This is a genomic window from Pandoraea anhela, assembly GCF_902459655.1.
In the GTDB taxonomy this organism is placed as follows: Bacteria; Pseudomonadota; Gammaproteobacteria; order Burkholderiales; family Burkholderiaceae; genus Pandoraea; species Pandoraea anhela.
The window spans coordinates 56,329-97,051 of sequence record NZ_CABPSB010000020.1 but is presented as its reverse complement, the minus strand read 5'-3'; the positions used below and the strand labels follow the sequence as shown (position 1 = coordinate 97,051).

34 protein-coding genes (1 of these 34 cut by a window edge) are annotated in these 40,723 nt (G+C 62.9%); 24 read left to right on the top strand and 10 right to left on the bottom strand.

The window, feature by feature from the left end; translation table 11 throughout:
• The first annotated feature begins 762 nt into the window (after positions 1-762).
• Positions 763-1,467: a DUF3047 domain-containing protein gene (locus PAN31108_RS21935; protein WP_174995094.1), complete on the top strand. Its 705-nt coding sequence runs from the start codon at positions 763-765 to the stop codon at positions 1,465-1,467.
• A gap of 82 nt (positions 1,468-1,549) precedes the next feature.
• On the opposite strand, the gene PAN31108_RS21930 is transcribed toward PAN31108_RS21935, so the two are convergent.
• A complete protein-coding gene (locus PAN31108_RS21930; RefSeq protein ID WP_150670881.1) occupies positions 1,550-2,746 on the bottom strand; it encodes a M20 aminoacylase family protein in 1,197 nt (398 codons plus the stop codon).
• A gap of 212 nt (positions 2,747-2,958) precedes the next feature.
• Between PAN31108_RS21930 and PAN31108_RS21925 the strand changes: the two genes are divergently transcribed.
• Both PAN31108_RS21925 and PAN31108_RS21920 read left to right on the top strand, forming a co-directional pair.
• Positions 2,959-5,034, top strand: coding sequence for a molybdopterin-containing oxidoreductase family protein (locus tag PAN31108_RS21925; RefSeq protein WP_150670880.1), 2,076 nt, complete (start codon positions 2,959-2,961; stop codon positions 5,032-5,034).
• A gap of 38 nt (positions 5,035-5,072) precedes the next feature.
• Positions 5,073-6,206 carry an aminopeptidase gene (locus PAN31108_RS21920; RefSeq protein ID WP_150670879.1) on the top strand — a complete coding sequence of 378 codons (1,134 nt, stop codon included), beginning with the start codon at positions 5,073-5,075 and terminating at the stop codon, positions 6,204-6,206.
• A gap of 503 nt (positions 6,207-6,709) precedes the next feature.
• On the opposite strand, the gene PAN31108_RS21915 is transcribed toward PAN31108_RS21920, so the two are convergent.
• Positions 6,710-7,189 carry a MarR family winged helix-turn-helix transcriptional regulator gene (locus PAN31108_RS21915; RefSeq protein WP_150670878.1) on the bottom strand — a complete coding sequence of 160 codons (480 nt, stop codon included), beginning with the start codon at positions 7,187-7,189 and terminating at the stop codon, positions 6,710-6,712.
• A gap of 262 nt (positions 7,190-7,451) precedes the next feature.
• On the bottom strand, positions 7,452-8,630 hold the full coding sequence (locus PAN31108_RS21910; RefSeq protein WP_150670877.1) for a porin: 1,179 nt from the start codon (positions 8,628-8,630) through the stop codon (positions 7,452-7,454).
• Positions 8,631-8,948: 318 nt separating this feature from the next.
• Here PAN31108_RS21910 and coq7 point away from each other — a divergent pair, with 318 nt between their 5' ends.
• From coq7 to lpxC, 17 genes are all read left to right on the top strand, one after another.
• Positions 8,949-9,596 carry a 2-polyprenyl-3-methyl-6-methoxy-1,4-benzoquinone monooxygenase gene (gene coq7 / locus PAN31108_RS21905; protein WP_150670876.1) on the top strand — a complete coding sequence of 216 codons (648 nt, stop codon included), beginning with the start codon at positions 8,949-8,951 and terminating at the stop codon, positions 9,594-9,596.
• A gap of 432 nt (positions 9,597-10,028) precedes the next feature.
• Positions 10,029-10,457 carry a division/cell wall cluster transcriptional repressor MraZ gene (gene mraZ / locus PAN31108_RS21900; protein WP_010806918.1) on the top strand — a complete coding sequence of 143 codons (429 nt, stop codon included), beginning with the start codon at positions 10,029-10,031 and terminating at the stop codon, positions 10,455-10,457.
• A gap of 22 nt (positions 10,458-10,479) precedes the next feature.
• Positions 10,480-11,433 (top strand): 16S rRNA (cytosine(1402)-N(4))-methyltransferase RsmH, encoded by a 954-nt coding sequence (gene rsmH, locus PAN31108_RS21895; RefSeq protein WP_150670875.1) that lies wholly within the window; start codon positions 10,480-10,482, stop codon positions 11,431-11,433.
• Complete coding sequence (gene ftsL, locus PAN31108_RS21890) at positions 11,430-11,774, top strand: cell division protein FtsL (protein WP_150670874.1); 345 nt, start codon at positions 11,430-11,432, stop codon at positions 11,772-11,774. Before rsmH ends, ftsL begins: the two co-directional genes overlap by 4 nt.
• The gene (locus PAN31108_RS21885; RefSeq protein ID WP_150670873.1) at positions 11,771-13,546 is read left to right on the top strand and encodes a peptidoglycan D,D-transpeptidase FtsI family protein; all 1,776 of its coding nucleotides are present in this window, start codon (positions 11,771-11,773) and stop codon (positions 13,544-13,546) included. Before ftsL ends, PAN31108_RS21885 begins: the two co-directional genes overlap by 4 nt.
• Positions 13,547-13,578: 32 nt before the next feature.
• The gene (locus PAN31108_RS21880) at positions 13,579-15,117 is read left to right on the top strand and encodes a UDP-N-acetylmuramoyl-L-alanyl-D-glutamate--2,6-diaminopimelate ligase (protein ID WP_150670888.1); all 1,539 of its coding nucleotides are present in this window, start codon (positions 13,579-13,581) and stop codon (positions 15,115-15,117) included.
• On the top strand, positions 15,114-16,544 hold the full coding sequence (locus tag PAN31108_RS21875) for a UDP-N-acetylmuramoyl-tripeptide--D-alanyl-D-alanine ligase (RefSeq protein WP_246184083.1): 1,431 nt from the start codon (positions 15,114-15,116) through the stop codon (positions 16,542-16,544). Before PAN31108_RS21880 ends, PAN31108_RS21875 begins: the two co-directional genes overlap by 4 nt.
• 15 nt (positions 16,545-16,559) lie before the next feature.
• Positions 16,560-17,729, top strand: coding sequence for a phospho-N-acetylmuramoyl-pentapeptide-transferase (gene mraY, locus PAN31108_RS21870; protein ID WP_046289872.1), 1,170 nt, complete (start codon positions 16,560-16,562; stop codon positions 17,727-17,729).
• A gap of 186 nt (positions 17,730-17,915) precedes the next feature.
• Entirely contained in the window at positions 17,916-19,442 is a 1,527-nt protein-coding gene (murD, locus tag PAN31108_RS21865) for a UDP-N-acetylmuramoyl-L-alanine--D-glutamate ligase (RefSeq protein WP_150670872.1), read from the top strand.
• Positions 19,439-20,707, top strand: coding sequence for a putative lipid II flippase FtsW (gene ftsW / locus PAN31108_RS21860; RefSeq protein ID WP_150670871.1), 1,269 nt, complete (start codon positions 19,439-19,441; stop codon positions 20,705-20,707). Before murD ends, ftsW begins: the two co-directional genes overlap by 4 nt.
• The gene (gene murG / locus PAN31108_RS21855) at positions 20,704-21,807 is read left to right on the top strand and encodes an undecaprenyldiphospho-muramoylpentapeptide beta-N-acetylglucosaminyltransferase (protein WP_174995093.1); all 1,104 of its coding nucleotides are present in this window, start codon (positions 20,704-20,706) and stop codon (positions 21,805-21,807) included. Before ftsW ends, murG begins: the two co-directional genes overlap by 4 nt.
• A gap of 1 nt (position 21,808) precedes the next feature.
• A complete protein-coding gene (murC, locus tag PAN31108_RS21850) occupies positions 21,809-23,218 on the top strand; it encodes a UDP-N-acetylmuramate--L-alanine ligase (protein ID WP_150670870.1) in 1,410 nt (469 codons plus the stop codon).
• Between the two features lies 1 nt (position 23,219).
• Positions 23,220-24,203, top strand: coding sequence for a D-alanine--D-alanine ligase (locus PAN31108_RS21845; protein ID WP_150670869.1), 984 nt, complete (start codon positions 23,220-23,222; stop codon positions 24,201-24,203).
• Positions 24,204-24,259: 56 nt separating this feature from the next.
• Entirely contained in the window at positions 24,260-25,093 is an 834-nt protein-coding gene (locus PAN31108_RS21840; protein ID WP_150670868.1) for a cell division protein FtsQ/DivIB, read from the top strand.
• A 22-nt stretch (positions 25,094-25,115) separates the two neighbouring features.
• The gene (ftsA, locus tag PAN31108_RS21835; protein ID WP_010806905.1) at positions 25,116-26,348 is read left to right on the top strand and encodes a cell division protein FtsA; all 1,233 of its coding nucleotides are present in this window, start codon (positions 25,116-25,118) and stop codon (positions 26,346-26,348) included.
• Positions 26,349-26,463: 115 nt separating this feature from the next.
• Positions 26,464-27,654 (top strand): cell division protein FtsZ, encoded by a 1,191-nt coding sequence (gene ftsZ, locus PAN31108_RS21830; RefSeq protein WP_150670867.1) that lies wholly within the window; start codon positions 26,464-26,466, stop codon positions 27,652-27,654.
• 557 nt (positions 27,655-28,211) lie between these two features.
• The gene (lpxC, locus tag PAN31108_RS21825; RefSeq protein WP_150670866.1) at positions 28,212-29,126 is read left to right on the top strand and encodes a UDP-3-O-acyl-N-acetylglucosamine deacetylase; all 915 of its coding nucleotides are present in this window, start codon (positions 28,212-28,214) and stop codon (positions 29,124-29,126) included.
• Positions 29,127-29,358: 232 nt separating this feature from the next.
• On the opposite strand, the gene PAN31108_RS21820 is transcribed toward lpxC, so the two are convergent.
• Positions 29,359-29,826 (bottom strand): DciA family protein, encoded by a 468-nt coding sequence (locus tag PAN31108_RS21820; protein WP_174995092.1) that lies wholly within the window; start codon positions 29,824-29,826, stop codon positions 29,359-29,361.
• 304 nt (positions 29,827-30,130) lie between these two features.
• On the opposite strand from PAN31108_RS21820, the gene secA reads away from it, so the two are divergent.
• The 4 genes from secA (at position 30,131) to PAN31108_RS21800 (ending at position 36,021) form a co-directional block, all read left to right on the top strand.
• The gene (gene secA / locus PAN31108_RS21815) at positions 30,131-32,932 is read left to right on the top strand and encodes a preprotein translocase subunit SecA (RefSeq protein WP_150670864.1); all 2,802 of its coding nucleotides are present in this window, start codon (positions 30,131-30,133) and stop codon (positions 32,930-32,932) included.
• A gap of 197 nt (positions 32,933-33,129) precedes the next feature.
• Positions 33,130-34,359 (top strand): bifunctional glutamate N-acetyltransferase/amino-acid acetyltransferase ArgJ, encoded by a 1,230-nt coding sequence (argJ, locus tag PAN31108_RS21810; protein ID WP_150670863.1) that lies wholly within the window; start codon positions 33,130-33,132, stop codon positions 34,357-34,359.
• 245 nt (positions 34,360-34,604) lie between these two features.
• Positions 34,605-35,492 (top strand): ATP-binding protein, encoded by an 888-nt coding sequence (locus PAN31108_RS21805; RefSeq protein ID WP_150670862.1) that lies wholly within the window; start codon positions 34,605-34,607, stop codon positions 35,490-35,492.
• A gap of 94 nt (positions 35,493-35,586) precedes the next feature.
• A complete protein-coding gene (locus PAN31108_RS21800) occupies positions 35,587-36,021 on the top strand; it encodes an NUDIX domain-containing protein (protein WP_150670861.1) in 435 nt (144 codons plus the stop codon).
• Positions 36,022-36,163: 142 nt separating this feature from the next.
• Here the strand turns inward: PAN31108_RS21800 and yacG are convergent, their stop codons facing one another.
• From yacG to PAN31108_RS21770, 6 genes are all read right to left on the bottom strand, one after another.
• Entirely contained in the window at positions 36,164-36,361 is a 198-nt protein-coding gene (gene yacG / locus PAN31108_RS21795; RefSeq protein WP_150670860.1) for a DNA gyrase inhibitor YacG, read from the bottom strand.
• A 4-nt stretch (positions 36,362-36,365) separates the two neighbouring features.
• Positions 36,366-37,121 carry a cell division protein ZapD gene (zapD, locus tag PAN31108_RS21790; RefSeq protein WP_150670859.1) on the bottom strand — a complete coding sequence of 252 codons (756 nt, stop codon included), beginning with the start codon at positions 37,119-37,121 and terminating at the stop codon, positions 36,366-36,368.
• Between the two features lie 227 nt (positions 37,122-37,348).
• Entirely contained in the window at positions 37,349-37,963 is a 615-nt protein-coding gene (gene coaE / locus PAN31108_RS21785; protein WP_150670858.1) for a dephospho-CoA kinase, read from the bottom strand.
• Positions 37,960-38,820, bottom strand: coding sequence for a prepilin peptidase (locus PAN31108_RS21780; protein ID WP_150670857.1), 861 nt, complete (start codon positions 38,818-38,820; stop codon positions 37,960-37,962). The genes coaE and PAN31108_RS21780 overlap by 4 nt, the downstream gene beginning before the upstream one ends.
• Positions 38,817-40,067, bottom strand: coding sequence for a type II secretion system F family protein (locus PAN31108_RS21775; protein ID WP_150670856.1), 1,251 nt, complete (start codon positions 40,065-40,067; stop codon positions 38,817-38,819). The genes PAN31108_RS21780 and PAN31108_RS21775 overlap by 4 nt, the downstream gene beginning before the upstream one ends.
• Positions 40,048-40,723, bottom strand: the 3' portion of a protein-coding gene (locus PAN31108_RS21770; RefSeq protein ID WP_281350134.1) for a GspE/PulE family protein. 446 nt of this gene lie beyond the right edge of the window; 676 of the gene's 1,122 nt are visible here — the last part of the coding sequence; its start codon lies off the right edge, out of view — the gene reads right to left on this strand; the stop codon is at positions 40,048-40,050. The genes PAN31108_RS21775 and PAN31108_RS21770 overlap by 20 nt, the downstream gene beginning before the upstream one ends.

Sequence of the window (40,723 nt, the reverse complement as noted above, 5' to 3'; positions counted from 1 at the left end):
CCCGTGTGAAAGTAGGTAATCGTCAGGCTCCCCTTAAAAACCCCTTGTAGCCTTAGCTGCAAGGGGTTTTTGCTTTGCCCGCGCGATTTGCTAATCGCCTCGTCGCTTTTGTGGCGCTCTTGCCGTGCCTTTGCGGAGCAAATCGGCCTTAGGCTCGCGGCAGTGTCTGCAATCTGCCGGCTCTTGGCTTGCTTGCGAGGGCGCCGGCGTGGCTTGAAAGAAAACACGGGGAGATAGCAGCCTCTGACGCTCGTCGGTTGCCTTGTGTTTTCGCACAGCTTGCGGAAGAAGGCGACACGCTTATCCAAAAGTCCCGGCGTCATCGGGTACGGCCCCTTTGAGCAGCCTACTTTCTTATGGATGCGGTCAGCGTGTCGGTGTAGATCGTTACGTCATGCTCCCCGGTGACAATCCTTGCCTTGTCGGTTCGAATTTCTGTGGCTCCCGCCTTAATCACTACCTGGCCTGCGGCTAGCACCGTATTTTCTGCGACGCTTTTCGTCTGATTTTGGGAGTCTGCACTGTTGCGTTGCCATCACGAGGTGAAACGCTAGGTAGATGGATGCCCCGTTTCTCACTTAGGATGCGGCCAAGGGGTTAGCCGTAGTTCGGGGAGCAAAACGGGTGGTCAATCAATATCGGAATAGACGCTACACGAATTGGCGTGTGGGCGTAGCGTGCGTGAGTGCTGCGATAGTGATCTTGGGAATTGCAGGATGCGCACCCTTGGGCTCATCTCCGACGCAGGCGACGATATCCGCTGTGCCGGTGCCTCAAGAGGAGATCGCGCCACTCTCTGCGGCGGTAAATGCCGAGGGCCTTCCGCCGCATTGGGAGACTTATCTCGTCACTCGCAATAAGCGGCTTACCCAGTATGAACAAACCGCCGATAGCGAGGGGATTGCCGTCATCCGCGCGTCGGTGTACGGATCTGCTTCCGGAATCGCACAAAAACTCAATACTCCCGTCTATCCCGGCACAAAGTTGACGTGGCGCTGGCGCGCAGATGCCATGCCCGATCGTGCCGATATTCGCTCCAAGCGATTCGATGACGCTCCCGTGCGTATCGCTCTCGCCTTCGATGGCGATCCTGGGCGACTCACCATGCAGGATCATATGCACCGAGAGCTGGCGCGTATGGTCAGTGGGCGAGAATTGCCTTTCGCCACCCTAATGTACACGTGGGGAGATGACAAGCTCGCAGACAACGAAGTGGTGCCCAATCCATACGCGAGCCGCATTCGCTCAGTTGTCGTCGAGCGCGGCACCTTGAATCTCGGGCGCTGGCAAACGTATTCGCGCGACATCGCGAAGGATTACGAGAAAGCGTTCGGGGAGCCTCCCGGACGTCTGATCGGTATAGCCATCATGAGTGATGGCGACAATACCCAATCCAGGTTCACCGCTTGGTACGGTGACATTCATCTCGATACTGACGGTATTCCCACGACAACTGCGGCGAAATAACGCGATACCTCCGCGTGCAAACTGAAAAAGCCGACAAACAATTGCCGGCTTTTTTGCTTACTTCGCGTACATTCAGCGTAGATTACTTATTTCTTGCGAAATATGTCTCGACCAGCTTGGCCCAGTAGGTGCCACCGAGCGGCAGCAGATCGTCATTGAAATCGTAGCTGGCATTGTGGAGATTGCAGGGCCCAAGGCCGTGTCCGCTGTCTCGATGTGTGCCGTCGCCGTTACCGATGAAGACGTACGCCCCCGGCTTCTCGAGGAGCATGAACGAAAAGTCCTCGGCGCCCATCGTGGGCTCGACCTTGTCGTTGACGTTGTCGTTACCCACCACTTGACGCATTACGTCTGCACAAAGCGCGGCCATCGCAGGTTCGTTGATGGTCGGCGGGTAGTTGCGATGAAACTCGATTTCCGCCGAGCAACCCATCCCCTTCGCGACAAACTCGGAAACCTCGCGAAGCCGACTCTCGATCAAGTCGAGGACTTCGATGGAGAACGTGCGAATCGTGCCGCCCAGCCACGCCAGATCGGGAACTACGTTCGTCGTGTCGCCGGCGTGGATCTGGGTAATGGAGAGTACTGCGGCATCGATCGGGCGCTTATTGCGCGTGAGGATGCTTTGTAGTGCCTGAGCGACCTGTACGGCGGCAATGACCGGGTCGATCCCGGCATTCGGAATGCCGGCGTGCGTGCCCTTGCCGCGAATCGTGATCTTGAATTCGTTGCTGGAGGCCATCATCGGACCAGGGGTCACCGCGAACGTCCCGGTGGGCACGCCCGGCCAGTTGTGCATGCCGAACACCGCTTCTATCGGGAACCGCTCGAAAAGACCATCTTTGATCATCTCTCGCGCACCACCGCCACCTTCTTCGGCGGGCTGGAAAATCAGATAGACGGTGCCATCAAAATTGCGATGCTTCTGAAGGTATTGCGCCGCAGCAAGCAACATGGCCGTGTGACCGTCGTGGCCGCATGCGTGCATCTTGCCTTCATGCTTCGAGGCATGCTCGAAGGTGTTGGCTTCATGGATCGGCAGAGCGTCCATGTCGGCACGCAGCCCGATTGCACGGTCGCTGCTGCCATTCTTGATGATGCCGACAACGCCCGTCTTGCCGAGGCCACGATGGATGGGAATGCCCCACTGAGTGAGCGTTTCCGCGACGACATCGGAGGTACGTTTCTCTTCGAAGCAGAGTTCGGGGTGCGCGTGAATGTCGCGTCGGATAGTCTGGATTTCGCCGCGGGCGGCGTCAATTTCGGGAATGAGCTTCATGACGGGGGTTCCTGCTGAGCGCAATGGCTCATCTTACCCCCTTATGGGAGGTCTGGCATCCCGTTCGGAAATGTCCGACCGGCTTGTCGGATGGGGCTGAAAAAGGGCTCGGAGTCCCCGTGCGGCGGGGCAGTCCACGAATGAACGTAATACAATATCGCCAGCGTCGCACTGTTGCCGGGCGCTGAAATCGGTAGAGAGAGGAGTAGTTGATGACGACCAATACCCACGTCGTTCGGGCCGCTTGCCCGCATGACTGCCCTGACACGTGTGCGCTGCATGTGACGGTGGAAAATGGCGTCGCGATCAAGGTGCAGGGGGATCCCGACCATCCGACGACCAAAGGTGTTCTGTGCACGAAAGTCTCTCGCTATACCGAACGTACCTATCATCCGGATCGCTTGCTGCATCCGCTCAAACGTGTCGGACCTAAAGGAAGCGGGCAGTTCGTCCGGGTGAGCTGGGATGAGGCGCTCGATGAAATCGCCAATCGGCTACGGACGATTGCGGCACGCGAACCCGAGGCAATCCTGCCGTACAGCTACGCAGGCACGATGGGCTTCGTGCAAGGCGAATCGATGGCTGCGCGATTTTTCAACAAGATCGGTGCATCGGACCTCGATCGGACGATCTGTGCGAGCGCCGGCGCCGCAGGGATGCGATATACCTACGGCGCAGGCGTCGGGATGCATGTCGAGCATTTCGTCGATAGCCGGCTGATTTTGATCTGGGGCAGCAACCCCATCACGTCGAGCGTACATTTCTGGACCATTGCGCAAGAAGCGAAACGTCGAGGCGCCAAGCTGATCGCCATCGATCCCTATCGGTCGCTGACAGCGGAGAAATGTCATCAGCACATTGCGTTGCTGCCGGGAACCGACGCAGCGCTCGCACTCGGCATGATGCACGTTCTCATCGCCGAGGATCTCGTCGATCACGAGTATATTGCGCGACATACGGTGGGTTACGCTCAACTCAAGGATCGTGTGCGGCGTTATACGCCCGCTCGCGTTGCCGAAATTTGCGGTATTTCGGAAGAGACGATTACGACGCTTGCGCGCGAGTACGCGAGTGCGAAGCCTGCCGCGATCCGTTTGAACTACGGCATGCAGCGCGCCAAGGGCGGTGGTCAGGCAACACGCGCAGTGGCCTGTCTGCCAGCGCTGATCGGCGCGTGGCGCGATCCGGCCGGTGGACTGCTGATGTCGACCTCCGGATATGCGCCGGTCGATGCCATTGCGCAGGCGCGCCCCGACCTGCGGCCGCGACAGAGCAAGCCCGCACGCGTGGTCAACATGAGTGCGATTGGCGATGCGCTATGTCATCCGGGCGACGCAACTTTCGGGCCCAAGATCGAAGCGCTGGTGGTCTACAACAGCAATCCGGTTGCTGTTGCGCCGGAGTCGGGCAAAGTGGCTGCCGGTTTTGCACGCGAGGATCTCTTCACCGTCGTGCTGGAGCATTTCCAGACAGACACTGCGGATTATGCCGATTTCGTACTGCCTGCTACGACACAACTCGAGCATCTGGATATTCACAAGGCCTATGGCCACACTTATTTGCTAGCCAACAATCCGGCCATCGCCCCGCTCGGCGAGGCGAAACCGAACTCGGAGATCTTTCGTCTCCTGGCCAAACGGATGGGATGGACGGAGCCGTGTTTCTCCGACACCGATGATCAATTGGCTGCGCAATCGATTCGCTGGAGTGACGCGCGCATGGCCGGTTGCGATTGGGAGACGCTCAAGCGTGACGGATGGAGGCGTTACGATTTGCCGGAAGCGCCTTTTGCGAACGGCGAGTTCTACACGCCGTCCGGCAAGTGCGAGTTTTACTCCGAGCGTATGTTGCAAGAGGGATTCGATCCGTTGCCGGATTGGGTGCCGCCGTACGAGTCTGTCGCCAGCAATCCGGAATTGGCGGCACGGTACCCGCTTGCCATGATTTCACCGCCTGCGCGCCACTTTCTGAACTCGAGTTTCGTGAACGTCGATAGTTTGCGCTCCTCGGTTGGTGAGCCGACGCTGGACATCCATCCTTCGGACGCCGCGTCGCGCGGCATCCGGGACGGCGTGGACGTACGTATCTTCAATGATCGCGGCACATTGAACGCCAAGGCGCGGGTGACGGAGAAGGCGCGAGAAGGTGTCGTGGTCGGTCTGTCGATCTGGTGGAAAAAGCTCGCGCCGGACGGCAAGAACGCCAATGAGGTCACAAGCCAGCAGCTTACCGATCTTGGACGGGCACCGACGTTCTACGACTGCTTGGTCGAGGTCGCGCCGGCGTAATGTTTGGCTGATCTCGCGTTGCCGATGAGGGGCCTTTGATGCCGGTCTTGCTTGCGACACGCTTGAAAATCACGCGGTGGATCGTCGGCGTCATCGTGGCTGGTGGTGCGTTGCTCGTACTCTCCGGCTGCGGGCAGATCGGCTATTACGCGCAGTCGATCAATGGCCACTTTACCGTGCTGCATGAAGCGAAGCCGGTGGCTGAGTTGCTTGCCGATCCGGCCGTCGATTCACGGCTGCGCTCACGGTTGGTCGAGGCGGAGCAAATTCGCAGTTACGCCGTATCGGCGTTGGGCGAGCCGGATAACGGCAGTTATCGAAGCTACGCCGACCTCAAACGACCGTTCGTGGTCTACAACGTTTTTGCTGCGCCAGCGCTGTCGCTGAAGCTTCACGAGTCGTGTCTGCTGGTCGTCGGATGTGTCGAGTATCGTGGTTATTACTCGCGCGAGTCTGCCGAGGCCTATGCTGCCGAGTTGCATCGTGACGGTTGGGAGACGTTCGTTGCTGGAATTCCCGCTTACTCGACGCTTGGCTATTTCGACGATCCGCTGCTCAATACCTTCATCTACCTTCCACGGGCGGAAGTGGCGCGCATGATCTTTCATGAATTGGCGCATCAGATTCTGTTCGTGCGCGGTGATACGGCGTTCAATGAGTCGTTCGCCGTGACAGTGGAGACGGTCGGTGTGCGACGTTGGCTGGCGTCGCACCCTGACGCCGCGATGGAGTACGAGCGATACGATGCGCATCGTCGGGCGTTTCGTAAACTGGTGGACGGCTACCGCAAACGTCTTGAGGCCGTATACGGCGGTGCGGCGTCGGATGCCGAAAAAGCGGCGAGCAAAGAGGTATTGTTTGCTCGTATGCGCACGGACTATGACGCGTTGAAAGCCTCTTGGGACGGATACCCGGGCTTCGACCGGTGGTTTGCCACCGACCTGAACAACGCCAAAATCGGCTCTTTCGCGACGTATAACCAATGGGTTCCGGCATTCATGGCGCTACTGGCGCAGGAACACGACGATCTGCCGAAGTTTTACGAAGCAGTCAAGGCAATGTCGAAGCGACCGGAGGCGGAACGGCACGCAGCGCTCGCTGCGCTAGACAAGACGCCGGAGGCCTCAGTGGCGAGACAGACGCTGGACGCGCCGATGCGAGCAGGGCGCTAATCGGACAGCGATGAGTTGGCTTCGGCCAATCTGCGGGGCGGTAGACGGGCGCTATGACGGGCGGTACTGCGGGCGATATGGCGCTTGCCGAATCAACGGTGCCGGTCGCTCCTTACCAGGACCGTCGTTATGTTGTCGGAAGACTGGCTCCTATCGCTTGGCGCGCCGTCAGCGCCGGAGCGACAGATGGCCGACGCAGGACATGGCGACAGCCGCCATCGCGTTGACCCACCGCGTAAGTCTGAAAATCCGTGGCGGCTATCCGCCGCGGCCAGTTGTATGGGGTGGGAGGGCGGACAGCCCTCAAGGAGGGCAGTCTCGCGGGCCTGGCCGACGGAGGCGGCCGTTGCTCACTGCATGAGCCCGAGATCGGCTGAAGATCACCATCCTGAAGCACTCACCTGACTGCGCAGGGAGGGGGATGACCTCGTGGGAAATATGCCTTATGTGCCGCAGGCGACGGATTGCATAGTGCTTGTAGCCCGGTTTTCCATCGGATTTCGTCACGCGATCACAGATTTGAGGTCACCGAGCAGCGAGTAGAGCTGTCGGCGTTGATCTTCGGGAAGTCTGCCCAAGCGCTCCTCGATCCACTCTTCATGGGCGCGCGCCATATTGGAGAACGCCTTCTTTCCCCGAGGGGTGAGCTTGATCAGGAATGCCCGTCGGTCATTGACGACCGTCTCGCGCGTCACCCAGCCCTCCTTTTCCAACTGGTCCGTAATGCCGGTTACGTTGCCGCCCGTCACCATCATCCGCTTGCTCAATTCCCCCATCTTCAGCCCTTCCGGATGGCGGTCCAGTTGCGCGAGCAGATCGAAGCGCGGCAGCGTGCAATCGAACTCCTGACGCAGGCGCGAACGGATATCCGTCTCGATCATGTTGGCGCAGGTGAGCAGCCGCAACCACAGGCGAAGCGCATCGTGCTCACGGTCGTGGGCTCGCGTTTCGAGATCGAGAGAGTCGGAGTCGGCGAGGCTCATGGTCACGGGATGAAAAATTTACAGTGTGGAAATTTTAGGTTTGAAATAAACGCGCGGTCAAGCCGGAGGAGTTACGGAGGGCATTGACGACGCAGGTCGTTCGCAGACCACGTTCCCGAATCGGGTTTCGTTATGGCGTAACGACCTGAAGTCGCTTCGACTCGTCTGACATTCGACATCAGGCTCGTGCAGTGTTCGGCCAATAAAAAAGGGCACCCGAAGGTGCCCTTTCGTCAAAGCTTAAGTGACAGAAACTGTCAGCTTAGAACTTGTGACGGATACCAGCCGTGACGGCGAACTGGTTGCTGCTCTGCGAGTAGCCCAGGCCGCTCAGCGATGCGCCGCCAGGAGCGTCGTCGTTGGCGTGTTGCCACAGACCAACCAGGTACGTGTCCGTGCGCTTCGACAGGAAGTAGTCGACGCCCAGGTTGACTTGGTGGTACTTCGGCGACGTGCCGTTCTTGTTGCCGATCGTGCCATTGATCGTCGACCACGTGTACGTGTACGAAGCACCCAGTTGCAGAGCCGGGGTCAGCATGTACTTGGCGTTGATTTCGGCGTTGTCAAACTTCCAGCTGCCACCACCGACGTATTGGTACACGCTATGAGCGTACACCAGGCCGAGCGTAGCCGGACCGAAGGCGTACGAACCGCCTGCCGATGCGATCCATGCCTTGTCGCTAGCGCCGCCAGCCGTCATGACGGACGTGGTGTCGTTACCGTTCAGGCTGGAGGAATTGTTCATCAACGAGCCGGAGTTGTTGCTACCCGGCGAGCCGAGGTACAAGTAGCCAGCGCCGAACGACGCAGGGCCGTTTGCGTAGCCGAGACCGAACGAGTAAGCGCGGTTGTTGGCGAAACCCGTGCCCGTCGAGCCGTTGCTGGCCGAGTTCGAGAAGCTGTACAGACCGCCGGCGCTGAAGCCGTTGTAGTTAATGGTCGTGTACTTGACCGAGTTGTTCAGGCGGAACGAGTTGTTCAGGTTGTCGTTATCGAACGGGTGAGCGCCCGCGAACGTTGCCCACTGGCTGCCCGCAGCGTACGGACCCACGAAGTCAACCACGGAATCGTACTGGCGACCGATGGTCAGCGTACCAGCCGTTGCGCTGCTCAGACCAACGTAAGCTTGACGACCGAACATGCGGCCGTTCTGGCCCAGCGTGCCGTTGCCCAGGTTGAAGCCGTTTTCCAAGACGAAGATCGCCTTCAGGCCGCCACCGAGGTCTTCAGCACCCTTCAGGCCCCAACGCGAACCTTGCAGGTTGCCGTTGGCGAACTGGAAGTTCTTCGATGCGTTGGCGGTGCTGGACGTGTTACCGCCCGTCTTGCTGACGTATTGCAGGCCAGCGTCGATGATACCGTACAGGGTCACGGTGCTTTGAGCGTGAGCAGCGCCAGCGAATGCGCCGAGCACACCCAGAGCGAGAAGCGACTTTTTCATTGAGTGATCTCCAAAGGATTGTGAGATTTGTTTAACAAGGTCACTAGTGATAACGTCCTTGCTAATCAACTTCGCGAGAAGTTGGACGTAATGTAACAAATTCACTTTAGGCGGCAAAGGAAAAGGCCGGTTTTACGCGGGTTTGCGACGGGTTTTGTTTCGTTTACGCAACAGCCCGAAAACCGGCTTCCGGCGGGGATTTCGCGTGTTTGCGCCCGCGCAAGGTGCGCCGGATAAAGGGGCGTATCATCGGCGGCGGGCGCGAAGGAATCGTCCAGCGTTCCACATAGTGAAAGATTTAAGCGAGTTGAAAGTACGATGTTCTCCGACAGTCTGATCTCCGAACTAGACCGTGGTCTGCGTGCGATCGCGGGCATTACCCAAGCCTCCCGTCCGGCTCCCGAAGCGGCCCCCTCCCTCAACAGCGATATCGCCGTCGGCGACGACGCGTTGACACTTGAGGAGCGGCGTCACGTTGCTGGGTTGATGCGGGTGAACCACGTCGGGGAAGTGTGCGCGCAGGCGCTGTATCAGGCGCAGAAGCTGGCGACGAAGCGACGGGCGCTACGGGCGGCCTTCGAGCACGCGGGCAAGGAGGAGGAGGATCATCTGGCGTGGACGGCTCATCGTTTGTCGGAACTCGGCTCGCGCCCCAGCCTGCTCAATCCGCTTTGGTACGCCGGCGCATTTGCCATCGGTTTCGTCGCCGGCAAGTGCGGCGACAAGGTGAGCCTGGGGTTCATGTCGGAGACGGAACGTCAGGTCGAGCATCATCTCGAGAGCCATCTCGACGCGCTGCCCCCGCACGATCTGCGCTCGCGCGCCATCGTCGATCAGATGCGTCTCGACGAGATCGCGCATGGTCAGGCTGCCCGCGACGCCGGCGGTGTTGAGCTGCCCGCGCCGGTGCAGCGCGTCATGCGTGCTGCCGCCAAGGTCATGACGACGACCGCCTACTATATATAGTGTGTCGGTAAACGGCCCTGAAATACGCCCCCGAAAGCCCCCTACCTCCTGAATCGACCTCCCTTCGCGTGACGCGCGTCGGCCAGCCATGGTGTGGCTTCGGCACGGCGTGAGTGCGCACTACCCGGTATCGATAGTGATGGCGGGCCTCCCACGAGGCGACGCCCGAAATATGAGGTTCCACTTTCACTATCGCACTTATGTCATTAATTTTCCTGACAAAATTCCGTTTTCTCGCTTTAGGAAAGTGAGCTAAGTCATTGTTCTGTCTACCAAATTCCCTTCGAAAAACGGGTGAAACGCTTGACCGGCCATACACTCTCCTCTAAAGTGGGAAATAGTGTGAGAAAGTGTATTTTTGTGTGGCGTAGGGCACAAAATCTTTCTCTTTCGGCATGACGGGCAGGCGGACGAAACCTCACGGGAGCGCACGTGTTTCAGGGAGCCTCGGCACTTTCACTGGATGCGAAGGGACGGATGTCGATTCCGGCCCGGCATCGTGACGTGCTTCAGGGCGACGCTGAAGGCAAGGTGACGATTACCAAGCACCCGGATGGATGTCTGTTGCTGTTCCCGCGTCCCGAATGGGAAATCTTTCGCGGCAAGATCGCCGCACTGCCGATGGACGCGCACTGGTGGCGACGCATCTTCCTGGGCAATGCGGCCGATGTCGAGATGGATTCGGCGGGTCGCGTCCTGGTGGCGCCGGAGTTGCGTGCGGCTGCGGGCATGGACAAGGAAGTCATGCTGCTGGGCATGGGCAGTCATTTTGAACTCTGGGATGCCGCGACGTATGCCGCCAAGGAACAGGCGGCGATGGCGCAGGGTATGCCTGAGGCACTGAAGAACTTCACTTTTTGACAGATCAGGTGGTCCGACGAGCATGGCGCACGCGGTGGAAACGGTAATGCAGCACCGCACGGTCCTGCTGGAGGAGGCCGTGGATGCCTTGCTGTGGCGCGACGATGGCGTATACGTCGACGGCACATTCGGCCGGGGCGGGCACAGTCGCAGGCTGCTCGAACGGCTGGGCGACAAGGGCAGGCTGATCGCGTTCGACAAGGACCCCCAAGCGATCGCGGAGGCGGCAAAGATTGCCGATCCGCGATTTTCGATTGAGCACGACAGCTTCGCGACATTGCGTGAAACGTTGGCCCGGCGCGGTATTGGGAAAGTGTCGGGTGTCTTGCTGGACCTGGGGGTTTCGTCGCCGCAATTCGACGACCCCGCACGTGGATTCAGTTTTCGTTTCGACGGCCCGCTCGACATGCGCATGGATCCCACGCGCGGCGAGTCGGCTGCCGACTGGCTGGCCCGGGCAACGCTGGAAGAAATGACGGAGGTCATCAAAGACTATGGGGAAGAACGGTTTGCTTTTCAGATTGCAAAGGCGCTTGTTGCTCGCCGGGCAGACGCCGACCGCCTCGGGCCTCTCGTCAGTACACGCGAGCTTGCCGCGATCGTGGCGGGCGCCGTCAAGACCCGTGAGAAGGGCAAGGACCCGGCAACACGTACCTTTCAGGCTCTACGGATTCACGTCAATCAAGAGCTTGCGGACCTGCAAATAGCACTCGATGGGGCGGCCGATGTCCTCGAAACGGGAGGCAGACTCGTGGCGATCAGCTTTCATTCGCTGGAAGACCGTATCGTGAAGCGCTTCATGCAAGCGCGATCGAGCGCGCCGGCGGTGGACCGCCGCGTGCCGTTGCGCGCCCACGAGATCCCCGAACCGCCGTTCAAGGCCGGTCGCAAGATCAAGCCGTCCGCCGCCGAGGTGGAGGCGAACCCGCGTTCGCGCTCTGCGATCATGCGGGTCATGGAGCGGGTGTCGTCATGAGCCGGCTCAATATTCTTCTGCTCGCGCTGCTCATCGGCTGCGCGCTCTCCCTGATCAATGCGCAGTACCGCGCGCGTGGCACGTTCGTCGAACTGAACCGCGAACAGGCGCTCGAGCATCAACTGTTGCAGGATTGGGATCGTCTTCAGTACGAGCAGAGCGCGCAAAGCAAAAGTGCCCGGATCGAGAGCGTGGCCCGCAGCGACCTGAAGATGCAGGCTGTCTCGCCGGGCCGCACGCAGTATCTGTCTGCCCCGGCCGGCAGTGCCGGGGCGATGGTGGATGTGCCCGTGCCGAGCGCGAGCGCGGCGTCCGCCCCTGCGAGCGGAGGCAAGCGATGATTCGCCGCAAAGACGCCAAGGCCAAGACCAAGGATGTGCAGTTCTCTGCCAGCCCGGTCCTGTCCGTGCGTCTGCCGATGTGGCGCTCGAAGCTGCTCGTTTTCGTGATCTTCGGCGCCTTCGCGTCGCTGGTCGCGCGCGCCTTCTGGATTCAGGGGCCGGGCAACGCTTTCTATCAACGTCAGGGCGAGAGCCGTTACGAACGCACGCTGGAGATGTCCGCCACGCGCGGCAAAGTGTTCGACCGTAACGGACAGGTGCTTGCCACCAGTTTGCCCGTCAAGGCGATCTGGGCGATTCCGGAAGACGTACCCGACGACGTTTCGGCGGAGCAAGTGCGCAAGCTCGCACGTCTGCTCGAAATGAGCGAGCCGGATCTGCGCCGCAAATTCAATCAGGAAAAGAGCTTCGTCTACGTGAAGCGTCAGGTCCTGCCGGACGTTGCCAAACAAGTGGCCGATCTCGACATCCCCGGTGTGTATCAGCGCAAGGAATACAAGCGTTTCTATCCGGAAGGCGAGATCGCGGCGCACGTGGTTGGTTTCACGAACGTCGAGGACATCGGGCAGGAAGGCGTCGAGTTGTCGATGCAGCGGGATCTGGCCGCAACGCCGGGCAGCCGCCGGGTGATCAAGGACCGTCTCGGACGCGTGGTCGAGGATCTCGACATTCTGGCGCAGCCGCGCGACGGCCACGACATCACGCTCTCGATCGACAGCAAGATCCAGTTCCTCGCGTATAGCGAACTCAAAGACGCCATCGAGCGCACCGGCGCCAAAGCCGGTAGCGCCGTAGTACTCGATGTGCGTACGGGCGAAGTGCTCGCGCTGGTCAATCTGCCGACGTACAACCCTAACAACCGCACCAATCTGACCGGGGCGCAACTGCGTAACCGTGTCATCACCGACACGTTCGAACCCGGCTCGATCATGAAGCCGATCACCATCGCCGCCGCGATCGAGAACGGCTATGTGAAGCCGACGTCGACGGTGATGACCACGGGCCGCGCCAACTTCTTCGGCGCGAACATTACCGATACGCACGACTACGGCCTGCTGACAGTGGCCGGCGTCATTCAGAAGTCGAGCAACATCGGCACCGCGAAGATCGCGTTGCAGATGAAGCCGCAGGAAATGTGGGACATGTTCACCAGCGTCGGTCTCGGTCAGGCGCCCAAGCTCGGTTTCCCGGGCGCCGTGGCGGGACGTCTGCGTCCGGCCAAGAGCTGGCGTCCGATCGAGCAGGCGACGATGGGGTATGGCTACGGTCTGTCGGCTTCGCTGATCCAGCTGGCGCGCGCATACACGGTCTTCGCCCATGACGGCGAATTGCTGCCCATCTCCATCTACAAGACGGACGGCAGCGTCGTGAAGGGAACGCCGGTGATCTCGCCGGCGACCGCACGCGAAGTGCGCAAGATGCTCGAAATGGTCACGTCGCCGGGCGGCACCGCCACGCGCGCTCAGGTGATCGGCTATCGCGTGGGTGGCAAGACCGGTACGGCTTACAAGCAATCAGGCAAGGGTTACGACAAGAGCAAGTATCGGGCGTCGTTCGTCGGCATGGCGCCGATGTCCGAGCCGCGCATCATTGTCGCCGTAACGCTCGATGAGCCGGGACGCGGTTCGCACTACGGCGGTGTGGCGGCAGGTCCTGCGTTCGCATCGATCGTGGGGGGAACGCTGCGCGCGCTGAATGTGGTGCCGGATTCGCCGGTGACCAAGCTCGTCGTGAGCGACAAGGTGGAGGAGAGCGAGCCATGGGCACCGTGACCCCGACGTCGCGCAATCCCGCGACGATCTCCATGATCGCAGACGCCGCCGAGCGCGCCACCCTCGCACAGGCGTGGGATTGGCTGCGCCGTACGGTCCCGGCAGGCGCCACGTTGCACGCCGACAGCCGTCGCGTGACCCCGGGCGACGTGTTCGTGGCGTATGCCGTCAAAGGCGCCGACAGTCGTGGCTTCATCGCCGACGCCGTCGAGCGCGGCGCGGCTGCCGTGCTCTGGCAGAGCGACGGCTTTACGTGGCCGGCGCAGTTGACCAGCCTCGCGAACGTGCCGCAATTCGGGGTGCCGCGTCTGGACGGGCTCGCCGGTCCGCTGGCGTCGCTTTGGTACGGCGAGCCGAGCGTCGGGATGACGATGCTGGGTGTGACCGGGACCAACGGCAAGACGTCGTGCAGCCAGTGGCTGGCGCAATTGCTGACGAAGACGAACGTCCGTAGCGCAGTGATCGGTACGCTGGGCAGCGGCTTCCCGGGCCATCTCACGGTCACGGGTTTTACGACGCCCGACGCCGTTCAGTTGCAGCGCAGCCTCGACGATCTGCGCGCGCAAGGTGCGGCAGCGGTCGCGATGGAGGTGTCGTCGCACGGCTTGTATCAGGGGCGTGTCAACGGCGTAGCCTTCGATGTCGCCGTATTTACCAATCTGACGCAGGACCACCTCGATTACCACGGCACGATGGCCGAGTACGAGGCGGCGAAGACGCGTCTGTTCGACTGGCCGGGCCTGAAGGCCGCCGTGATCAATCGCGACGACGCGATGGGGCAGCGTCTGCTGGCCCGTCTTGCCGGGAAGACACCGGTATTCGAGTACGGCATTCACGGCGCGGCAACGTCGGCGCATGGCAACCGCGTGTTGCGAGCCGAGGATATTCGGGCGACTACAGTGGGCACGCGCTTTACGTTGCACATCGATGATCAGAGCCAGCAAGTCACGGTGCCGTTGATCGGTGAGTTCAACGTGAGCAACGCATTGGCCGTATTGGGTGCTGCACTGGCCTCGGGTGTTGCGCAGGATGCCGCCATCGCCGGGCTCGCCACGCTTGCCCCGGTCTCCGGCCGAATGGAGCAGATCGGGCAGCCCGGGCAGCCGCTGGTCGTGATCGACTACGCACACACGCCCGATGCGCTCGACAAGACGCTCGCCGCGCTGCGGCCGGTGACGGAGGCGCGTGGCGGCAAGCTCGTCTGCGTGTTCGGTTGCGGTGGAGATCGCGATGCCGGCAAGCGTCCGCAGATGGGCGCCGTGGCCGAGCGTCTCGCAGACGCCATCGTGCTCACGAGCGATAACCCGCGTACCGAGGTGCCAGCCGACATCATGGCGCAGATCGCCGCAGGTCTGACGCAGCCCGACGCGGCGCGTCGCATCGAAGACCGCGCCAGTGCGATTCTTCAGGCCGTGCGCGGCGCGCAACCGGCGGATGTCGTGCTCATCGCGGGCAAGGGACACGAAAGTACACAGGAAATCATGGGTAAGAAGCGGCCGTTCTCCGATCAGGAACACGCGCGTCTGGCTCTCGCCGCGCGTGCGACCACTGTGCGCGGAGGTGGCGAATGACACAGACGATGCCGACCTTGCCGGTCATGTGGCAACTGGGCGACGCCCAGGCCGCGGTTGCCGAATCGCAGGTGATCGGCGCGCCGTCGACGGCGTTCGCACGCATCGTGACGGACAGCCGCTCGGTGCAGCCGGGCGATCTGTTCGTGGCGCTCAAGGGGGAGCGTTTCGACGCGCACGACTTCCTGGCGGACGTAGCGCGCGCCGGCGCTGCCGCCGTGGTCGCCACGCGCGTGCCGGAAGGCTTCGGGACGCCGGCGCTGCTCGTGCCGGATACACGCATTGCGTTGGGTGAACTGGCTGCCGCATGGCGCCGCCGCTTCGCGGTGCCCGTGGTGGCGGTGACCGGCAGCAACGGCAAGACGACCGTCAAGGAAATGATCTCGGCGATCTTTGCCGAGGCGGTCGGCGCGGATGCGCGTCTGGCGACTGCCGGCAACTTCAATAACGATATCGGTTTGCCGCTGACGCTGTTCCGCCTGAAGGACAGCGACAAGCTGGCGGTGCTCGAACTCGGGATGAACCACCCGGGCGAAACCGCCTATCTGGCGAAGATCGCGCAGCCGACGGTGGCCGTCATCAATAACGCGCAGCGCGAACATCAGGAATTCATGGTGAGCGTGGCGGCCGTGGCCGAGGAGCATTCGGCCGTGCTGGCGGCGCTGCGTGAGGACGGTGCAGCGGTCTTCCCGGCCGAGAGCGAATTCGCACCGATGTGGCGTGCGGTGGCGGGCAAGCGTCGTGTGCTGGATTTCGCGCTCGATACGCGTGCCGCCGTCTCGGGCCGCTACGACGTGGCAACGCGCGTGCTGCGCGTAGCATCGCCTGCGGGTGAGTTTTCGCTCACGTTGCCGCTGCTCGGCGAACACAACGCGCGTAACGCGCTGGCGGCGATTGCGTGCGCACTGGGCGCGCACGTCGACATCGGGTCGATCGTTCGGGCACTTGAGGCGTTTTCCGCCGTCAAAGGCCGTCTCCAGGTGTCGACGCTCTCGAAGGGGCCGCTCGCAGGTGTCACGCTGATCGACGACACCTATAATGCGAACCCCGATTCCGTACGGGCTGCCATCGACGTACTCGCCCAAACCCCCGCCCCGCGCGTGCTGGTGCTGGGCGATATGGGCGAAGTCGGCGATAACGGTCCCGCATTCCATCGCGAGGTGGGCGAATACGCTGCACATCGCGGTATCGATCGCCTGCTGGCGCTGGGTGAACAGACGCAGGCCAGCGTTGCCGCATTCGGCGACGGCGGCGAACATTTTTCGGATGTGACCGATGTCGCGCCGCTCGTGGCGAGGTTGAATGCCACGCTGAGCGCGCCGGCCACGGTGTTGGTGAAGGGAAGCCGCTTCATGCGGATGGAGCGCGTGCTGGAACAGTTGCGCGCGACAACGGAAAGCGGGGGCGGCGACGCCCCGGCCAAGTGATAAAGGATTGATGGAATGTTGCTGACGTTAGCGCAATGGCTGCAAGCGGATGCGAGCTATTTGCGCGTGTTCAACTACCTGACGTTTCGGGCCGTGATGGCAAGCCTCACGGCGCTGGTGATCGGGCTCTCGTTCGGGCCGATGGTCATTCGCAAGCTCGCCGAAATGAAGGTGGGCCAGGCCGTGCGCACCGACGGCCCGCAGACCCACCTCGTGAAGTCGGGCACGCCCACGATGGGCGGCGTGCTGATTCTCATCGGCATTACCGTCGCTACGTTGCTCTGGGCGGATCTGAGCAACCGTTTCATCTGGATCGTGCTGCTCGTGACGCTGGGCTTCGGCATCATCGGCTGGATCGACGATTACCGGAAGGTCGTCTACAAGGACCCGCGCGGCATGTCGTCGCGCGAAAAGTATTTCTGGCAATCGATCATCGGTCTGTTCGCCGCGATTTATCTGGCGTTCTCGGTGTCGGAGACGAGCAACCTGAAGGTCTTCGAGCTGTTTATCAGCTGGGTGCGCAACGGCTTCCCGCTCGATCTGCCGCCGAAAGCGGACTTCATCGTGCCGTTCTTCAAGACGATGAGCTACCCGCTGGGCGTGTTCGGCTTCATCGCGCTGACTTACTTTGTCATCGTAGGCTCGTCCAACGCCGTTAACCTCACCGACGGTCTCGACGGTCTGGTGATCATGCCGGTGGTGCTCGTCGGCGCGGCGCTCGGTGTGTTCGCTTACGTGATGGGCAACGTCGTGTACTCGAAATACTTGCTGTTCCCCCACATCCCCGGCGCGGGCGAGCTGCTCGTGTTCTGCTCGGCCATGTCGGGCGCGGGACTCGCGTTTCTGTGGTTCAACACGCACCCGGCGCAGGTCTTCATGGGCGACGTGGGCGCGCTGGCGCTCGGCGGCGCGCTGGGCACCGTGGCCGTGATCGTGCGCCAGGAAGTCGTGCTCTTCGTGATGGGTGGCGTGTTCGTGGCGGAAACCCTCTCGGTGATGCTGCAAGTGACCTGGTTCAAGTACACCAAGAAGCGGTTCGGCGAAGGGCGGCGCATCTTCAAGATGGCGCCGCTGCATCACCACTTCGAGTTGTCCGGGTGGAAGGAGACGCAGGTGGTGGTCCGCTTCTGGATCATCACGCTGATGCTGGTGCTCATCGGGCTGTCGACGCTGAAGCTGCGCTGACGTTCCGGGATTCCGGCAAACGGCCGGTCGATAGACGGAGATGGAGAGCGACGTCGCGAAACTGCGAGGTCGCTTTCGCGCAAGGTTGGACTAAAGGTAGGGCCGCTCGCGCCGATAGCAGTAGGTCGGTGTCATTGAAGCGATGCATTCGTAGGTTGTTTGAATCGATAAAAAGGAAAGAGCGACGTGTTCGGCGAGAAGTTTGGTGAATCCTGGCAACCGCGTGTCCTGATCCTGGGTCTGGGAGAGTCCGGCCTGGCGATGGCGCGTTGGTGCGCGCGTTACGGCTGCCGAGTACGGGCGGCCGATACGCGCTTTGCATCGTCGGATACGCCGCCGAACCTCGTGACGCTGCGTGTTGACGCACCGCAGGCAGAGTTCGTCGGCGGCGCGCTCTTCGATCAGATCGACACGTTGCTCGCCGATATCGAACTCATCGGCATCAGTCCGGGGTTGTCGCCGCTCGCCCCCGATGTGGCGGCGCTGCTGGCCGTTGCCGCCGAGCGCGACATTGCGGTGTGGGGCGAGATCGAGTTCTTCGCGCAGGCGCTGCGTCACATGCAGACGACGAGCGGTTATGCGCCGAAGGTGCTCGCCATCACCGGTACGAACGGCAAGACCACGACGACCAGCCTCACGGGGCTGCTGTGCCGTCGCGCAGGCAAGCGTACGGCCGTTGCGGGCAACATCAGCCCGTCGGCGCTCGACCGTCTGAGCGAGTGCATTGCCGACGCCACGCTGCCCGACGTCTGGGTGCTCGAACTCTCCAGTTTCCAGTTGGAGACGACGCATTCGCTCGCGCCCGATGCGGCTGCGATCCTCAATATCACCCAAGACCATCTGGACTGGCATGGCGACATGGACGCCTATGCCAACGCCAAGGCGCGCATTTTCGGTGAGCACACGGTACGCGTGCTCAACCGGGACGATGCGCGCGTGATCGCTTTCGCTTCGCCCGAGGCCAATGTCGTGACCTTCGGCTCGGGCAAGCCGGATGCCGTGGGCGACTTCGGCCTCGAGATGGAAGGCGGTATGTCGTGGCTGGTCGAGGGCTTCACGCGCGACGATGCGCCGCCGGCACCGAAGCGGCGCAAGGCCGGTACGCCGGAGGCGGCGCTCGAGGTGCTGGGCAAGCGCCTGATGCCGGCCGATGCGCTGCGCATTCGCGGTCAGCACAATGCGTTGAACGCACTGGCCGCGCTCGCACTCGCCCGCGCGATCGACCTGCCGCTTGCCAAGCTTCTGCACGGTTTGCGCGAATATCCGGGCGAGCCGCACCGTGTGCAACTGATCGCCACGATCAACGAAGTCGAGTTTTACGACGATAGCAAGGGTACCAACGTCGGCGCGACCGTCGCGGCGATCACCGGGCTGGAGAAAAAGCTGCTCCTGATCGTCGGTGGCGACGGCAAGGGGCAGGACTTCTCGCCGCTGGCCAATCCCGTCGCGCATCATGCGCGTGCCGTGTTGCTCATCGGTCGCGACGCGCCGCTGCTGCGCGAAGCGCTGACCGACACGGGCGTCGATCTGATCGACGCCCCGACGCTCGAAGACGCAACGCGCGAGGCCGCACGTCTGGCACAACCCGGCGACGCCGTGTTGCTCTCGCCGGCCTGCGCGAGCTTCGACATGTTCCGCAACTACGAACATCGCGCACAAGTGTTTCGCGACGCCGTGGTTGATCTGGCCGCCGACGCGGGGGTGATGCTATGAACCGTATCAAGTCGTTCTTCAGCAAGAAGCGTCAGGCCGGTTTCGCCGGCGCGGGCGCGGCCACTGCGCCGGGCGCCGCCACGACTGCGGCGAACCGCACGCTCGGCAACATCAAGCCGACGCGCTCGCGCATGCTCGAATACGACCATGCCCTCGTGTGGGTCGTGATCTCGCTGCTCTCGCTCGGGCTGATCATGGTGTATTCGGCGTCGGTCGCGCTGCCGGACTCGCCCAAGTACAGCGGCTATTCGACGTACCACTTTCTCGGCCGTCACATCGTGTCGCTGACGATCGGCCTGGTCGCGGCGGTCGTCACGTTCCGGATTCCGGTCAAGACGATGGACCGGCTTGCGCCGAAACTTTTCCTGCTGGCGCTGCTGCTGCTGGTGATCGTGCTGATTCCGCACGTGGGCAAGGGCGTGAACGGCTCCAAGCGCTGGATTCCGTTCGGCGTGCTCAATCTCCAGCCATCGGAAATCATGAAGCTCGCGGTCACGTTGTACGCCGCGAACTATACGGTGCGCAAACAGGAGTTCATGCAGAGCTTCGGCAAGGGCTTCCTGCCGATGGGGATCGCCGTGGTGTTCGTCGGCCTGTTGCTGCTGCTCGAACCGGACATGGGCGCGTTCATGGTGGTGGCGGCCATCGCCATGGGCATTCTGTTCCTGGGCGGCGTGAACGGGCGTCTGTTCGGTGGGCTGGCGCTCACCGCCGTGGGCACGTTCGCGATGCTGATCTGGCTGTCGCCCTGGCGCCGTGAGCGGATTTTCGCGTATCTCGATCCGTGGCGCGAAGACTATGCGCTGGGCAAGGCCTATCAGCTCACGCACTCGCTCATCGCGTTCGGACGCGGCGAGTGGACCGGTGTCGGGCTCGGCGGCAGCATCGAGAAACTGCACTACCTGCCCGAGGCGCATACCGACTTCATCCTCGCGGTGATCGGCGAGGAGTTCGGCTTCGTGGGCGTGCTCGTCGTCATCCTGCTCTTTTACTGGCTGGTGCGCCGCGCGTTCGAAATCGGACGTCAGGCCCTGGCGCTCGAACGTACATTCGCCGGCCTCCTGGCCAAGGGCGTGGGCGTGTGGCTTGGGGCGCAGACCTTCATCAACATGGGCGTGAATCTGGGCCTGCTGCCGACCAAGGGGCTCACGTTGCCGCTGGTCAGCTATGGCGGCTCGGGCATCTTGCTTAACTGTGTGGCCGTAGCGATTTTGCTGCGGGTGGATTACGAAAACCGCGTGCTGATGCGGGGAGGAAAAGTATGACCGAGCACGCTACCGCGATGCCGGCACCGGAGACGAAGACCCGCACGCTGCTGGTGATGGCCGGCGGCACGGGCGGTCACGTCTTTCCGGGGCTCGCGGTCGCCAACTTCCTGCGTGTGCAGGGGTGGCGCGTGGTCTGGCTCGGCAACCCGGCCGGGATGGAAGCGACGCTTGTGCCGAAGTACGACATTCCGATGGAGTTCGTGAAGTTCGGCGGGCTGCGGGGCAAGGGGCTGATGACGAAGCTGCTGTTGCCGCTCAACTTGCTGCGCGCGTTCTGGCAAAGCCTCGGCGCGGTGCGTCGCGCCAAGCCGAACGTGGTGCTCGGGATGGGCGGTTACATCACGTTCCCGGCGGGGATGATGGCGTCGCTGCTCGGGCGTCCGCTGGTGCTGCACGAGCAGAACTCGGTCGCAGGCATGGCGAACAAGGTGCTCGCACGCGTGGCGGACAAGGTGCTGCTTGCGTTTCCGGACACCATTGCCGGCGGCGAGTGGGTCGGCAATCCGATCCGCGTGGACTTCGACGAGATGGTGTCGCCGGCAGAACGCTACAACGCGCGTACCGGCCCGCTGCGCATTCTCGTGGTGGGCGGAAGTCTGGGCGCCACGGTGCTCAACGAGATCGTGCCGAAGGCGCTGGCGAAGCTGCCGCGCGACGAACGTCCGCAGGTCACGCATCAGGCGGGCGTCAAACATATTCAGACGTTGCAGGCGAATTACGCCGCAGCGGGGGTGACGGTCGAAGCGGTGCCGTTCATCGACAACATGGTCGCGGCCTACGCCGGAGCGGATCTGGTGATCTGCCGGGCGGGCGCGATGACGGTGGCCGAAGTGGCCGCGGCGGGCGTGGCGGCGCTGTTCGTGCCGTTCCCCCATGCGGTCGACGACCATCAGACCACGAATGCACGTTTCCTCGCCGACCAGGGCGCGGCAACGCTGATCGACCAGCGCGAGCTGTCGGTCGAGACCCTGGCCGAGTGGCTGCGCCGTCAGACGCGCGAATCGCTGCTCGCGATGGGAGAGAAAGCCAGGGCGCTCGCCAAGCCGGACGCCACCGAGCACGTGGCGCGCGTGTGCGCGGCTCTGGCCAAGGATTGAAATGAAACACATCGTCAAACACATTCACTTCGTCGGCATCGGCGGCTCGGGCATGAGCGGCATTGCCGAGGTGTTGCTCAACCTGGGATATCAGGTGAGCGGCTCCGATCTCGGCGACAACGCGGTGACGCAGCGCCTCGCGAGCCTCGGCGCGCACATCGCACGCGGCCATGCCGCGCAGAACATCGAGGGCGCGGACGCCATCGTCGTGTCGACCGCCATCACGGCAGACAACCCGGAACTGCTCGCGGGCCGCGCCCGCCAGATTCCGATCGTGCCGCGCGCACTCATGCTCGCGGAACTCATGCGTCTGAAGCAGGGCGTGGCCATTGCCGGCACCCACGGCAAGACGACCACGACCAGTCTGGTGGCGAGCGTGCTGGCGCAAGGCGGGCTGGACCCGACATTCGTGATCGGCGGTCGTCTGAACAGCGCCGGTGCGAACGCCAAGCTCGGCACGGGTGACTTCATCGTGGTCGAGGCGGACGAATCGGACGCGTCGTTCCTGAACCTGAATCCGGTCATCGAGGTCATCACGAACATCGATGCCGACCACATGGATACCTACGGGCACGACTTCGCCCGTCTGAAGCAGTCGTTCGTGGCATTCACGCAGCGCCTGCCTTTCTATGGCATCGCCGTGTTGTGTGTGGACGATCCGAACGTGCGCGAGATCCTGCCGTTCGTCTCGAAGCCGATCGTGCGTTACGGCCTGTCGGAAGATGCGCAGGTGCGCGCCGTTGACGTGCGTGCCGATGCCGGTCAGATGCGCTTCACGGTCCTGCGCCAGTTCGGTGCGGGTGCTGCGCCGCTCGACATCACGCTCAATCTGCCGGGCGAGCACAACGTGCGCAATGCGCTGGCCGCGATTGCGATTGCGACCGAACTCGAAGTGCCGGACGCCGCAATTCAGCAGGCGCTGGCGGAATTCAACGGCGTGGGGCGGCGTTTTCAGCGTTATGGCGAGATCGTACTGCCGAAGTCCAGCGGTGCCGGCGCCTTCACGCTGATCGACGACTACGGTCATCACCCGGTCGAAATGGCGGCAACGCTCGCTGCGGCACGCGGCGCGTTTCCGGGACGCCGCATCGTGCTGGCCTTCCAGCCGCACCGTTATACACGTACGCGCGACTGCTTCGAAGACTTCGTGAAGGTGCTCTCGGATGCGGACGCCGTGGTGCTGGGCGAAGTGTATTCGGCCGGCGAGGCGCCCATCGTGGCCGCTGACGGTCGTGCGCTGGCGCGTGCATTGCGCGTGGCCGGCAAGGTCGAACCGGTTTTCGTGGAGGATGTCGCGCAACTGCCCGACGCCATTCTGCAAGTCGCCCGTGCGGGCGATGTCGTGATCACCATGGGTGCCGGCTCCATCGGCGCGGTGCCCGGCAAGTTGCAAGTTCAGCAAGGAGTTTGACGTGAGTGCTTTCGATCCGAAACGTTTCGGCAAGGTTGGCGTCCTGATGGGCGGGCGCTCGGCCGAGCGTCAGATCTCGCTGATTTCGGGCAATGGCGTGCTCGACGCCCTGCGCTCGCGCGGCGTAGACGCACATGCGTTCGACACCGGCATGCTCGATCTCGCGGCGCTCGCGGCGCAGAAGTTCGATCGCGTGTTCATCGCGCTGCATGGCCGCTATGGCGAAGACGGCACGCTGCAAGGCGCGCTGGAGCATCTGGGCATTCCGTACACCGGCAGTGGCGTGTTGGCCTCCGCGCTGGCGATGGACAAGGAAATGACCAAGCGCATCTGGATCAACGAAGGGCTGCCGACGCCGCGCTTCACGATGCTGCATGCCGATACCGATTTCGACGCCGTTGCGCGCGACCTCGGCCTGCCGCTCATCGTCAAGCCGTCGCGCGAGGGCTCGACCATCGGGCTCACGAAGGTCACGCAGGCGTCGCAACTGAAGGCGGCGTTCGAGAAGGCGGTGGCGCTCGATCCGGACGTGCTCGCCGAAGAGTTCATCGATGGCGACGAGCTGACCGTGCCGGTACTCGGCATGGGCACCAAGGGCGCGAATGCCGCGCGTTCGTTGCCGGTGATCCGCATCGTCGCCCCTGACGCGAACTACGACTACCAGAACAAGTACTTCAAGGACGACACGCGATACGAATGCCCGCCGCCGTTGTCGGTGTCCTTGCAGGAGGAAGTGCAGCGCCTCGTGTTGCGCGCCTATCTCGTGCTGGGCTGCCGAGGCTGGGCCCGTGCCGACGTGATGCTGCGCAAGCGCGACAACAAGCCGTACCTGTTGGAGATCAATACGTCGCCGGGCATGACCGGTCACTCGCTGGTGCCGATTTCGGCACGCGTGGCGGGCCTGTCGTACGAAGACCTGGTGGTTGAAATTCTGGCAACTGCGACGCTCGATCTGCACCCGAACGCGCAGTGGAAGCCTGAGTGAGCCGAGTCGAACATTGAACGCGTTGAAGAACGCCCTGATACGGAAAGCAAATCGCCATGTGGCACAACGTACGCCTGCTCAACGCCATCGCGAGTGCGCTCGTCGCACTCGTCGTGCTGGCGGCGCTCGCGGCGGGCGGCCATTGGCTGATCCAGCGTCCGATTTTCACGCTCAAGGCGATTCAGATCGACGGAGATGTCTCGCACATCAACGGTCCGACGTTGCGTGCGAATGCGGTCTCGCGACTGAAAGGCAATTTCTTCACGATCGATCTGGACGCCACGCGAGCCGCGTTCGAGGCGGTGCCCTGGGTGCGTCATGCGAGCGTGCGCCGGGTCTGGCCGAACCAGCTTGCGGTGACGATCGAGGAGTACAAGCCGCTGGCCACGTGGAACGACGGTCGTCTGGTGAGTGTGGATGGCGAGCTTTTCGCCGCGAACCTGGCGGAAGCCGAGGACGAGGGCAAGTTGCCGGAGTTCGCGGGGCCGCCGGGCAGCGAGAAAGATGTGACGGCGCGGTACTACGACTTCTTGAAGTGGTTCGCGCCGCTGAATATGAAACCCGAAGCGGTCACGCTGTCGAATCGTTACGCGTGGGGCGTGCGACTCGCCGGCGGCGTGCAACTGGCGCTGGGACGGGAACGCACACCCGAGACCCTCGCCACGCGCAGCCGGCGCTTCGTGCAGGCGTATCCGCAGGTGGCGGCGCGCTGGGGGAATCAGATCGAGTATGCCGATCTGCGGTACCCGAACGGTTTTGCAGTGCGTGCCGCGGGCATGCGTTTCTTGAGCGAAGAACAGGCCAAGAAGCTTGCCGCGACACCCGTGCAAAAGCGGGATTCGCAGAAGCCGGCAGCGAAACCTGCCGCCCCGGCAAAGCGAAGCCAGTGAGACTTCAGGACTTACACACGCTATGAGCAAAGATTACAAGGATCTGTTGGTCGCCCTCGATATCGGCACGTCGAAAGTCGTGGCGGTGGTGGCCGAGCTACGCCCTGAAGGCCGCTATGAAGTGATTGGCCTCGGTCAGAGTGAATCGCGAGGTCTGAAAAAAGGCGTCGTGGTGAACATCGAGGCCACGGTGCAGTCCATTCAGCGTGCGCTCGAAGAAGCCGAGCTGATGGCCGATTGCAAGATCACCAACGTGTTCACGGGCATCGCCGGCAGCCACATCCGCAGCTTCAATTCGAGCGGCATGGTGGCGATCAAGGACAAGGAAGTGACGCAGGCCGATGTGGCGCGCGTCATCGAGACGGCCAAGGCGATCAACATCCCGACCGATCAGCAGGTGCTGCATATCCTCACGCAGGAATTCATCATCGACGGTCAGGAAGATGTGCGTGAGCCGATCGGCATGAGCGGTATCCGCCTCGAAGTGAAGGTGCATATCGTGACCGGCGCGGTGTCGGCGGCGCAGAACATCGTGAAGTGTGTGCGTCGTTGCGGCCTTGAAGTGAACGATCTGATCCTGCAACCGCTGGCGTCGAGCATTTCGGTGCTCACGGAAGACGAAAAGGAACTGGGCGTGGTGCTGATCGATATCGGCGGCGGCACGACCGACATCGCGATCTTCAGCGAAGGCGCGATCCGTCACACGGCGGTGATTCCGATCGCCGGCGACCAGATCACGAGCGACATCGCCATGGCGGTTCGCACGCCGACGCCGGATGCGGAAGACATCAAGATTCAGCACGGCATCGCCAAGCAGTCGCTGGCCGATCCGGACGAAATGATCGAAGTGCCGGGGCTCGGCGAGCGCGGTCCGCGCACGCTCTCGCGTCAGGCGCTGGCGGCGGTGATCGAGCCGCGCGTCGAAGAGCTGTTCTCGCTTGTGCAGCAGGTGGTGCGCGAGTCGGGATACGAAGAGTTGCTGTCCTCGGGCATCGTGCTCACCGGCGGCGCGGCAATGATGCCGGGCATGGTCGAACTGGGCGAGGACATCTTCCTGAAGCCGGTGCGCATCGGTGTGCCGGAGTACGCAGGCGGTCTGGCCGACGTGGTGCGCAGCCCGCGCTACGCCACGGCGATGGGGCTGCTGCTCGAAGGACGTTCCCAACGCATGCGCGGCCGCAAGGTCGCGGTGCAGTCGGGGCAGGCGAATCAGGTCTGGACGCGTATGCGCGACTGGTTCTTCAGCAATTTTTAACGTGGGTTTATCGAGTTTTTGAGGGGTGTGGATCCGGTGTTGAACCCATGCGCGGCTTACCCGAGCGGCACATGACCCGCAGTGCCGGATCTGCTTTTAATTCACTGGAGGCGCTATGAACTTTGAAATGTTGGAAACGGAAACCAACGGCACCATCATCAAGGTGGTGGGTGTTGGTGGCGCTGGCGGCAATGCCGTCCAGCACATGATCAACCGTGGTGTGCAAGGCGTGGAATTCATCGCCATGAACACCGACGCGCAGGCGCTGGGCCGCTCGCAGGCCGGCGTAAACATTCAGCTCGGCAAGACCGGCCTGGGTGCCGGCGCGAAGCCGGAAATGGGCCGTGCCGCTGCGGAAGAAGCGCGTGAGCGCGTGGCCGACGCCCTGCGCGGCGCCCACATGGTGTTCATTACCGCCGGCATGGGCGGCGGCACGGGCACGGGCGCGGCGCCGGTCGTGGCGCAGATCGCCAAGGAAATGGGCATTCTGACGGTCGGCGTGGTGTCGAAGCCGTTCGAGTTCGAAGGTGGCAAGCGGATGCGTGTGGCCGAGACCGGCGCGCAGGAACTGGAAGACAACGTCGACTCGCTGATCGTCGTGCTCAATGACAAGCTGTTCGAAGTCATGGGCGACGATGCGGAGATGGACAAGTGCTTCCAGTGCGCCGACGACGTGCTGCATAACGCCGTGGCCGGTATCGCCGAAATCATCAATGTCGATGGTCTCGTGAACGTCGACTTCGAAGACGTGAAGACGGTGATGGGCGAGCAAGGCAAGGCGATGATGGGCACGGCCACGGTGGCCGGCGTCGATCGTGCGCGTCTGGCGGCCGAGCAAGCCGTGGCCAGCCCGCTGCTCGAAGGCGTGGACCTGTCGGGGGCGCGTGGCGTGCTGGTCAACATCACGGCATCGCGTTCGCTGCGTCTGTCGGAAACGCGTGAAGTGATGAACACCATCAAGAGCTATGCCGCCGAAGACGCGACCGTGATTTTCGGTACCGTCTACGACGACAAGATGGGCGATGCACTGCGTGTCACCGTCGTGGCGACGGGCCTCGGCCGTGCGGTGGCGAAGAAGGCCGCTGCGCCGATGACGCTGCTCAAGACCGGTACCGACAACATGCCGATCGCCAGCGGCCATGTGCCGAACGTCGGTCAGGCAGCCGGTACGGACTACGGCGCGCTCGATACGCCGGCCGTGTGGCGCAGCACGCGCGAGACCGCAGCCTCGCACGTCGCCGCGTTGCAGGAAAAGGGTGTCGATACATACGACATTCCGGCTTTCCTGCGCAAGCAAGCCGACTGACAAGGTTGCGCGCGGGCCGGGTGCCAGTGCTCGGCGCCGCCGCACCTTGGGAATCGCGAGACCTACGCAGGTCGTCGTGAGGATTCGCCGTCGCTCCCCTACCATGCCGTGTGGCGTGGGGAAGGCGCGCCTCAGTACGAGTCCGAAAGACGATACGGCAAGGTTGTGATGGGCGTAGATGCCTTGTGGCTGCGACAACCAGAGTCGCAAAAGGTGTCGATGCATCACAGATCACGGACGTTACGGGTAAGCGTTCGTGATCCCTGACCCGGTCTCGCGGATCTGTCCCCCCGACTGCTGCGGCATGCCTCCGTCGCGGTGGTCGGGGTGCCCCGAACGAGATTTGACGCGCAGGTTCTTTGCCTGACGTCTAAGATGGAAAATGCTTTTTTCGCGAATACGTCATTTCGTATTGCGGTATGAGCGGAGACAGGCCGATGAGGCAACCTTCGGAATGTTTAGTAACGAAGCGTTGTGTTTGCGGCACAGCGGTGAAGGCGCCGATCTGATATAATTCGATCTATGATCCTTAGCGTCTGATAGTTTTAATAAATAGCATGCTTAAGCAGCGCACTCTCAAATCCATCGCCAAGACAGTCGGCATCGGCTTGCACTCCGGTCGCAAGGTCGAGTTGTCGCTGCGTCCGGCGCCGCCCGACACGGGTATCGTCTTCTGTCGAACCGATCTGAATCCTCCTGTGGAGATTCCGGCGTCGGCGATGGCGATCGGCGACACCCGTCTTGCATCGGTGTTGCAAAAGGATGGTGCGCGGGTGTCGACGGTGGAACACCTGATGTCGGCATGTGCAGGGCTGGGCATCGACAATCTGTATGTCGATGTGACGGCCGAAGAGATCCCGATCATGGACGGCAGCGCTGCCACGTTCGTCTTCCTGATCCAGTCGGCAGGCATCGAAGAGCAGCCTGCGGCCAAGAAATTCATTCGTGTGACGAAGCCGGTCGAGATTCGCGACGGCGACAAGCTGGCGCGTCTCGAGCCGTATGACGGTTTCAAGCTCAAGTTCACCATCGATTTCCGTCACCCGGCGGTCGATCGCACGGGGCAGGCGCTCGAAATCGACTTCGCCGATACGTCTTACGCGAAAGAGATCGCCCGTGCGCGCACGTTCGGCTTTGCGCATGAAGTCGAAATGCTGCGTGAACTCGGTCTGGCGCGCGGCGGCAGCATGGACAACGCCATCGTGCTCGACGAGTACCGCATTCTGAACAACGACGGTCTGCGCTACGACGACGAGTTCGTGAAGCACAAGATGCTCGACGCGATCGGCGATCTGTACGTGATCGGGCATTCCCTGCTCGCGTCTTACACGGCTTACAAGTCGGGCCACGGTCTGAACAACCAACTGCTGCGCGAACTTCTCGCACAGCAGGCGTATGAGATCGTGACTTTCGAGCGTGCAGAAGACGCACCGCGCGGCTTCCAGTTCGAACCGCAGACACAATTCGCGTAAGTCACGCGAAACACTGCGAAGCGCCCTGTGGGGCGATGCCGATGTAACAAAAAGAAAGCGCCGGATATCCGGCGCTTTTTTATTTGACGCGCGAGCAATATCGGTGTCGGGATCAGCGCCGGGGCGCCGTCGCTACCGTTTGCCCGCGGTCGCGCAGCCTCTGTCGATCAGCCTCCCCACACCCCGAGACGTGGTGTGCCGATGGGCGAGACGCATCGAAAGACAGGCGCGATCAGGGTTTGCGCGTGCCGCCGTAGGAATGACGGGCGACGAGGCGGGCGAGGGCATCGCGCAGCGGCGACGGCTCCAGCGAGTCGCGCAGATCTCGCAGGCTGACGAGGCCTTGTCGCGACAGCCGTGCCTCCTTCGGCGGTTTCTGCGGTTCCGGGGCGGCGATACTCACACGGATCTTGATAGTTCGGATGAGCCATCCGCGCGTAGCGAGCCCCTCGATGAGCGATGGCGTTTGCTGACGCAAACGTGCCGCCAGCGCGTTGTTCGACACAAGAAAGACCAAGGCGCCTTCACGCGGTGGCGCAAGCCTGACACTGCTGGAAAGTGCGGCGGGCAGAAGCGCATGCACGTCCCGCTCCAGTCGCCCGAGTTGTTCTGCCGCGACCAGCAATGAACCGGCGCCGTCGGACGCGGACAGGAGGTCGGTGAGCGGGCGGGCGACGCGGGGCGCTTTAGGTCGTTTCATATGATGAGACAGATATTGCCGCATATTTTACCCCGCCATCGGGCGTCGCCTCCTGTCGTCGTCCGAAATCCCCGGTTTATCGACCCCGGGCGCCGCCGGGACGTGCCCCGACAGCATGCTAGAATCCATTTTTCAGTACAGGTATCGAACCGGCGTGCGGCCAGAGTGCCAAACACGGTGACCCGCAGCGCGCAGACGCCGCGGGCGGATCGTTACTCATGGGGCTCGGCTCCGGGGGTGAAGGGCCGTCCGTCGACCGACTGCGTGACTGCGAACGACATTTGCCGCCCTAACCAGTGATCCGATGATTCCCGGTCTTCTCAAAAAAGTATTTGGCAGCCGCAACCAGCGGCTCATCAAGCAGTACCAGAAAACCGTCGCGGCGATTAACGCCCTCGAGCCGCAGATCGCCCAACTGAGCGATGAGCAACTGCGCGGCAAGACCGAGGAATTCAAGCAACGCATCGCCCAGGGGGCGAGCGTGGATGCGTTGCTCGTCGAAGCCTTTGCCGTATGCCGTGAGGCAGGCAAGCGCGTGCTCAAGATGCGCCATTTCGATGTGCAGCTCATCGGCGGGATGGTGCTGCATTACGGCAAGATCGCCGAAATGCGCACGGGCGAGGGCAAGACGCTCGTCGCGACGCTGCCCGCGTATCTGAACGCGCTCTCCGGCAAGGGCGTGCATGTGGTGACCGTCAACGATTATCTGGCTCAGCGCGACGCTGAGTGGATGGCGCGTCTGTACAACTTCCTCGGCCTGTCGGTGGGTATCAACCTGTCGCAGATGCCGCACGACCAGAAGCAGGCCGCCTACGCCGCCGACATCACGTACGGGACGAACAACGAGTTCGGCTTCGATTACCTGCGCGACAACATGGTCTACGAGACCGAGCAGCGGGTGCAACGTACGCTCAACTACGCGATCGTCGACGAAGTGGACTCGATCCTGATCGACGAAGCGCGCACGCCGCTGATCATCTCGGGGCAGGCGGAAGATCACACCGAACTGTACGTGAAGATGGATCGCCTGCCGGCGATGCTGGAGCGTCAGATCGGCGAGGAGAAGGCCGACGGCACCGGTGTCGAAGTGCCGGGCGATTACACGCTCGACGAAAAGGGCCGTCAGGTGTTCCTGACCGAGCGCGGTCACGAGAAGGCCGAGCAACTGCTCGCCGAGTGGGGCATGATCGCCGAGGGCGACAGCCTCTATGCGCCGCAGAACATCACGCTCATGCATCACGTGTACGCCGCCCTGCGCGCGCACACGCTGTTCCACAAGGACCAGCATTACGTGGTGCAGAACGGTGAAATCGTGATCGTCGACGAGTTCACGGGCCGTCTGATGGCGGGCCGTCGCTGGTCCGAAGGCCTGCACCAGGCGGTGGAGGCGAAGGAACACGTCAAGATCCAGCACGAGAACCAGACGCTCGCCTCGATCACGTTCCAGAACTACTTCCGTATGTACGCCAAGCTCTCGGGCATGACCGGGACGGCGGATACGGAAGCGTTCGAGTTCAACGAAATCTACCGTCTCGAGACGGTGGTGATCCCGACGAACCGGGTGCCGAAGCGCATCGACCGCCAGGATCAGATCTACAAGACGGCCAAGGAAAAGTACGACGCCGTCATCAAGGACATCCGCGATTGCGTGGAGCGTGGCCAGCCGGTGCTGGTGGGCACGACCTCGATCGAAACGTCGGAGTATCTCTCGCAACTGCTCACGCGCGAGAAGCTGCCGCACCAGGTGCTCAACGCCAAGCAGCACCAGCGTGAGGCCGAGATCGTGGCGCAGGCGGGTCGCCCGGGGGTGATCACCATCGCCACCAATATGGCCGGTCGTGGTACCGACATCGTGCTCGGCGGCAACGTCGAGAAGCAGTCGGGTTTCATCGAGGCCGATGAGTCGCTGGGCGACGCCGAGAAGGAAGCCCGTATCAAGCAGTTGCAGGACGAGTGGCAAGGGCTGCACGAGCAAGTGAAAGCCGCGGGCGGTCTGCATATTATCGGCACCGAGCGTCACGAGTCGCGTCGTATCGACAACCAGTTGCGCGGCCGTTCGGGCCGTCAGGGCGACCCGGGGTCGTCGCGCTTCTACCTCTCGCTGGAAGATCCGCTGCTGCGCATTTTCGCGGGCGACCGCGTGCGCGCGATCATGGATCGTCTGAAAATGCCGGAAGGCGAAGCCATCGAAGCGGGTATCGTCACGCGCTCGATCGAGTCTGCACAGCGCAAGGTCGAAGCCCGTAACTTCGATGTACGCAAGCAGTTGCTGGAGTACGACGACGTTGCCAACGATCAGCGCAAGGTGATTTACCAGCAACGTAACGAACTGCTCGAAGCGCAGGACGTCTCGGAAACGATCGCGGGTATGCGCCAGAGCGTATTCGAGGATGTCGTGCGTACCTACGTGCCGGCCGGTACCGTGGAAGAACAGTGGGATCTGAAGGGGCTGGAGACGACGCTGCGCGAAGAGTGGCAGCTCGATCTGCCGCTGCAATCGCGTATCGAAGGCGCGCAAGAGATCGACGACGAAGACATCCTCAAGGAAGTGATGGAGGCGGCCGAAGCGTCGTACAACGCGAAGGTCGAACTGGTCGGACGCGAGTCGTTCTCCGGCTTCGAGCGCTCGGTCATGCTGCAAAGCGTGGATTCGAACTGGCGCGAGCATCTGGCGGCGCTGGATCACCTGCGTCAGGGTATCCATCTGCGCGGTTACGCCCAGAAGAACCCGAAGCAGGAATACAAGCGCGAAGCATTCGAACTCTTCGCACAGTTGCTCGAGACCATCAAGCTGGAAGTCACGCGCGTCATCATGAACGTACGCATCCAGTCGCAGGAAGAGCTTGAGCAGGCAACGGAATCGCTCGACGACAACGCGGGTGGTCTCGTGAACATCGAGTTCAAGCACGACGAACTGGAAACGGTGGGCGGCGAGGGCGAGGTGGACGAAGATGCCGGGCGTCCGGTGGTTGCGGCGCTTGCGCATGCTGCGGGCGCCGCAGGTGCGGCTGCCGGCGGCGACTTCCTGCCGAAGGTCGGACGTAACGACCCGTGCCCCTGCGGCAGCGGCAAGAAATTCAAGCACTGCCACGGCAAACTGACTTAAGATGTGAACCGATCGACGCGGCGCCGACTCCTGATCGGCGCCGCGTCGTTTGTAGCGCCGGTATTCGTAACACGTTTTGCAACGCGTTTCGCAACTGATCGAACCGGCCGCACCGATCAACCGCCGCCCCGGCGGGCTGTCGTGCCGACATCGCCAGGGCGGGAGATGCAACCCTTACCTCTCGCGGGCGAACCCTCATGGCCGTCAATTTCCCCTCGATCGAACCCTCCCAACTGCGCGCCGTTCCGGGCGTCGAACTGGGCTGGGCCGAAGCCAATATCCGCAAACCGAACCGCAAAGACGTACTGGTCATGCGACTGGCCGCCGGCAGCACGGTATCGGGCGTGTTCACGACGAACCGCTTCTGCGCCGCGCCGGTGACGGTGTGCAAGGAACATCTGGCGGCCAGGGCAGGCATTCGCGCGCTCGTCGTCAACACGGGTAACGCCAACGCAGGTACCGGCGAACCGGGCATGCTCGCCACGCGAGCGACGTGCGACGCGCTCGCTGAGCTGCTGTCCGTCTCGTCCAACCAGATTCTGCCGTTCTCCACGGGGGTGATTCTCGAGCCGCTGCCGGTCGACCGTCTGGTCGCCGGTCTGCCGCAGGCCATCGGCAATCTGGCGCCCGCGCACTGGTACGAGGCCGCGCAGTCGATCATGACGACCGATACGCTGCCGAAGGCGGCGTCGCGTCAGATCGTGATCGACGGTCAGGCGATCGTGCTCACCGGCATCAGCAAGGGCGCGGGCATGATCAAACCGAACATGGCGACCATGCTCGGCTTCGTCGGCACCAACGCCCGCGTGGCGCAGCCGGTGCTCGACGCGCTGGTGAAATACGTTGCCGACCGCTCGTTCAACGCCATCACCATCGATGGCGATACGTCGACCAACGACTCCTTTATCGTGGCGGCAACGGGGCAGACCGACCTGCCGGAAATCGCCAGCACGGATTCCCCGGCGTTCGCCGCGTTGCGTGACGCGTTGCTGTCGATCTCGCAGGAACTGGCGCAATTGATCGTGCGCGACGGCGAAGGCGCGACCAAGTTCATCACCGTGACGGTCGAAGGTGGCCGTGACGTGGCCGAGTGCCGTCAGATCGCGTATGCGATTGGCCATTCGCCGTTGGTGAAGACGGCATTTTTTGCGTCCGATCCGAATCTGGGCCGCATTCTGGCCGCGATCGGCTATGCGGGCGTGAACGACCTGGACGTCAGCACGATCGACCTTTATCTAGACGACGTGCTGGTCGCCCGCGCAGGCGGGCGCAACGCCGACTACCGCGAGGAAGACGGTCAGCGCGTGATGAAGCAAAGCGAAATTACGGTACGTGTGGTGCTGGGGCGTGGCGCCGCAGCGGCAACGCTGTGGACGTGCGATCTCTCGCATGACTACGTGAGCATCAACGCGGATTACCGCTCCTGAGACCCGACGCGACGGCCCGGATCGTGAGCATCCCACCGGATGCGAAGGGCCGTCGGCGCAGCGGCCGATGCCTGACCGGCATCGCCCCTGCGCCGGTAGACGTGGTTGCCCGATGGCACTGGCATATCGATATCGGGCGCATCGCCCGCCGGTGGCAAAAGCGCCGGGGCGCACAGCGAAGGGAAACGACAACACCTGGAAGCATCGACACGAGCGCCCGATAGCGGCGCGGGGATTTCGAAGCAATGGACAAACTGGAACAGTTCCTGACGCGCGCCGAAGGCGTGCTGGCCCGGCTGGAGGCAATGCTGCCCCCGGCGACTCCCGAGATTGACTGGAGCGTCGCGACGGCGTTTCGCTGGCGCAAGAAGCAGGGACGCGGCTTCCTGCAACCGGTCGCGCACGTCTCCGGCATCACGCTCGGCGATCTGCAAAACATCGAGCGTCAAAAGGCGCTGATCGAACAGAACACGCGTCAGTTCGTGCGCGGCGAGCCGGCCAACAACGTGTTGCTCACCGGCGCACGCGGCACCGGCAAGTCGTCGCTGATCAAGGCGTGTCTGAATCAGTACGCACCGGAAGGCTTGCGACTGATCGAAGTCGACAAGGACGATTTGATCGATCTGGGCGACATCGTCGATCTGATTTCGCAGCGGCCGGAGCGCTTCGTCGTGTTCTGCGACGATCTGTCGTTCGAAGACGGCGAGTCGGGTTACAAGGCGCTGAAAGTCGCACTCGACGGTTCGATCGCCGCCCAGTCGGACAACGTGCTCATTTACGCGACGTCCAACCGTCGTCACCTGTTGCCCGAGTACATGAAGGACAACGAGAGCTATCGCCACACCGAAGACGGTGAGATTCATCCGGGCGAAGTGATCGAGGAAAAGATCTCGCTGTCCGAGCGGTTCGGGCTGTGGGTGAGCTTCTATCCGTTCAAGCAGGACGACTACCTGACGATCGTCGGCCACTGGTTGCAGCATTTCGGCGTGCCGGCGGACCAGACGGAGAGCGCGCGTCAGGAGGCGTTGATCTGGGCGTTGGAGCGCGGTTCGCGCTCGGGGCGGGTGGCCTTCCAGTTCGCACGCGACTGGGCGGGCAAGCAGCGTGGGGCGGCGGCGTCGCACGCGTCGTAACGATAGGGCGATGCGGCGCTTGGTTGGGAGCGCAATCGGTAGGCGGGTCGAGCGCCGTCCGTCCTGGTGAGAAATTCCGTAGGTGTGTAGTGATATGACAGACTCGAATCGAACGGCGCCGGATGGGCGCCCCGTCACGGAGGTGGCCGTGGGTGTGATGGTGCGCCCGGACGGTGCGGTGCTGCTCGGGCAGCGTCCCGCGGGCAAGCCGTATGCCGGTTACTGGGAGTTTCCAGGGGGCAAGCTGGAGGCCGGAGAGTCGGTCGCGGCGGCGCTAGCACGCGAGTTGCACGAGGAACTGGGGGTGACGGTCGAGCGCTGCGCGCCGTGGCGTGTGCTGGAGCATGACTATCCCCATGCGTACGTGCGTCTGCATTTTTGCAAGGTCACGGCATGGCAGGGCGAGCCGCACGGCAAGGAAGGGCAGGCGCTGGCGTGGGAGCACCCGCCGGTAAGCGTCGAGCCTTTGCTGCCGGCTGCACTGCCGCCGTTGACGTGGCTCGCAGAGGAGTTGGCGGCGCGCGCCTGAAGACCAGTGCCGCGATTCGCGATGTCGCGCAAAAAAGCCGCTTCGACAGATGCCGAAGCGGCTTTTTTTTAGCTTTCGGGGCAGGGACGGTTACGACGATACGCACGCCACGGCTCACGGGCCCATACCGGTCCGGCGTGACTTATCCGCGTTGCGTCGGATCGAGGGGCGATTCCTGAGAGGGGTCTTCCGGCGATTCGGCGGGGATCGTGTACTTCTCTGCGGCCCAAGCGCCCATGTCGATCTGCTTGCAGCGCTCTGAGCAGAACGGGCGGAATTTGGACTGCGGCGCCCAAACCACCTTCTTGCCGCAGGTCGGACAGTTGACGACGCTCGTCATGGTCTTACAGGTTACAGAGGGTAAGCAGGAACGGAACGTCGCTGTCGACGGGACGCGGCTTCAGATCACCGTCCTGCGTCGTGAAACGCACCCACAGCATGTACTTGTTGGCGCTCGCTTCGGGAATCACGCGGAGGTCCGCCGCGACACGTACCTGCATCAGTTGATACACGCGCCCGGTCAGCATCTGCTGGTAGCTACCCTGTTGCGCCATCGCCTTGCTGGCATGACCGGACTCGCGCGCCAGCCCGAGCACGATGCCGATGGCGTCACGAATCGGGAATAGCGGACCGATCCACTTATCGATGTCCTGACGTCGCTGCTCGGCATCGTTATGACGCCAGGCGTAATACGACGGCAGATCGAAACGGCATGTGCCACCGGGAATCACCGAGCGACTGCGAATGCTTGCGAGCCATTCGTTGTCGTTCAGGTGCTGACCGGGTTTGCCGGGAATCTGATTGAGGTTCGCGATGGCCAGCTCGACTTCGCCGATGAACTGTTCGAGCGCGTCGGAGGCGATATCGGGATTGCCGCGATAGGTCTGGAGCGTCTGACGTTGCCGGTCGAGTTCTTTGACCAGTTCGTTCTTCAGATCGGTGCGACCGGCGATGTCGGCAATCTCGAACATCGTGATCAGGGCCGCGTGATGATCGAGCGGCTGATCCTGTCCGACGAAAAAGGCAAAGCGCCCGAACAGCTCTTCTAGCCGAAGCAGCGTGCGAATGCGTTCGTTGAGCGGATATTCGTACAGGATCAAGCGCGTTGGCCCAAAAGTTGGCGCTTTTCAGCGTAATGGCGACATTCTAATGCGGGAATCTGTCGGGTGGCAACGCGAGTGGCGCTCAATCGAGAACCGCGTGCAGAACGGGTGCGCGAAATTCCGTGCTTTGCAACGGCATCCACCTCGTCTGCCTCCTTCGATTTGTCTACCTTGTCCATCTCGTCCGCTTTACTCGTGTTGGCACGATACCCCACGTCGCAAGCTCACTCGCCAGCCGCGCGCGTCGCCAACTGAAGATACGCCGCGTGCAGGCGGTCGACCTGCGGTGCCAGAGGGGCGTGCGGCACGTCGTTGTCGATGACGTCGTCCGCCGCGGCGAGCCGCTGTGCGCGCGTGGCCTGTCGCGCCATGATCGCCTGCACCTGCTCGCGGGTGAAGCGATTGCGGGCCATGACGCGCGCGATCTGGGTCTCCTGCGTGCAATCGACGACCAGTACGCGCTGCACGCGCTCGCGCCACGTGCCGGATTCGACGAGCAACGGCACAACGAAAATCAGATAGGGCCCGTCGGCTTCGGCCGCTGCGCGCTCGCATTCCGTGCGGATCAGCGGATGGGTGATCGCCTCCAAACGTGCTTTTGCGGCGTCGTCCGTAAAGACAGCGTCGCGCATGCGAGCGCGATCGAGCGAGCCGTCCGGCGCGACGAACGCGTCGCCGAATTCACGACGAATCGCCGGCATGGCCGCACCGCCCGGCGCGGTAATACGGTGCGCGATGGCGTCGGTGTCGATGATGGCGATACCGTGCGTGGCGAACAGATTGGCGACGGTCGTCTTGCCGCTGCCGATGCCGCCGGTCAGGCCGATGGCGTAAGTCATGGGGTGCCTCCGATCCAGAGCATCAGGCCGTCTCCGCCGAACAGCGTGACGATACCCGCTGCGGCGAGAAACGCCCCGAAAGGAAACATCTGGTCGCCGCGCAAGCGACCCATCAGCCAGCCGCTACCGGCGACGACGATGGCGAGCACGCAGGCGACCAGCAGTATCTGCGGCAGCGCTGTCCAGCCGAACCAGGCGCCGAGCGCCGCGTAAAGTTTGAAGTCGCCGAATCCCATGCCCTCGCGCCGCCGGATCCACCAATACGCCCAATACATCGCCCACAGGCTCGTATACCCCGCCGCCGCGCCGATCACCGCGTCGGGCAGCGCGGCGAACCAGTGGCCGAGGTTGCAGAGCAGGCCCGCCCAAAGGAGCGGGAGCGTCAGGATGTCGGGCAGCAGTTGCGTGTCGTGATCGATGTAGGCGAGCGCGATGAGTGTCCAGACGAGGCCGAGCGCGCCAAGGCTCTGCCACGTTGGCCCGAAGCGCCAAGAGACGGCGGCGCTTAGTACGCCGGTGAGCAACGCGAGTTGCAAGCGACGCGGCGGTGCCGCGTCCGCAAACGTCATGGGACGTTCGGTGGCGGCGACGCTCGACAGTTGGGCCGCAGGCGCGAGGGCCAGGGGCGTCGTATGAAGTGTCGGCTCGACGGGCGCTGCGGCCTCCGGCGTCTCGGCGGCTTGTAATTCTTCAAGCCATGCGCGTTCGATGGCGGCCGGCACGCGCCGCACGACGACATCGAGAAACAACCCGGCAAGCACGCCGATGACGGCAAACAGCGTGAGACGCCAATGAGGCGCCAACTGTGCCAGCCAATCGACGAGAAGCAGTTCTGCGTAGCCATCGAGGGCGTTCATGCGACACCGTATCCGAGTTGGAACATCGGCAGGTACATGGCGAGGACCATGCCGCCGATCAGCAGGCCGAGAAACGTAATCATCATGGGTTCCAGCATCGCGCAGGTGCTGACCAGCGCCTGAGAAGCTTCTTCGTCGAGCAGGCCGGCGGCCTGATTGAGCATGCGCCCGAGTGTACCCGATTCCTCCCCGATCACGGCCAGTTGCGCCACGGCCAGCGGCCAGTGCTCATCGGTTTCGAGCGACGTTGCAAGACGTGCACCCCGGGCAACCTTACGGTGCACATCATGCGCTGCCTGCTGCATGACGAGATTGCCGCACGCACTCGCCGCGGCGTCCATGGCATCGGGTAGCGCTACGCCTGCGTCGAGCAGTGTGCCGAGCGTTCGCGCCCACCGGGCGGCGCTCATCATCCTGACAATGTGGCCGACGCCCGGTAGCCGCAATATCAACCGGTCACGCTGTCGTCGTAGTCGGTGACGTCTGCGAAGCGCACCGACCACGACGAGCCCCGCCGCACCGGTGCTCGTCAGTATCCACGGACCGTTCGCCAGCGATCCTCGCGAAAGCGCGATCAGCCAGCGGGTGAGTGGCGGCAACGGCACGCCACCGCCGGCGGCGCTCGCAAACAGCCGCTCGAACTCAGGGATGACCCATTGCAGTAGCGCAATCACGACGGCGATCGCTACCGCCAGCACCGTGATCGGGTAAGCCAGTGCGCGTTGAAGTTTGTTCCGCACGGCTTGTGTGTGGTCATAGTGGGCGCTCAGGCGCATCAACGTCGGGCCAAGCTGTCCGCCCAACTCGCCGGCGGCGATCAACTGGCAATCGACGCCGCTAAAGCGCCGGCTGGCTTGCGACATTGCCTGCGCCAGCGGATGCCCCAACGCGACATCCTGCGCGATGTCGGACGCCAGCCGCTTGAGCCCCCGCGTGTGCGCGCCTCGCGCCAGCACGTCGAGCGCGGCTGTTAGCGGAACCCCTGCACCGAGTAACGTGGCGAGTCGCCGGATGAGGTCCGTGGCATCGGATGTCCGGGTGCGTGGCGCTGACGCATGACGTCGCCCCGGGCCGAGACGGGTGATCGTCAGTTGCGGATGACGCTGGCGAAGCAGGAGACGTGCGGCGGCTTCGCCACGTGCGACGATGTCGCCTTGCCGACGTTGTCCGTCTGCATCGCGCCCCTGCCAGTGCCATCGACGTGGCCGGGCCAGGTTCGGCATGCCGTCACGCAGGGGTTGTCGCATCGACGTCTTCCTCACTGACGGCACCCGCTTGCGCGTGCCACAACCCGGCCTCGCGCAATGTCATGACCCCTTCGCTCCGTGCTTGCGCCGCCAGTTCGTGAGGGCTACGCGCCTGCGCAATATTGAGGGCTTGTGTGGCGCTGATCGGCATCACCTGGAACGCGCCGATGCGGCCGGCGTAACCGCTGCCATGACAGCGCATGCATGAGGGCGTGCCGCGCGCGGTCTCGATGGCCGTCTCGTGAGGCCGGCACCCGGCAGGGCATCGTCGCCGGAGCAAACGCTGGGCGCTCACGAGCAGCAGGGTCGACGAGAGGTTGAACGGCGCGACGCCGAGATCGAAGAGGCGCGCCAAGGTGCTCGGCGCGTCGTTGGCGTGAACGGTCGCGAAGACCAGATGCCCGGTCTGCGCCGCCTGCACCGCGATTTCGGCCGTTTGCGCATCGCGAATTTCGCCGACGACGAGTACGTCCGGATCCTGACGGAGGAAGGCGCGCAGCGCGGTAGCAAAATCGAGTCCGGCGCGCTCGTTCAGATTGACCTGAGTGACGCCCGGCAACCGGATTTCCACCGGGTCTTCGATCGTGACGATATTGCGCGACGCATCGTTGAGCCGCCGCAGGCAGCTGTAGAGCGAAACGGTCTTGCCGCTGCCG

Bases quoted from the DNA above. Each gene is read 5' to 3' on its own strand.
- PAN31108_RS21840 (WP_150670868.1), top strand. From the start codon at position 24,260: ATGTGGCACAACGTACGCCTGCTCAACGCCATCGCGAGTGCGCTCGTC.
- lpxC (WP_150670866.1), top strand. From the start codon at position 28,212: ATGCTTAAGCAGCGCACTCTCAAATCCATCGCCAAGACAGTCGGCATC.
- argJ (WP_150670863.1), top strand. From the start codon at position 33,130: ATGGCCGTCAATTTCCCCTCGATCGAACCCTCCCAACTGCGCGCCGTT.
- murG (WP_174995093.1), top strand. From the start codon at position 20,704: ATGACCGAGCACGCTACCGCGATGCCGGCACCGGAGACGAAGACCCGC.
- PAN31108_RS21925 (WP_150670880.1), top strand. From the start codon at position 2,959: ATGACGACCAATACCCACGTCGTTCGGGCCGCTTGCCCGCATGACTGC.
- PAN31108_RS21885 (WP_150670873.1), top strand. From the start codon at position 11,771: ATGATTCGCCGCAAAGACGCCAAGGCCAAGACCAAGGATGTGCAGTTC.
- ftsW (WP_150670871.1), top strand. From the start codon at position 19,439: ATGAACCGTATCAAGTCGTTCTTCAGCAAGAAGCGTCAGGCCGGTTTC.
- PAN31108_RS21920 (WP_150670879.1), top strand. From the start codon at position 5,073: ATGCCGGTCTTGCTTGCGACACGCTTGAAAATCACGCGGTGGATCGTC.
- PAN31108_RS21800 (WP_150670861.1), top strand. From the start codon at position 35,587: ATGACAGACTCGAATCGAACGGCGCCGGATGGGCGCCCCGTCACGGAG.
- ftsL (WP_150670874.1), top strand. From the start codon at position 11,430: ATGAGCCGGCTCAATATTCTTCTGCTCGCGCTGCTCATCGGCTGCGCG.
- coq7 (WP_150670876.1), top strand. From the start codon at position 8,949: ATGTTCTCCGACAGTCTGATCTCCGAACTAGACCGTGGTCTGCGTGCG.
- PAN31108_RS21915 (WP_150670878.1), bottom strand. From the start codon at position 7,189: ATGAGCCTCGCCGACTCCGACTCTCTCGATCTCGAAACGCGAGCCCAC.
- PAN31108_RS21930 (WP_150670881.1), bottom strand. From the start codon at position 2,746: ATGAAGCTCATTCCCGAAATTGACGCCGCCCGCGGCGAAATCCAGACT.
- PAN31108_RS21880 (WP_150670888.1), top strand. From the start codon at position 13,579: ATGATCGCAGACGCCGCCGAGCGCGCCACCCTCGCACAGGCGTGGGAT.
- PAN31108_RS21780 (WP_150670857.1), bottom strand. From the start codon at position 38,820: ATGAACGCCCTCGATGGCTACGCAGAACTGCTTCTCGTCGATTGGCTG.
- murC (WP_150670870.1), top strand. From the start codon at position 21,809: ATGAAACACATCGTCAAACACATTCACTTCGTCGGCATCGGCGGCTCG.
- mraY (WP_046289872.1), top strand. From the start codon at position 16,560: ATGTTGCTGACGTTAGCGCAATGGCTGCAAGCGGATGCGAGCTATTTG.
- PAN31108_RS21820 (WP_174995092.1), bottom strand. From the start codon at position 29,826: ATGAAACGACCTAAAGCGCCCCGCGTCGCCCGCCCGCTCACCGACCTC.
- PAN31108_RS21775 (WP_150670856.1), bottom strand. From the start codon at position 40,067: ATGCGACAACCCCTGCGTGACGGCATGCCGAACCTGGCCCGGCCACGT.
- ftsZ (WP_150670867.1), top strand. From the start codon at position 26,464: ATGAACTTTGAAATGTTGGAAACGGAAACCAACGGCACCATCATCAAG.
- rsmH (WP_150670875.1), top strand. From the start codon at position 10,480: ATGGCGCACGCGGTGGAAACGGTAATGCAGCACCGCACGGTCCTGCTG.
- ftsA (WP_010806905.1), top strand. From the start codon at position 25,116: ATGAGCAAAGATTACAAGGATCTGTTGGTCGCCCTCGATATCGGCACG.
- PAN31108_RS21805 (WP_150670862.1), top strand. From the start codon at position 34,605: ATGGACAAACTGGAACAGTTCCTGACGCGCGCCGAAGGCGTGCTGGCC.
- PAN31108_RS21910 (WP_150670877.1), bottom strand. From the start codon at position 8,630: ATGAAAAAGTCGCTTCTCGCTCTGGGTGTGCTCGGCGCATTCGCTGGC.
- PAN31108_RS21875 (WP_246184083.1), top strand. From the start codon at position 15,114: ATGACACAGACGATGCCGACCTTGCCGGTCATGTGGCAACTGGGCGAC.
- yacG (WP_150670860.1), bottom strand. From the start codon at position 36,361: ATGACGAGCGTCGTCAACTGTCCGACCTGCGGCAAGAAGGTGGTTTGG.
- secA (WP_150670864.1), top strand. From the start codon at position 30,131: ATGATTCCCGGTCTTCTCAAAAAAGTATTTGGCAGCCGCAACCAGCGG.
- coaE (WP_150670858.1), bottom strand. From the start codon at position 37,963: ATGACTTACGCCATCGGCCTGACCGGCGGCATCGGCAGCGGCAAGACG.